Source organism: Amycolatopsis sp. cmx-11-51, assembly GCF_047608665.1.
In the GTDB taxonomy this organism is placed as follows: domain Bacteria; phylum Actinomycetota; class Actinomycetes; order Mycobacteriales; family Pseudonocardiaceae; genus Amycolatopsis.
The window spans coordinates 57,672-115,342 of record NZ_JADNQO010000012.1; the positions used below are offsets into that span (position 1 = coordinate 57,672).

Annotated in this window: 46 protein-coding genes and 2 pseudogenes (2 of these 48 cut by a window edge); 16 read left to right on the forward strand and 32 right to left on the reverse strand. The window is 67.5% G+C overall.

The genetic code is table 11. The annotated features are described in order from the left end of the window. The 3 genes from ACM6LU_RS30330 to ACM6LU_RS30340 form a co-directional block, all read right to left on the reverse strand. Nucleotides 1-895, reverse strand: partial view of a tryptophan halogenase family protein gene (locus ACM6LU_RS30330; RefSeq protein ID WP_414941223.1) — the 5' portion only. The gene continues 674 nt to the left of window position 1, outside the view; the window shows 895 of its 1,569 coding nt (coding positions 1-895); its start codon is at nt 893-895; its stop codon lies beyond the left edge, outside the window. Nucleotides 896-2,100: 1,205 nt separating this feature from the next. Next, nucleotides 2,101-2,337 carry a hypothetical protein gene (locus ACM6LU_RS30335; RefSeq protein ID WP_414941224.1) on the reverse strand — a complete coding sequence of 79 codons (237 nt, stop codon included), beginning with the start codon at nt 2,335-2,337 and terminating at the stop codon, nt 2,101-2,103. After that, nucleotides 2,310-2,882 carry a lanthionine synthetase LanC family protein gene (locus tag ACM6LU_RS30340; RefSeq protein WP_414941225.1) on the reverse strand — a complete coding sequence of 191 codons (573 nt, stop codon included), beginning with the start codon at nt 2,880-2,882 and terminating at the stop codon, nt 2,310-2,312. Before ACM6LU_RS30340 ends, ACM6LU_RS30335 begins: the two co-directional genes overlap by 28 nt. 29 nt (nt 2,883-2,911) lie before the next feature. Between ACM6LU_RS30340 and ACM6LU_RS30345 the strand changes: the two genes are divergently transcribed. Together ACM6LU_RS30345 and ACM6LU_RS30350 are read left to right on the forward strand one after the other, a co-directional pair. Beyond that, nucleotides 2,912-3,457, forward strand: a complete 546-nt coding sequence (locus ACM6LU_RS30345) for a DDE-type integrase/transposase/recombinase (protein ID WP_414941226.1) — start codon at nt 2,912-2,914, stop codon at nt 3,455-3,457. Then, nucleotides 3,441-3,839: a hypothetical protein gene (locus tag ACM6LU_RS30350; protein WP_414941227.1), complete on the forward strand. Its 399-nt coding sequence runs from the start codon at nt 3,441-3,443 to the stop codon at nt 3,837-3,839. Before ACM6LU_RS30345 ends, ACM6LU_RS30350 begins: the two co-directional genes overlap by 17 nt. 293 nt (nt 3,840-4,132) lie before the next feature. Here the strand turns inward: ACM6LU_RS30350 and ACM6LU_RS30355 are convergent, their stop codons facing one another. After that, nucleotides 4,133-4,564 carry a peptidase inhibitor family I36 protein gene (locus tag ACM6LU_RS30355; RefSeq protein WP_414941228.1) on the reverse strand — a complete coding sequence of 144 codons (432 nt, stop codon included), beginning with the start codon at nt 4,562-4,564 and terminating at the stop codon, nt 4,133-4,135. Between the two features lie 378 nt (nt 4,565-4,942). On the opposite strand from ACM6LU_RS30355, the gene ACM6LU_RS30360 reads away from it, so the two are divergent. Then, nucleotides 4,943-5,272: a P27 family phage terminase small subunit gene (locus tag ACM6LU_RS30360; RefSeq protein WP_414941229.1), complete on the forward strand. Its 330-nt coding sequence runs from the start codon at nt 4,943-4,945 to the stop codon at nt 5,270-5,272. A gap of 45 nt (nt 5,273-5,317) precedes the next feature. Here the strand turns inward: ACM6LU_RS30360 and ACM6LU_RS30365 are convergent, their stop codons facing one another. Continuing rightward, nucleotides 5,318-5,542, reverse strand: a complete 225-nt coding sequence (locus ACM6LU_RS30365) for a hypothetical protein (protein ID WP_414941230.1) — start codon at nt 5,540-5,542, stop codon at nt 5,318-5,320. Nucleotides 5,543-5,971: 429 nt separating this feature from the next. On the opposite strand from ACM6LU_RS30365, the gene ACM6LU_RS30370 reads away from it, so the two are divergent. The 3 genes and pseudogenes from ACM6LU_RS30370 to ACM6LU_RS30380 all read left to right on the forward strand — a co-directional run bounded on the left by ACM6LU_RS30370 (nt 5,972) and on the right by ACM6LU_RS30380 (nt 9,154). Next, a complete protein-coding gene (locus ACM6LU_RS30370) occupies nt 5,972-6,175 on the forward strand; it encodes a hypothetical protein (RefSeq protein ID WP_414941231.1) in 204 nt (67 codons plus the stop codon). A gap of 38 nt (nt 6,176-6,213) precedes the next feature. After that, nucleotides 6,214-7,030 (forward strand): annotated as a pseudogene (locus ACM6LU_RS30375) (IS5 family transposase). Nucleotides 7,031-8,395: 1,365 nt separating this feature from the next. Next, nucleotides 8,396-9,154 carry a S1 family peptidase gene (locus tag ACM6LU_RS30380; protein ID WP_414941232.1) on the forward strand — a complete coding sequence of 253 codons (759 nt, stop codon included), beginning with the start codon at nt 8,396-8,398 and terminating at the stop codon, nt 9,152-9,154. A gap of 612 nt (nt 9,155-9,766) precedes the next feature. On the opposite strand, the gene ACM6LU_RS30385 is transcribed toward ACM6LU_RS30380, so the two are convergent. Genes ACM6LU_RS30385 through ACM6LU_RS30395 form a run of 3 tightly spaced genes read right to left on the reverse strand, consistent with a single transcriptional unit; the run spans nt 9,767 to nt 12,160 of the window. Further along, a complete protein-coding gene (locus ACM6LU_RS30385; protein ID WP_414941233.1) occupies nt 9,767-10,651 on the reverse strand; it encodes an alpha/beta fold hydrolase in 885 nt (294 codons plus the stop codon). Between the two features lie 40 nt (nt 10,652-10,691). Then, a complete protein-coding gene (locus tag ACM6LU_RS30390; RefSeq protein ID WP_414941234.1) occupies nt 10,692-11,930 on the reverse strand; it encodes a beta-ketoacyl-[acyl-carrier-protein] synthase family protein in 1,239 nt (412 codons plus the stop codon). Further along, nucleotides 11,927-12,160, reverse strand: coding sequence for a phosphopantetheine-binding protein (locus tag ACM6LU_RS30395; protein ID WP_414941235.1), 234 nt, complete (start codon nt 12,158-12,160; stop codon nt 11,927-11,929). The genes ACM6LU_RS30390 and ACM6LU_RS30395 overlap by 4 nt, the downstream gene beginning before the upstream one ends. A gap of 1,222 nt (nt 12,161-13,382) precedes the next feature. On the opposite strand from ACM6LU_RS30395, the gene ACM6LU_RS30400 reads away from it, so the two are divergent. Next, on the forward strand, nt 13,383-13,877 hold the full coding sequence (locus tag ACM6LU_RS30400; protein ID WP_414941236.1) for a MarR family winged helix-turn-helix transcriptional regulator: 495 nt from the start codon (nt 13,383-13,385) through the stop codon (nt 13,875-13,877). Nucleotides 13,878-13,883: 6 nt separating this feature from the next. On the opposite strand, the gene ACM6LU_RS30405 is transcribed toward ACM6LU_RS30400, so the two are convergent. The 6 genes from ACM6LU_RS30405 to ACM6LU_RS30430 all read right to left on the reverse strand — a co-directional run bounded on the left by ACM6LU_RS30405 (nt 13,884) and on the right by ACM6LU_RS30430 (nt 22,552). Further along, nucleotides 13,884-14,489, reverse strand: a complete 606-nt coding sequence (locus ACM6LU_RS30405; protein ID WP_414941237.1) for a DUF6506 family protein — start codon at nt 14,487-14,489, stop codon at nt 13,884-13,886. A 179-nt stretch (nt 14,490-14,668) separates the two neighbouring features. After that, nucleotides 14,669-14,881, reverse strand: a complete 213-nt coding sequence (locus ACM6LU_RS30410) for a hypothetical protein (protein WP_414941238.1) — start codon at nt 14,879-14,881, stop codon at nt 14,669-14,671. Beyond that, the gene (locus ACM6LU_RS30415; protein ID WP_414941239.1) at nt 14,874-16,043 is read right to left on the reverse strand and encodes a glycosyltransferase 87 family protein; all 1,170 of its coding nucleotides are present in this window, start codon (nt 16,041-16,043) and stop codon (nt 14,874-14,876) included. Before ACM6LU_RS30415 ends, ACM6LU_RS30410 begins: the two co-directional genes overlap by 8 nt. Before the next feature lie 280 nt (nt 16,044-16,323). Further along, on the reverse strand, nt 16,324-16,902 hold the full coding sequence (locus tag ACM6LU_RS30420; RefSeq protein ID WP_414941240.1) for an SMI1/KNR4 family protein: 579 nt from the start codon (nt 16,900-16,902) through the stop codon (nt 16,324-16,326). A gap of 19 nt (nt 16,903-16,921) precedes the next feature. Then, entirely contained in the window at nt 16,922-21,289 is a 4,368-nt protein-coding gene (locus ACM6LU_RS30425) for a DNA/RNA non-specific endonuclease (RefSeq protein WP_414941241.1), read from the reverse strand. A gap of 225 nt (nt 21,290-21,514) precedes the next feature. Continuing rightward, nucleotides 21,515-22,552 carry a hypothetical protein gene (locus ACM6LU_RS30430; RefSeq protein ID WP_414941242.1) on the reverse strand — a complete coding sequence of 346 codons (1,038 nt, stop codon included), beginning with the start codon at nt 22,550-22,552 and terminating at the stop codon, nt 21,515-21,517. A gap of 332 nt (nt 22,553-22,884) precedes the next feature. Here ACM6LU_RS30430 and ACM6LU_RS30435 point away from each other — a divergent pair, with 332 nt between their 5' ends. Further along, complete coding sequence (locus ACM6LU_RS30435; protein ID WP_414941243.1) at nt 22,885-25,836, forward strand: RICIN domain-containing protein; 2,952 nt, start codon at nt 22,885-22,887, stop codon at nt 25,834-25,836. Nucleotides 25,837-26,004: 168 nt separating this feature from the next. Here ACM6LU_RS30435 and ACM6LU_RS30440 read toward each other — a convergent pair whose 3' ends face one another. From ACM6LU_RS30440 to ACM6LU_RS30455, 4 genes are all read right to left on the reverse strand, one after another. Then, nucleotides 26,005-27,162 (reverse strand): oxygenase MpaB family protein, encoded by a 1,158-nt coding sequence (locus tag ACM6LU_RS30440; RefSeq protein ID WP_414941244.1) that lies wholly within the window; start codon nt 27,160-27,162, stop codon nt 26,005-26,007. Nucleotides 27,163-27,366: 204 nt separating this feature from the next. After that, nucleotides 27,367-27,735 carry a hypothetical protein gene (locus tag ACM6LU_RS30445; RefSeq protein ID WP_414941245.1) on the reverse strand — a complete coding sequence of 123 codons (369 nt, stop codon included), beginning with the start codon at nt 27,733-27,735 and terminating at the stop codon, nt 27,367-27,369. Next, nucleotides 27,732-29,954: an Orn/Lys/Arg decarboxylase N-terminal domain-containing protein gene (locus ACM6LU_RS30450; RefSeq protein ID WP_414941246.1), complete on the reverse strand. Its 2,223-nt coding sequence runs from the start codon at nt 29,952-29,954 to the stop codon at nt 27,732-27,734. Before ACM6LU_RS30450 ends, ACM6LU_RS30445 begins: the two co-directional genes overlap by 4 nt. Nucleotides 29,955-30,292: 338 nt before the next feature. Then, nucleotides 30,293-31,510, reverse strand: a complete 1,218-nt coding sequence (locus tag ACM6LU_RS30455) for a PP2C family protein-serine/threonine phosphatase (RefSeq protein ID WP_414941247.1) — start codon at nt 31,508-31,510, stop codon at nt 30,293-30,295. Nucleotides 31,511-31,837: 327 nt separating this feature from the next. Between ACM6LU_RS30455 and ACM6LU_RS30460 the strand changes: the two genes are divergently transcribed. From ACM6LU_RS30460 to ACM6LU_RS30475, 4 genes are all read left to right on the forward strand, one after another. Beyond that, the gene (locus tag ACM6LU_RS30460; RefSeq protein ID WP_414941248.1) at nt 31,838-32,392 is read left to right on the forward strand and encodes a hypothetical protein; all 555 of its coding nucleotides are present in this window, start codon (nt 31,838-31,840) and stop codon (nt 32,390-32,392) included. Between the two features lie 241 nt (nt 32,393-32,633). Continuing rightward, entirely contained in the window at nt 32,634-32,762 is a 129-nt protein-coding gene (locus ACM6LU_RS30465; protein ID WP_414941249.1) for a hypothetical protein, read from the forward strand. Between the two features lie 76 nt (nt 32,763-32,838). Beyond that, nucleotides 32,839-34,065, forward strand: coding sequence for a hypothetical protein (locus ACM6LU_RS30470; RefSeq protein ID WP_414941250.1), 1,227 nt, complete (start codon nt 32,839-32,841; stop codon nt 34,063-34,065). Between the two features lie 27 nt (nt 34,066-34,092). Next, the gene (locus tag ACM6LU_RS30475) at nt 34,093-34,587 is read left to right on the forward strand and encodes a hypothetical protein (protein WP_414941251.1); all 495 of its coding nucleotides are present in this window, start codon (nt 34,093-34,095) and stop codon (nt 34,585-34,587) included. Between the two features lie 22 nt (nt 34,588-34,609). Here the strand turns inward: ACM6LU_RS30475 and ACM6LU_RS30480 are convergent, their stop codons facing one another. Next, nucleotides 34,610-35,995: an MFS transporter gene (locus tag ACM6LU_RS30480; protein WP_414941252.1), complete on the reverse strand. Its 1,386-nt coding sequence runs from the start codon at nt 35,993-35,995 to the stop codon at nt 34,610-34,612. Beyond that, nucleotides 35,992-37,596 carry a flavin-containing monooxygenase gene (locus ACM6LU_RS30485; protein WP_414941253.1) on the reverse strand — a complete coding sequence of 535 codons (1,605 nt, stop codon included), beginning with the start codon at nt 37,594-37,596 and terminating at the stop codon, nt 35,992-35,994. The genes ACM6LU_RS30480 and ACM6LU_RS30485 overlap by 4 nt, the downstream gene beginning before the upstream one ends. A 792-nt stretch (nt 37,597-38,388) precedes the next feature. On the opposite strand from ACM6LU_RS30485, the gene ACM6LU_RS30490 reads away from it, so the two are divergent. Next, on the forward strand, nt 38,389-38,898 hold the full coding sequence (locus ACM6LU_RS30490; protein ID WP_414941254.1) for a hypothetical protein: 510 nt from the start codon (nt 38,389-38,391) through the stop codon (nt 38,896-38,898). Between the two features lie 172 nt (nt 38,899-39,070). Here the strand turns inward: ACM6LU_RS30490 and ACM6LU_RS30495 are convergent, their stop codons facing one another. Next, complete coding sequence (locus ACM6LU_RS30495; RefSeq protein ID WP_414941354.1) at nt 39,071-39,286, reverse strand: hypothetical protein; 216 nt, start codon at nt 39,284-39,286, stop codon at nt 39,071-39,073. 11 nt (nt 39,287-39,297) lie between these two features. Next, nucleotides 39,298-39,459 (reverse strand): annotated as a pseudogene (locus ACM6LU_RS30500) (MerR family transcriptional regulator); the annotation flags it as partial. A gap of 319 nt (nt 39,460-39,778) precedes the next feature. On the opposite strand from ACM6LU_RS30500, the gene ACM6LU_RS30505 reads away from it, so the two are divergent. From ACM6LU_RS30505 to ACM6LU_RS30515, 3 genes are all read left to right on the forward strand, one after another. Next, nucleotides 39,779-40,978: a sensor histidine kinase gene (locus ACM6LU_RS30505; RefSeq protein ID WP_414941255.1), complete on the forward strand. Its 1,200-nt coding sequence runs from the start codon at nt 39,779-39,781 to the stop codon at nt 40,976-40,978. Beyond that, nucleotides 40,966-41,613 carry a response regulator gene (locus ACM6LU_RS30510; RefSeq protein ID WP_414941256.1) on the forward strand — a complete coding sequence of 216 codons (648 nt, stop codon included), beginning with the start codon at nt 40,966-40,968 and terminating at the stop codon, nt 41,611-41,613. The genes ACM6LU_RS30505 and ACM6LU_RS30510 overlap by 13 nt, the downstream gene beginning before the upstream one ends. A gap of 464 nt (nt 41,614-42,077) precedes the next feature. Next, nucleotides 42,078-42,272, forward strand: a complete 195-nt coding sequence (locus ACM6LU_RS30515; RefSeq protein WP_414941257.1) for a hypothetical protein — start codon at nt 42,078-42,080, stop codon at nt 42,270-42,272. Nucleotides 42,273-42,523: 251 nt separating this feature from the next. Here ACM6LU_RS30515 and ACM6LU_RS30520 read toward each other — a convergent pair whose 3' ends face one another. From ACM6LU_RS30520 to ACM6LU_RS30565, 10 genes are all read right to left on the reverse strand, one after another. After that, nucleotides 42,524-45,853 (reverse strand): serine hydrolase, encoded by a 3,330-nt coding sequence (locus ACM6LU_RS30520; RefSeq protein ID WP_414941259.1) that lies wholly within the window; start codon nt 45,851-45,853, stop codon nt 42,524-42,526. Next, nucleotides 45,850-46,842, reverse strand: coding sequence for an ABC transporter ATP-binding protein (locus tag ACM6LU_RS30525; protein WP_414941260.1), 993 nt, complete (start codon nt 46,840-46,842; stop codon nt 45,850-45,852). The genes ACM6LU_RS30520 and ACM6LU_RS30525 overlap by 4 nt, the downstream gene beginning before the upstream one ends. After that, complete coding sequence (locus ACM6LU_RS30530) at nt 46,839-48,746, reverse strand: dipeptide/oligopeptide/nickel ABC transporter permease/ATP-binding protein (RefSeq protein ID WP_414941261.1); 1,908 nt, start codon at nt 48,744-48,746, stop codon at nt 46,839-46,841. Before ACM6LU_RS30530 ends, ACM6LU_RS30525 begins: the two co-directional genes overlap by 4 nt. Nucleotide 48,747: 1 nt before the next feature. Then, nucleotides 48,748-49,728 (reverse strand): ABC transporter permease, encoded by a 981-nt coding sequence (locus tag ACM6LU_RS30535; RefSeq protein WP_414941263.1) that lies wholly within the window; start codon nt 49,726-49,728, stop codon nt 48,748-48,750. Continuing rightward, on the reverse strand, nt 49,728-51,326 hold the full coding sequence (locus tag ACM6LU_RS30540; RefSeq protein WP_414941264.1) for an ABC transporter substrate-binding protein: 1,599 nt from the start codon (nt 51,324-51,326) through the stop codon (nt 49,728-49,730). The genes ACM6LU_RS30535 and ACM6LU_RS30540 overlap by 1 nt, the downstream gene beginning before the upstream one ends. Before the next feature lie 9 nt (nt 51,327-51,335). Beyond that, nucleotides 51,336-52,238, reverse strand: a complete 903-nt coding sequence (locus tag ACM6LU_RS30545; protein ID WP_414941265.1) for a serine hydrolase — start codon at nt 52,236-52,238, stop codon at nt 51,336-51,338. Then, complete coding sequence (locus ACM6LU_RS30550; protein ID WP_414941266.1) at nt 52,235-53,623, reverse strand: serine hydrolase domain-containing protein; 1,389 nt, start codon at nt 53,621-53,623, stop codon at nt 52,235-52,237. The genes ACM6LU_RS30545 and ACM6LU_RS30550 overlap by 4 nt, the downstream gene beginning before the upstream one ends. A 120-nt stretch (nt 53,624-53,743) precedes the next feature. Next, complete coding sequence (locus tag ACM6LU_RS30555; protein WP_414941267.1) at nt 53,744-54,655, reverse strand: serine hydrolase; 912 nt, start codon at nt 54,653-54,655, stop codon at nt 53,744-53,746. A 256-nt stretch (nt 54,656-54,911) separates the two neighbouring features. Then, nucleotides 54,912-56,171 (reverse strand): MFS transporter, encoded by a 1,260-nt coding sequence (locus ACM6LU_RS30560; RefSeq protein WP_414941268.1) that lies wholly within the window; start codon nt 56,169-56,171, stop codon nt 54,912-54,914. A 150-nt stretch (nt 56,172-56,321) separates the two neighbouring features. Continuing rightward, nucleotides 56,322-57,671, reverse strand: the 3' portion of a protein-coding gene (locus tag ACM6LU_RS30565) for a PucR family transcriptional regulator (RefSeq protein WP_414941269.1). Its footprint extends 291 nt past the window's final position; 1,350 of the gene's 1,641 nt are visible here — the last part of the coding sequence; the start codon falls outside the window, past its right edge — the gene reads right to left on this strand; the stop codon is at nt 56,322-56,324.

The window sequence follows — 57,671 nt, forward strand, 5'->3', positions numbered from 1 at the left end:
AGACGTAGCCGGTGCCGATACGACCGAACAGCGGAATCGTCCAGATCCACCCCGCCTGCCTCGCGGAGGCCGTCGTGCACGGGCGGATGCCGTTGGCAGCCATGTCGGTCGGCACCCTGAGCGCGACCGCGCGGTCGTTGGGCAAAGTGTCCTGATAGGACACGAACTCCTCACCGAGCGCCTTGTTCAAGAGCAGACCACGAAACCCGGTGCAGTCGATGAACAGGTCACCGTGCAGCTCACCGTGGTCCTTGGTGACGACATGGCTGATCCAGCCGCGCTCGTCGAGCGCGACGTCGAGCACGTCGTCCAACACGTGCTGGACACCACGGTCACGACCGAACCCGCTGAGGTACTTCGCCAGCAGCGCCGCGTCGAAGTGGTACGCGTAGGGGAACTGAGTATCCTGTTCGGAGAGTGTGGTCCGGTGTGCGGCATGCGCACCGGTTTCCTTGAACTGCTGCTCGAACAACTGGCCGTCGAGATATCTGGGCGACCGCTTCGCCTCGCACAGCGCGGCGATCAAGAAGCAGTCCCGGTCAAAGGAAGCCGACGGCTTCTGCTGTAACCACCAGTCGGTCAGGGGGAACCCGTCGACGACCCGAAGCCGCTCGAAGGGGTGGTAGAAGTGCTCACCCTGCTGCCGCCAGTTCTCGAACCGGATCCCCAGCTTGTAAGTGGCCTGGCATGCAGGCATCCATTCTTCCTCGGCGAGGCCGAGGTAGTCGAAGAAGTGACGAATCGTAGAGAATGTAGCCTCTCCGACACCAATTGTGCCTACCTTTGAGGATTCAACCAAAGTTACGGAAATCCGGTCGGAAAAAGCCGCGCGCAAGTATGTCGCGGTCATCCATCCAGCCGTGCCGCCACCGACGACAACAACTCTATCGAGCACACAATCCCCCAGGTTTAAGACTGCGTCGTCCTATATATCGCTCTTCCGAAGCTATCGCTTTTACACACGGCAGGCTCAAGCATATGTGATCTACATCACTTGAATGTCACGACTTTAGTATTCAGGCGTTCGGCCCAACACATTGCCCCAGCAAGCCAGATAGTTCGCGTGGCTAACGTGCTGACCTGCGGGTTCGTGTTTGGATTTCTATCAATTGACTCTGGTCGCGAGGGGTGGCCGGGTGCCTCGCTCGGCGGGTGACCGCCGGGGTCCAGGCCAAGGGTTGTCGACCCTTTCGCCTCGCAGGGTGGTCGCAGCCGGCCAGCCAAGGGCAAGCGTAGAGCGGCCCAGACATTCGAGCCCCTTGCGGCGAATGTCGTGGTCACACAGGGCGAGCAACCACATCCAGGCGGTGAGTTCTACTGCCAGGCAGAGCTCAATCAGATCCGGCTGGAGCCGCGCAGGGCAGGCGTAGAGCTGGTCGGCCAGCCGCACCCGTCACGAGCCTTCCCATCAACGTCACAGGCGGATATCCGTACGGGCGAAAGATGAGACCCACCGTCGGTTCGGCCTATATACCTACAGGATGAGATTGTCAAGTGGAGACATTGCCTCCAGAAGTTCGCCAGTCGCGTTTGCCGCGATCAGAAAACCTGCCGGACTTACGCCCGCAAGCCCTGAAAACAAAGTGCGCGAGGCTACGGTAAGCATGTCTCTCATACCAGTTGAGTTCGACTCATTCGGTTCGCGCGGTGACGGGAAGGAGCGCCTCGATGTCTGGCAACCCTGCTGGAGCTAGGTCACGCCCCAACGAATACTCAAGATTCGACAGAGAAGCGATTACGGCTTCAAGCGGGTCAGGGGTTCGGGAGTGAGGTAGGTGCCGCCGGAAGTATCTGCGAGAAGTGCGTCGTCAAAGTTTCGAACAACGCCGACGTGGGGGCGTCCTCAATCCTCCGCGTCGTGAAGGCTTTCCGGAGCAGGCTGCGCCAAACAATAGGCGCGGCTACGACTGGAGGGCAGCGGCGAGCAGCCAGACGGCGCGGAGGTTCCAGGCCGAAGCGATGAGGCCGCCGGTGAGTGCGCCTAGCGGAGTGTGGACCCCAAGCCAAGGCCCGGTGGCAGTGCCCCGATGGCGATGGGCCAGGGCACTACGACCGCGATGCTTTGAGCGACGCTCATGGAGCTGGAGGCGCCGAAGCGGGTCACAAGGCGGTCGGGGACGAACGATGAGCCGAGCCACCCCGGCTGCTGGGCTGGCTGGCGAGAAGGTAGCGCACGCGCCAGGGTCCTTTCCGGATGAACCACCAGGACGTGATCAGCCCGCTGGCCTCGGCGGCCGGGAGGATGCCGGTCAGATGCTCGGTGGCGTGACGTTCCCGTTCGGCGGAGTCGTCGCCGGGATAGGCGATGTTCAGTTGTTTCCATGCGGTCGTGCCCACAATGGCCTTTGGGGGTCAGCGGAGCAGAAGGCAGGCGTCCCACGATGTCGCCACGGTTGCGATGGTCGCGAGGGTGGCTCGGCCGAGCCGGTGAGGAATCCCGCAGGCTCGTCGGGCGGCGCCGTGGCGTCCCGGTGGCGCTGCAGCGCCGAGGTGAGAGTGATCGGCTCGACGGCGTCGGCGGCGATGCGGCGGGCGGTCGCGAGCAGACCGCCGGTTCCGTGGCACAGGCTCCGGTCGGTGAGAGAGTCCAGCTGAGCTGGGTCGTTGAGGCACGTGGTGAAGGCGGCTTCGGCGCGCTGCTGGCGGAAGCGGTCGTGCAGCGCGCGGCCGGCGAGCTGGAGGGCTCGGGCGATACCCGGCGTCCCGTAGCACCAGGATGGCCGAAGGTGTTCTCGCTCGCGGCGTGGACGGTCTCCGGGGATGTCCAGCGTCCCGCGTACCGCCACGATCTCGCCGATCTGCGGGGCGGCGATGCCCATGCCTTTGCCGAACGTGTGGGCCCGGGCGACCCGCACGCATGCCGCGTTGAGCTCTGTGACCACTCGGCGGGCGTCCTTGGCCTCTGGCCACGGTGATCGATCTGCATACCCGCGAGGTCGTCGGGCACGCCATGGCCGATCACATGCGCGCGGACCTGGCCTGTGACGCGATCACCCTGGCCACCGCACGCGGCCTGATCGGCCACGACGCGGTGTTCCACTCCGACCGCGGCGTCGAGTACACCTTGGCCCAGTTCCGGAGGGCGCTGGCCAAGTCACGGATCCGCTCGTCGATCGGACGGGTCGGATCCTGCTACGACAACGCCGTCGCCGAGTCGTTCTTCGCCACCCTCAAAACCGAAATCGGCACCACGATGTGGCGGACCCGCACCAGGCACGACACGACGTATTCCGCTATCTGCACTACTACAACCACGACCGTCTACATTCGACAGTCGGCCACCACACACCAGCCGAACCCGTATCACTTACGCTCAAACCCACGCAGCCGCGTGAAAGCCCCGTGTCCGCATCCCGGGGGAATCTCGAGCCGTCACGCGCCCGAGGACTACGCACGAGTTCTGGACTGGTTCCCTCTCGCCGAGCTGGAGTTGCTGCGTCATGACCTCACCCGCTGACGATCCCCATGCCGCGCTGCTCGCGCAGCTTCAAATGTCGTCGTCCGTGTCCGGCATGAAGTTCAACGATGATGTGCTGGCCCTGCTCACGGTCGAGCCGGACCCCGATCCGCTCCCCGGCGTCGAGTACACGGGCGACGAAGAGGACGACGCGCTGCACCGCGGCTTCCGCGAACGCACCGCCCGCGAGCTGGAACGGATACAGCTCGCGACCGAGAGCAAGTACTGGTTCTGCGTCTGCTTCACGAGCCAGGACGACAAGGACGCCTTCCTCGCCGCCGCCGGTCTCGTCGTCATCGGGGACAAGTACCTCGACGGCTACGCCACCGCGGAACTGCTCGGCGTCACCATGCCGGAACCCGACGACGCGGAGAGGGGGTGAACTGAATGCCTCCACGCAAGCGACAGACCGCCGCCGCAGCCGAGAAACGCGGCACTGCCCGCAAGAAGGCCACCACCGCCCCCAAAGCGAAAGGACGCGGCAAGGCGTCCAGCGGCTCCAGCTAGTAACGCTGGCTCAGGCGATCACCGACTACGGGCCACGAGGCGGCCACCATGCCATCTTCGAGGTCAACCCATCTCGATGGTGATCATGCGGTGGCCACCTCACGCCTACGACATGTCGTCAAGTCACACGTCGGCTTCCGTAGTCACGGATCCTTCGCTTCTTCACCGTTAGCGGCCGCCTATTGACCTAACAACGAAATTTGGTCGTCCGATTTTGCCCCCAGGTGCGACGAGAACATTGCTCGCCGTGCAATTCCCATTTGCCCAAAGCCGTTGAAACTCGAAGCTTCGATTGTGGACCGAGAGAACCTTGAACGTGAGACCGGCACAGTCTCCAGGCTCAACCGGCCACATATAGCGCATGGTGCCGGTGAAGTTATAGCCCTCGTACATACAAACTTCGCCCGACGGGCAGGGGGTCGCTGCGGCCGCTGGACCAACTGCCGTTCCAGTGACTATCCCTGCCGTCAATAGAACCGTAGCGATAAGGCTGACAGCTCGTGCCATGATCATCTTCTCCCCAGTAGAAACAGATTGTCGACATATGCCTAACGACAAAGTAGAGCTTTTGCAACTCGCCTCGTCGATGTCAACCCACATGGAGCAACACGGGAACAGTCGGACAGGCGAGAATCCTCGGTACGTCGTATCAAAGCAGAACTCGTGTAGGGGGCGTCATGGGAAGCGCGGCCCCGCACGAAAACCGACCTCGCTACGGATCTTGCACGGTGATCGTAAGGACCGGATCAACGATGCTGAGCCCGTGCCGCCTGCGGCGGAGATCGTGTCGCCGGAGTGGCTATCGGAGAAGGGGCGGGCGATCTGGGATCGGCTCTCCCCGAGCATGATCACACGTAGAGTCCTGACCGCATGGGACGTCGACGCCCTTGGGGTGCTGTACGAGGCCCTTGCCCGGTATGCCGTAGCTACCGCCCTGGTGAACGGTTCCGCGTTGCTGGTTCCTGGTGGCGGGGTCTGGTGCCGAATCCGGCGTTGAAGGTGCGGGCCGATTCCGAACGTACGTTCCTGACGTTCGCGGCGCGGTTCGGGCTGACGCCATCGGACCGGCAGGCGATCAAGGCCGAGGTGATGGCGGGACCTCGGGCGACGCGGGCCGTCACCTCTCCTGAACCCCGTTCCCACACCCGGAAACCCAGTTCCAAGACCGGCACGCCGAAGTCCCTGCGGATTCCGGTGTGCGGCTGGTCCTTCGGCGGACGTGCCTGCCGCCAACGCGGCGACCACCTCTGCCAGCAGCGCGCCGATCATGCGCAGGCGGCGGACGCGCTGCACCCGCGCACTGGCTAGCTCGCGGCGGCGGGTTTCCGGCGCGGGCCGCTAGAGCCGGTCGGCTCAGTCCTGCGGGTGGCGAGACTTCCGGGCGAGGTGGAAGATCCAGGCGGCGACCAGAGCAGTGACCAGTCCGATCGCCAGCAGGAACCACCCAATTCCCTGGCCACTGGAGGCGACGATGCTGATGCCCGCTACCACCGACATGAGGGCCATCAACGCCGTTGTCGTTGCCCTCCAGGTGAAGGGCGACCGGTTGTCGAAGTCCTTGGATGTGTCAGCTTTCATGGCCCTCTACTACCCGGAAAGGGCTTCCATCAATCCCGGGGTGCGTTCGCTTCACTTCGCCGGACCGCGGCCAATCCATCCGCGCCATCCATCCACCCAGTTTAAGGGGGCGAACTTCAGGCGCAGGACACCAGCAACTAGCACTTTTGTACTAGGACCCGCACTTTTTTGTGCGGGTGAAATGGGTTTTTGCGGTTTTCTGAAAGTGAAGCGGCGACTGCGCCACCCGCGAACGTGACCATGGCGACCAGCATCCAATCGAGCTGTCACGCCGTGATCCCGCTGCTGGTACCGGCGACGACTTGAGCTCCGACCGGGCACGCGCCAAGGACGGCCACAGCGGCCTGCGTTCGTGTCGGCGTGGCGTTCACGCCACGAATTTTCATACGTGCCTCTGATGGCACTCAGTGCATTCCATGAGGACAGGTAGTGACTGATTCCCGCGTACCCGGCGACAACGCCGCCACCTCGCAGACCCCGCCGGAGCCCAATGCGACCGCGACCGGCACGACCCCGCCCGACACCGGGCTGGCCAGCACACCGGCCGAGACCGGACAGGCCGCTGAGGTGGATTACAAGGCCCTGTTCGAGCAGGCTCAGGCCAAGCTGAGCAAGGCCGAGAAGACCGCTTAGAGCGTGTCTTACGTGGTGATCGGTCACTGATCTTTGCTGTGGTTGATCGTTTGTCGTTGCGGTTGGTGCCGGATGAGCTGTGGAACCTGGTCGAGCCGTTGATCCTGGTGTTCGAGCCGCGTCCGCAGGGCGGTGGTACTGCCCCGGTGGATGCTCGTGCGGTGTTCACCGCGATCGTGTATGTGCTGACCAGTGGGTGTGCGTGGCGGGATCTGCCGCCGTCGTTCGGGGTGCCGTTCCAGACCGCGCACCGCCGCTTCAGCCAGTGGACCACAGCCGGACTCTGGCGGCGCCTGCACCACGCACTTTCGGACGAACTCGGCAGCCAGGACCACCTCGACTGGAGCCGCGCGATCGTGGACGGAGCGTGTGTACGGGCCAAAAAAGGGGATCTCTGACCGGTCCCAGCCCGGTCGACAGCGGCAAGCCCGGCTCGAAGATCCACGCCCTGTCCGACCGCGCCGGACTGCCGCTCGCCGTCGCCGTCTCCGCCGCCAATACGAACGACTCCCACGCGCTCAAGCCGCTGGTGATGACGATCCCGGCGATCAAGTCCCGCCGCGGTCCGCGGCGGCGTAAGCCGGCCAAGCTGCACGCCGACAAGGCCTCCGACCAGCCCGACCTGCGACGCTGGGTCCACGACCGCGGCATCAAGGTCCGCGTCGCCCGCAAAGGCATCGAATCCAAAGACAAACTCGGCAAACACCGCTGGGTGATCGAACGAACCATGGCCTGGTTCACCGGATACCGCCGCCTCACGTTGCGCTACGAACGCAAAGCGAACACTTCCTCGCCTTCCTCATCCTCGGAACCAGCCTCACCTGCTACAAGAAACTCCACAAACTCACCATATGAGACGAGCTCTTAGTTGCTGGAGTCTACAGGGCAGCGACGCCGCCCTCGTCCCCGCCAAGCGGGCAGCACGTGCCTACAGTTGCCCGCGATGCCGATCGAGACACTACACGCTGGATGGCAAAGCCTTCCTTATTCCCACTCGCCAGGGAATCAGCAGCGCACCGGGTCAGAGCAGGTCGGAGAGGGTGTTCGAGCAGCACCGCGTCCCGCCCAAGAGCGTTCGGTTAAGGGGAATTTATCATTTCCCCTTAACCGGTGGTGATCTGTCTCGTCACAACCTACGGATGACGATGACCGCGATCGACCCCGCAAGGGAGAAGACTCCTGGTAGCGCAGGCACCACCATGAGCCATGGCTGGTAGGGCAATCGCCCAGCCCAGTCAGGTCAAACCGAGGGCAGCACGGCAATCCATGCTCACGGAGATGACGAAGGGCACGCAGGCCCCTCCCACTCGGTACCCACGGCGAATTCGACTCTATGGCAACGTTGATGGACGATGGATCCCCAAGACCAAGCTCCCCAGCGGGATCCACCTCACCCGATGGCGCGCCATGCGTACTCCGCGACTACACCGGCGAAACCCTGCTCACCTGCTTCGCCGAGATGAACGCAGCTCGAGCCATCACCGTCGTCGCCGACCCAGGCAACAAGCCCTACAGCCCTTTCCCTGTGCCTCTCATCACACCAAGCACATGATCGCATCTTCACGCGTGATCGAGGCCATGCTCGCGTTCCTTTGAACGCATTCGCGAGGAATGCCCTCCGACCACGGTCGACCCGGTACGTCGTCAAGATCAAGACAGACATCGTTCCTGGGATTAGGGCAACTCCTCTTCACTGAGCGCACCGTCAGTCGTCTGCGGCAGGTCGAGGCTGGGCTGAGGAGTAAGCACCGTCGAACCGCGGGGCGAGCACAGAACGCTGCGCGCCGTGCCAGGACCGAAATACAGCGCAGGACTACGGGCAGGAGCCGTCCTGCCTGAAGTCACTACTCCAGCCGCGGTTCGTGATACTGGCAGCGCTCGGTGTTGGTGTCGGCGCCGCCGTTCCGACCAGCCCTGGATATCGATGACGGCGTGCGGTGGTTCGATGACGAGTTGGCCGTGAAGGCTCCTGATCTCGTTGCGTGTCAACGGGAACAGTCCTGTGGCGGATCAACACGGATGTGAGCGCGGCGAGGGGATCCGGCGCGTTACCTTCGCCTTGCCTATCGATGGTATGTCCGATTCAGTACCAATGGGGGTACCGAATACTTTACAGAGCACTACGGTCAGGTGTTGATCGATCTGACACCACTGAATCCCGTCCCATGCTGGACTCCCTCTTTCTGTGCAGGAGGCCGAAAAATCATGTGGATCCGACGTATGTCCATGATCGCCGCCGCCGTCTTTGCCGGGTCGCTCTTTGCCGGGCCCGCGGCAGCGGCCGGGTCACCGGCCGCACCGCCGATCGAACCTTTTATCATCGGCGGCAAGGTCGTCACCACTCCTTACTCGTTCTTCGCGTCGCTTCAACGCAATGGTCGTCATTTCTGCGGGGCGTCGCTGATCGCCCCGCAATGGCTTGTCACGGCGAGGCACTGCGTCCAGGGCTCCACCGGTGGCGGTTTCTCCGCTCGGATCGGCGCGGTCAACACCGGCTTCGGCGGCGAACTCATCGTCGCGGCAAGCGCGACCCTCGGCGCGAACGACATCGCCGTGGTGAAGCTGTCGAGAGCAGCCACTGCCACGCCGATCAAGATCGCGGCCTCCAGCCCGGCCGTCGGCACCGTCAACAAGCTGATCGGTCACGGGCAGACGTGCGGCACCCCTGGTTGCGGTGGTTCGTCGCCACAGCTTCGCGAGGTGGACACCACTACCGTCGCGGACTCCAGGTGTACCGCCAATTTCAAGCGAGGCAAAGAGATCTGCTTCCAGGGCGCACCCGGAACCAGTGCCTGCTACGGCGATTCCGGGGGACCGTCCATTTTGGGTGGTGAGCTGACCGGCGCTACCAGCCGATCCGGTAACAACAGCAGCAACTGCCTCAATGGTCCCGGAATCTACAACAGTGTTCCCGGCTATCGGACCTGGATCGACCAGGTCACCGGTGGTGCGGTGACCGCGTGGGAGGCGACGCTATAGCTCCTCGAGGGTCCTGACCTGAGCGCCCGGGCCGACGATCGCTCGTCAACGATCGTCGGCCCGGGCGCCGGACCGAGGATGGGCCGTCGATGCTCCCGACGATGCCGTAGCGGCTCGCCTGCTCGCCGTGGTCGCAGGTCTTGGCGTTCTCGGTGCGCGGTCGCGCCTGGGGCCACCCGAGTTATGCGGCAACCGCATCAACACCGCGGGCCACCGTGCCCACAGGCGATCCTCCCCCGACAATTTCCCGCGAGCCACAAAGCGCAAACGTGCACCCCGCGAGAAAGCCTGAACCAGCAGGATCGCACCTAAAGCGAAAAGTTCTCCCCGCGAACGAGGTCGTGTGGCCGAGCGCCTGCGGTGAGCAGGTCGAGCAACAGCGCCATCAGTGGATACCGGTTACGCGAACTACGAAGCGCCTTCCACAACGGCGATCCGCAGAGCGCGGTCACCGAAGCATCCGTTGTCCAGCACTAGTGTCGCGTGATCCTGCTTGCTTGACGTTTGGTTTCGTTCCTCGGACGACGATCTCGCGTGATCAGACGGCGGTTACGCGTGATCAGACGGAGATCTCCGGAGATCGCCGTCTGATCACGGGTAAGACCTGCAGGATCACGCGACACTAGGCCCGATGGGGTCCATGACGGTCACATAGGGCGCAGATTCCAAGGGGCGGTCGGTGAAGAAGCGGACCGCCAAATCGGCGACGTCGGCCGCACGCTCCAGGACGACCCAGTGGTCGGAATCCTTGATCGTGAGGAACCGGCTGCCGGATATGGTGGCCGCGAACTCGCGCTGCCGTTCGGGAGCGGTGATGGAGTCGTGTTCGCCAGTGAACACCAGTGCCGGTACCCCGGACAGGCCACCGTCGAAGGACGGGCCGCTGATCAGGGAACGACGCAGGTAATCCATCACGTGCGGAACGTGGACGGCGACGTGGAGCATTGACCGCCGCACGTACCGATACACCAGGGAACGTCGCGGGATGCGCCGATTCTCGTCGAGGCACAGCTGCATGTTCGCGGCCACCGTGGCGAACTCCTCGGTCGCCCCGATCGCGAGGTGGGCGGCCGCCTCGCGCAACGATTCCCGCTGCGCCGCGTCGGTGTGCGAGACCACTCCGCCGAGGATCAGCCGTGCGATGCGGTGAGGGCTGCGCTGAGCGCAGCCGAAGGCGAGTTCCGCGCCGTAGGAATAACCGAACAGGTTGACCCGCGGTACGCCGAGATCGTCGATGATCCGGTCGAGCGCGGCGCACATGAAGTCGGTGCCGGCACCGGGAGGCAACGGGTCCGACGTCCCCATTCCGGGGAGGTCCGCCGTCACCAGGCACGCGATCGGGGTGATCCGATCCTCCATATGCGGCCAGCCGTTACTGCCCTGGAGTCCGCCGCCGATCACGATCACCGGCTCGGTCCGCGGATCGGACTGCCGGAGCAACCGGTAACTGAACTGTGTCCGACCGATCGCCAGCGAACGGACAACTTCCTCGTGCATGCTCTACTTTCTGCTCCGAATGCGGTGTCGAGCCCGGGGCTCAGCAGCCTTTCGTGAGGACGAGGGCGGCGTTATGGCCGCCGAAGCCCATCGAGATCTTGACCGCGCACTCGAACTCGGCAGCCCGGGCTTCCTTGGTGACCACGTCGATCGGTATGCGGATGTCCCTGGTCTGGAAGTTCGCCGTGGGCGGCACCAATTGCCGCTCCAGGGCCAGCACGGTCAACGCGGTCTCGATGCCCCCCGCGGCGCCGAGAGTGTGCCCGGTCATCGGCTTCGTCGAGGTCACCAGCGGCTCCTCGCCGAGGACCCGGCGCAGCATGGTGGCCTCGATGAGGTCGTTCATCACGGTGGACGTCCCGTGGGCATTGACATGGCCCACGTCGGCCGGCGTCACGCCCGCGTCGTCCAGCGCGGTCCGCAGCGCACGCTCGATTCCCTTGCCTTCGGGTTCCGGCGCCACCGCCGCGTGGGCGTCGCTGGAGGCGCCGTAGCCCGCGATACCCGCCCGTACACGCGCTCCGCGAGCGACGGCGTGATCGGGTCGCTCCAAGACGACCAGACCGGCACCCTCGCCGACCACGAAACCGTCACGGTCGGCATCGAACGGACGGCACGCCGTCGACGGATCGTCCCGACGCGTGGACACCGCCCTCATCTGGCAGGCACTGGCGATCAGCAAACGGGAGCACACGGATTCGGCGCCACCCGCGATGACGACGTCGCACGCACCCGAGCGCAGCAGCTGCAGGGCGGTGCCGATCGCGACCGTGCCCGAGGAGCACGCGGTGGAGACACTCAAGCTCGGTCCGCGCGCGCCGAGGTCCATGCAGACACTGCTGGCGGCGCTGTTCACCGTGGTCATCGGCGCGAGCTTCGGCGAGACACGGCGTGCGCCTTTTTCGGCGAGGACGGCGCTTTGCTGGTCGTAGAAGGGGAGGCCCCCGTGGGCCGAGCCGATGACCACCGCGATCCGATCCGTCTCCCAAACCGAGGTGTCGAGACCCGCGTCCGCCACAGCTTCCCGCGCCGCGATCACCGCGAGCTGCGAGAAGCGGTCCATCATCCGCAACGCCGGTACGCCCAGCAGGCTCACGGTGTCAAGGTCGTCGACGGTGTACATGAAGTCGCACGACAGACCGCGAAGCTCGTCCTGGTGTCGCACCCCCTTGACGGCGCTGGGTTGTGTCACACCACGCCAAGCGACCTCGGCTCCGACTCCCGCCGCGGTGACCAGCCCCAGACCCGTCACCGCGGCGGTGAGACGCGGTGCCGTCATGCGGCGAGCTTCTCGTCGACGACCGCGGCCAGCTGTTCCACGGTCTCCCGGGAGGTCAACTGGACGTCTTCGAGGTCGATGCTCAGGTTTTCCTCGAGGAGCACACGCAACTCTTCCAAGGCGAGGGAGTCCATGCCCAATTGATGCAGTGAAGCCCCGGAACGAACGTCGGCCGGTTCCACCCCGAATTTTCGGGTCAAGAGGATGGCGATCTCTTCTGCGACGGTCACGCTGGCATTGCCTCCTATTCGATCTTCACACCTACCGTGGTCACGACACAGCAGTAGATGCCCACAGACTCCGTTTATACTCCTGGCAGGCTAAAACTCTCACTTTTTGACTCGATGGAGTGAAAGTGTCGGAACGAATTCCGGACAATTGTCGGAAATAACAAGTTCAGCGATGATAAGAAGGCTACAGTGGAAGTCACGTTCACCCGCGTCGCCGCTCGCTCACGACCGGCGAAGGCAGTGCGGGATCGTCGGCTTCCAGAGCGGAACCCACACGTGACGGGGACGTTCCCGTTAAGGGAGAAGCGTTGGCGCGCCACGATTGCTCGCGTCTTCCTTATCATCCGCGACCGTGCCACGACGAGCATACAAGCCAGAAGACGACCGACAAGCATCGGGTCAGTTCGTCCGGCTTCCCACATCCGTCCCAGCGTTCAACTCCGATTGCTCATCGAGCCTGCCGACGATTGACATCAGCGCGTCGTGCAACGCGACCGACACGCGAACAAACCATAACCTCGTCGTATGGCCACTGCCGCGCGTCCCCTCCCCCAGGAAACTCCGGCCTGCAACGTGGACATCCGGCCATGACGACCGACTGGGGGACTGACCAGCGTTAACTCGGCGTGCATTACTTGGGCGACCCCGTCAATACGCGCAAGCACAATACACTCGAACTGGTGACCACAAGATAGATAGAGCGACGAATACCGTAACACGACCGTGGGAATCGTCGCCCCGCTCTGTTCGAGAGTAGCCCGGCTTGGACACTTCCTTGATCGACAAGCCAGTCGCGCCGACCGGGCGCCGGTCCTTGCTTGCTCGCCCAGGACCACGCGCAGCCGGGTCCCGGTTCCGCCGAGGCTCTCTTCCCCGTCTTGCTCAAAAGCAACTCCGCTGCGCACCGAGAAACAGCAGGTCGCGGAAATACCGCGCCGAGCATTCTACGAGCAAGAGAACCAGGTTCCCGGCGTTCTCCGTGCACAAGGCGACCTTCCGGTGGAGAACAAGCTGCCCTCAAGGGGTACGAAACTTGTGGTCAGTAAGGCAAAGGTGCCACGTCTTGTCCCGGGGGGCCGTGCCCGGCGTGGCGGATTTCAGGTTCGTCGCGACGGGTAGGGGGCCACCCTTCTCGCGTCCGACCCGCCTTCGCTGAACCTCATGGTGTTCCACCGGGTCGTCCGTTTGTCGCGAGGTGGGAAACGGCGGCTACGCTCTTGCGGTGCCGAAGGATTCCATCGACCGCATGGTCGACGAGTGGGCCGCCAGCGACGGCGGACGAGACGTCAGCGCCCTCCAGGTGATCGGCCGGTTGTTCCGCAGCGCCGGGCACGGTCAGGCCGTCGTCGTCGACGCGCTCCGCCCGTTCGGCCTGAGCTACGGCGACTTCGACGTCCTGAACACTCTCCGGCGACGCGACGATCCCGGCGGGACGCATCCGCGGGACCTCGCGGAGACCGCGCTGATCACCTCCGGCGCCATGACCGCTCGACTCGACCGGCTGGAGCGGAGCGGCCTGGTGAAGCGCCGCCCCGACCCCGAAGACCGGCGCGCGGTCCGGATCCGGCTCACCACGGCCGGGGCGGACCTCGCCGCCAAGGCGCTCGATGCGGTACTGGTCGCCGACGAGGCGTTGCTGGCCCCGCTCACCCCGGCGCAACGGCGCACCCTGGCCGCGTTGCTGAAGAAGATGCTTCTGCACGCGGAGGCCGGCTGACGTCGGTCAGGCGTCTTCGGCTTCGAACTCCGCCTTGAACGCGGCCGCGCGTTCGATCGAATCGACCGGCCACGCGACCAGGCTCACCGGCACCCGGTCACCGACAGCCGCCGCGACATCGCGAGCCACCCTCAGCGACGTGCCGCCGCAGATCTCGATCACTTCGGCGCCGTCGTCGACCAGTTGCCGGGCGACCGTGACGGCGGTGCGGGAGTCCGGCACCGACACGGCGGTGGTCTTGCCGCCACCGGCGTGTTCGCGAACCACACGGTGCCTGGCCGGGTCGGCGCTGGGATGCCCGACGAAGATCGTGGCGGAGTCGCGGATCGGGTGCGCGGTGGACGTTCCGAAGCCGAACGCCGCCACACCGACCGCCACCCGTCCGTCGACGGCGTCGACGACCTGACCGGCCGAGGCCAGGTCGAACCCGCGATACAACTCGATGAGCTTGACACCGGAGGCTACCGCTTCCGACGCGACTCGCGCGGCGGCGGCCCCGTCCGGAACCCAGGCGAGCAGCGCTTCTGCCTCGCCGAGGTCCTGCACCACGCGATCGTTCTCCGGGTCGGCTCCCGGTTCAAGGAACAGAAACAGCTCCACGCTCTCGCTCATGACGGTCTCCAGTTAGCTTGCCATTGAACTACTTGACAGCAAGCATAACCGGTCTCGGGTTGGTGATATTCCGCTCGCCGGTGTCCCGCCGAAGTCCGGGTACTACGCGACTTCCTCCTGGAGCACTTCCCGCAGAAGGGTGTCCGCGGTACTACGGGCAAAGGTCGTCGCGGTGCGACTCAGCCGGTCACGGCCACCCCTTCCGGCTGCTGACCGACGGGCACCAGGGCGATTTGCTTCGACGTGGCGGTGTCGATCACCGACATCGTGTCCGACGCGGTGTTGGTGATGTAGACGACATCGCGTGGCGTCAACGACAAGCCCATGGGCGCGTCGCCGACCCTGATCAGCGTCAGTGCCCCGGATTTCGATCGCTGAATGCCGCTACGCATTCTCCCAGTCGGGCACGAGGTTCTTACTTTCCGCAGCGGACAGACGGCGATAGAACACGACGAACAGGGCGAGCGCCGCGATCAGGTAGGCGTTGCCGACGACGGCCTGGCCAATGTTCCAGGTGCGTTCGGCGCCGCCTCCGCCGGGGACCACGGCGACCGTCCAGCCGGTGAACACGACGGCGGCCATCGCCACCGCCTGCCGCCGGACCCTGACGCACAGGTAGCCGAGGGCGGGCACCACCCACACCCAGTGGTGCGTCCACGAGATCGGGCAGACCAGCAGCGCGCAGCCAGCCGTCACCAGCAGGGCGGCGGGGTCGTCGCCCACGCGGTGCAGCCGCCGAACGAGCCACATCATGACCGCCGCGCAGAGTACGCCGAAGCATCCGATGAGCACCGTCGCCGCCCGGCCTTCCGGTAGCGTTCGTGCGATGAATCCTTGCCACGACTGGTTTCCTACCCAGCCTTTCATCTCCGCGAAGTGGCCGTTGAAGATCGCGGACGTCCAGTAGCGCAGGGTATCTTTCGGCAGTACGACGAACGCGAGTGTCGTCGCGCAGAGGAAGGCCGCCACCGCGCGGGCCGCGTCGGCGGTTCGCCGGACGAGCAGGAGGTGGACGATGAAAATCAGCGGGATCAGTTTGACCGCCGCCGCGAGTCCGATCCCGATACCGCGGAAGCGCGAATCACGCAGCAGAAGGATATCCGCGACCACGACGGCCATCAGGATGAGGTTGACCTGGCCGAGTCCGATCGTCTGCCACACCGGCTGCAGCGCGAACGCGGCGAGCAGCAGGAGCGGGACGTACGCTCGCTCGGTGAAGGGCCGGAGCGCGACATAGAGCGAAGGTGCCGCCGCGATCGCCAGCAGGCCCCAGCACCCTTGCGCCGGCAGCGCGGTCAGTGGGACGAAGAGCAGCGCGGCGAACGGCGGATAGGTGAACGGCAGCTCCGGCGCCCAGTCGGGTAACACGGTCAGGTGCGCGTACAGCGGCTCCCCTTGTAGCACGGCGAACCCGCCGGCGCGGTAGACGGCCGAGTCGACCCCGAGCGGGGTGTCCGAAAGCCACCAGACGAACGCGATAGCGACGAGCACGGTGACCGCGGTGCCGACGGCGATCAGCGTCGCGTTGGCGCGCAAGGCGTTGATCCGATTCATGGGTGAAACGATCTCCGTTTCGGCACCGCGGCACATCGCCCGGCGGAACCGTCTTGGCCCTGCTACCCCGGTACCACCGGACGGCGAACCCGTACCCCGGTACTACCCGGACCCGATCAGCCCGCCTCGTAGGCGACCACGACCGCCTGGGCCGGTCACGGACCGTCGGCCCGTCGAGGACGACGTACGGCGAATCACGGTAGAACGCGCGTGCCGACGCCGATCTCCCGCGTCCCGGCGGCGTCTCGCGTTCAGCACGCGAGACACCGCCGGGACGTGCTCAGTCCGGATGGGAAACGTACCGATCTCCCCAGTAACCGCTGAAGTTCACCGGTTTACCGGTCATGTCCCACTCGAGGATGTTGTCCTCGCCGGTGCTCACCAACAGGTCCAGGATGACCTTCGTCATCGGCCCTGGATGTGCTTCGCGCCAGTCGTCCCGGGTGTTGTAGGCGACACCCCACTCGTCCGGATCCGCCGAGCCGGGAATCCACCAGAATGTGCCCCCCGCGCCGTTGGTCCCCCAGGGATAGAGCCCACCCGGTTCCGGGAAAAGCCGGTACGGGACGCCTCGCAGGTATTCGAGATCCTCATCGCCGAAGATCTCCAGCAGTTCGGCGTTCTCCCGCTTGACGTTCGCGCACACCTCGACGTTCTCGCTCGGATTCGAGAAGGCGATGACGTCGCGAAAGCCGCCGGAAGGGAACCGGGTGAGCAACTCCTTGTAGTCACCGGGAAGCGGTGTCCCCAGCTCGCGTTCGACAGTGGTCCAGTCCAGCTCCGGCCGGAAGTCCCCGGCCCGCCACCCGACGAGCTCGCAGATCTCGTCGACGTACGACCGTTTCGGTTTTTCTGACATCTTCTTCTCCTGGTCGCCGTCAGGCCGTCCGGAACGCCGGACAGGTCTCCTTGACGAGGTTACCGGTGGGGATGTTCTCGATCTTGGCGAAACACTTCGCGCCGTTCGAGGCCATCGCCTCGATGAAGATCCACCTCGGCATCGCGGCCGTGTTGGTCGCGTACTGGACGTGGACCTCGTAGATGACCGAGACGTCCTGGCGGGGATACCGGTCCAGCATGTTCGCCACCGCGTTCTCCACCCTCTTGACGTCGGAGAGGTTGACCTTCGACCACTGGGTGACGATGTTGTCCACCAACATGGAACCGTGCAGCCTGGCCGCGACCAAGTGTCCCTTGTGCACCGGCGTGCCGTTCAACGTGGACGGGACACCGTCGGGATGTCCCACCGGGGCCGCCGGATCCCCGGACCGGTCCGTGGTCTTGTTCGCGCACACGATGCCGCCGGTGGCCCGCTTGGCGGCCTTGCCGAGCCAGGTGAAGTTCTCCATGGGGTAGTTGAAGGAGACGTTCGCCGGGATCACGGTCTTGAAACAGCCGTCCACTTCCCGCTGCCGGGCGACGGTGCTGAGCCGCTGCCCCGGTTGCGGACTGACCGCGGGCTGCTTCTTGTGCTCGTCCTCCACTCTCTTGCGCAACGCTTCCCTGTCGACGGTCTCGCAGGCGGGCGGGGCCGCCGCCGATATCGCGGCGCCCGGTTTCTTGCACCCCTTGAGCTGCCTGATCAGGTCGCGCACGTTGTCGGCGATGCGACGGCCGGCCATCTTCACGTCCTTGAAGGTGCGGATGCCCTTCACGATCCGCACGGTGGCGCTGACCGCGTCCGGGATCTTCCGCAGCACCGACGCGATCTTGAGGATCGGCAACGCGTTGATGACGGTCATCACGCAGGAGATGAAGTCGCCCTCCATGAAGCACCGTTTCGCGTCGGTGTAGCCGATCAGGTCGAGGATCACCTGTCCGCCCTCGTCTACGATGAGCCCCATCAGGTCCCTGTTCGCGTCGGCGCGGGCCCGGTTGTACTCATCGACCCCGGCCTGGCCCTTTTCCGCGCGCAGCAGTTCTTCTTCCTCCGGCGTCAGCGCGGGGACCTCGCTGTCGTCGGTGATGGCCTGCTCGGCCTCCGCGCGTTCCCGCGCCTCTTCCTCCTGCCGAAGCAGCTCCTGCATTTCGGCCAGCTGGTCCTGGATCGCCTTGGCGTCCGCTTCGGCGTTCGCCGCCCTGTCCTCCACGTTCTTCGCGTACTTCTCGGCGTTGCCGGCCGCGGAATCGGCGTCACGTGCGTAGTCCGCGGCCCGGTTCGCGGACTCGCGGGCCGCGTCCGCGTCCCGCTGGGCCTGCGCCGCCGCCTGCTGAGCCGCGGTCGCGTCCCGCTGGGCCCGGTCGGCCGCGGCGACGGCTTCGTTCGCCGCCCGGGTGGCGTCGTCCGCCGCCTTCCTCGCCGCGCGTGCGTCCGCCTCGGCCTTGTCGGCCGCCCGTCCGGCCAACGCGGCGTCGGCCGCCGCCTGGTCGGCGGCGGCGCGTGCGGCCTTGGCATCGGCCTGCGCTTCGACGTCGACCGCATCGGCCTCGGCCGATGCCCTCCTTGCCGCCGCGGCGGCCACCGCGGCGTCCGCCGCGGACTGCTGGGCCGCGGCGGCGGACCGTGCCGCGTCGGCCGCCGAAGCGGCGGCGGCAGCAGCGGCCTGGAACGCGGGCTTCACCTCGAGCCCGGCGTTCCTGGCCGCCTCGGCCGCGCGCTCCGCCTGAGCGTTCGCGTCGGCCGCGGCGGCTTGTGCGGCCCGGACCTGGGTGTCGCCGACGTCCTTCGCCCGGTTCGCCACCATCAGCACGAAATCGGCGTCCAGGTCGTTTCCGGTGAACGGGCTGACCAGGGTGATCGCCTGGTCGGCGGGAGCGGCGATCCCGGCCCCCGACAGCCCCGCGGCGACCGCCGCGCGGGTGGCGATCCCGGCCTGGGTCGCGGCGGTCGCGGCCTCCGCCGCCGCCGCGTTGGCCTCGTCCTGGGTCCGATGCGCCGCGGTGAGCGCGTGTTCCGATTCCACCGCCGCCTGCTGAGCCAGGTTCGCCGCGTTACGGGCATTCTCGGCGGCACGCGATTCCGCCGCCGTCGCCTCCTCGGCCGACGCCCGTGCCTTCAACGCCTCCGCGTGGACAGCGGCGGCTTCCCGCTCGGCTCGCGACGCCGCCTCGTTCGCCCGAGCGGCCGCGGCCTGGGCCTCGTTCGCCGCCGCACGCGACTTCTCCGCCGCGACCTCGGCTTCCCGCGCCGCCGCACGCGCCTGGGAAGCGGCAGCCAGCGCACGGTCCGCGTGCGCCCGCGACCTGCCCGCGGCGGCCTGCGACTCGGTTGCCGCCGCACGCGACGACGCAGCGGCTTGACCTGCCTGGGTGGCGAGTCCGTCGGCCCGCTGCGCGGCGTCCCTCGCCGTGTTCGCCTCGGTCCGCGCCTGCGTCGCCGCCTCGCGCACCTTCAGCTTGTCCTCCTGCAGGACCTCCGACGCGGCTTCGGCCCGCGCCGCCAGCTGTTCGAGCGCCTGTGCCTTCTTCGCCGTCGTCTCGGCGGACTGCCGCAGCTGCGCGGCCTCCTCCCGGGCCTGGTGGGCCTTGCTTTCCTCGATACCGGCGTTATGGTCGATGTCGGCCGCGATCTGTTCCTGGCGCCGGGCCTCCTTGGCCGCGTCGGCGGCGATCTGCTCCTGTCCCTGTGCTTCGACCCGCTTCGCGGAAGCTATCCGCTGCTGCGCTTCCGCCTCCTGCCGTTTCTGCTGGGCGATACCCGCCTCGTGCTTGGCCTTGTCCCGCTCGCTCGCGGCTTCCCGCTGTTTGGCTTCGGCCTCCTGCCTCTTGAGAGTGGCCTGATCACGCCACTGCTCGGCTTCACGACGCTTCGCAGCGGCGACATCGCGTTCGCGTTCAGCGTCCGTACGCGCCTGCTTCACCTTCGCCGCGTGCGTCTTCGCGTTCTGCAGCGCGGTTTCCGCCTCGGTCTTCGCCTGCCGGGCCTGCGCCGCCGCCTGAGCGGCCGCCGCGGCCTGCTCACGGGCTGCCTGCGCCAACCGCTCCGCCGCGTCCGCGTGGGACTGCGCGTTGGCCCGCCAGCGCCGGGCGTTCTCTTCCCTGGCCTCGGCCTTCTCGGCGGCGTCGGTGGCCGCGGCGTCGGCGGCGATCGCGTCGATCGCGTGGGCGGCGGTTTCGGCGGCCTGTTTCGCGGCGTTCGCCGCGGCGGCCATGCCCTGGACGACCTTCGCCCACTGAGTGCCGTGCGGCATCTGGTTCTGCACCAGGATGTCCACCTGGGCGCTCGCCAGCGCGGCCGCGGCCTGCGCCTGCTGCGCATCGGTTCGTGCGTCGCGCACGAAGCGGGCCACGTCGTCCTTCGCCCGCTGGTACAGCTCGGGGTGATAGCTGTGCCCGGCCTGGTCGGCGGCGAGCGCCCGCGCGGCCTCCCGGGACGAGTTCGCCGCCAGCGTCATGTCGTTGGCGGTGCGCTCCAGCGACCGGACACCGTCGGCGTGCGCGCCGAGCAGGCTCTGCCGCGCCCGCATCACCCGCGCGATCCGTTGCGCCAGTTCGGAATTCGCTTCGGCGTCCTTGCGCTGACGCTCCAGTTCGGCGAGCTGCGCCTCACGGGCATCGGCGTCCCGTTTGGCCGCGGCCAGGTATCCGGTCTTGAGGTATTCCTCGATCGCGGCGTCTCCCTTGGCCAGCGCCACCTTGGCCGCGGCGGAGACCTCCGGCGTCCCCCGGTCCGCGGCGATCTGGACGTGTGCCCGCCGCCGGTCCCGGATTTCCTTCTCGTAGGCGCCTGTCCGACGGTCCTGCTCCGCGGCGATGTCCCGCCCGAAGGCCAGGAAGTTCACGCGGTCGTAGGCGTTCCCCTGCAGAGCCCGGTCGACGGCGGCGTTGAAGGCCGGGCCACCGGTGCCTGCCAGCGACTGGATCACCCCGCGGTTGCGGGTGTCCGCCTCCTCCTTCCGCCGCTTCGCCAGCGTTTTGGCTTCCTGATGACCACGTTCGAAGAAGGTCGTGATCGCCGCGTCGTCGCCTGCTTCGGCCTTCTTGAGGGCTTCTCTCGCTGCCGCCCGGACCTCCTCGTCTTCGTCCAGCGCCGCGATGTCGGCGAGCAGATCCAGTTGCAACTGCCGCAGCAGCGCTTCCTCCTCCGGATCACCGGTCTCCACCGCCGGGGCGGACGGCGGCACCGATGCCGCCCCCGCGGCCGGAGCCTGCCACTGGGCCGCGACCGCCGGCACCGCCGGCGCGGCCGAGGCGAGCTCCAATCCGGCACCCGAGATGACCAGTGCCGTGGACACGGTCAGCACGACCGCGCCACGGCACCATCGAGAGGCCGACGGCCTCCGCCCGGCAGGTCTCTTCCTCGTCATGGCACACCACTCCCCAGTAGTCGAAAAGATCGCGAATTCAGCGAAAACGCGGCACGAGACGGATTCGATGGAAACGTCACAGGCACCGGAATGAACGGAACGAGCACAGCTCGTCCCGTCCACCGGTGATTACTGTCGCCGCGGTGAATTGGTCATGCCGAAGACACCTTCCGACACATCGAAAGGAAAGTGTCCGGACTTATTCGAAATGCAGCGGAATCCGATTCAGCCGACCGGTGCCATCTGGTCGTGATGATCTTTGGCATGCTTTTCGACAGCCGACCAGTATCGTGTCTGGTCGTCGGCGAAAGTGCCGTCGGTGGCCCAGTTTCCGCGATTCTTGTCCGCCTTCGCGGCAATCATCGCCCAGACCGGGTCCGCACTGGCGTTGGCCCGCTCGATCACCGTCCGCCAGTACCGCGCCTGCTCGGCACAAGCTGCCGCCTCGCTCTCCCAGACAGCCCGGGCCTCGTCAGCCTTTTCCCTGGTCGTGGCCCATGCACGGGCGGCGACGGCCCGAGCCTGTTCCGCCGCGGCCCCTTCGGCCGCGAGCGCTTCTCGCTCGGCTTCCTCGGCATCGGCGATCAGCCGCGGGATCAGGGCGTAGAAGCGCACCCCGGCCTCCTGGGTGCGGATCCGGAAGATCTCGATGTCCGTCGCGGACGCCGCCATCCACTCGGACGCGAAGAACGCCCGAAGGTGACTGTCCGTGCCTCCGGCCCGCAGTGCGTGCTGGGCGGCCAGCCGCACCTGCTCGCCCGGATCGGCCTCCGCCAGCAAGCGCACGAAGGCGCGATCCGCTTCCAGGATCTCTTGTTTGTGCTGTTCATCGGCCTCGCGAGCAGCATCGTCCAGCGCTTTCGCCGCGGCGAAGCCGGTACGGAAGAACTGCTCCTGCTGCGCGGAGTTGCCGTTGTAGGCGGCCTTGGCCTCGGCGTGCACGTTCGGCGAGAACTGCGCGCTGTAGTTGTTCATCACCCGCCGCGCGAACTCCTTGTTGCGCGCGTTGTAGGTCTCGGCCCGCTTCCTGGCCTCGAAGAACCCCGTCCGGACGAACTCCCGCAGCGCAGGCTCACCCTCGCCCGACCGCAACACCTGCCACGCCGCGACCCTGACCAGGTCCTCGGAGTGATACAAGGCGTTCTGCCGCACTATCGGATAGTAAATCGAATTCTCGATGCCCGAAACGCTCGGACTATTGGCCGATCCTGTTACTCCATTCGCCGTAGCGACGTTAGCCCCGATGCCGATGATCGACAGCATGAGGGCGCCAACCAGTACACGAAGTCTCATCCCCAGAACCCCAGACCCCAGAATTACGTGCTGCCGCACTTGTCGGAAACTATGACACACGGGCACAACGCCCGTAAAGGACGTGATCCACGTCACAGTAGCAGTCTTTTTTTCGTCATGAACTGGTCTGCTATTCGCACTCGTGGTGGAGACCGAATGCCGGTCCCACGCGATTCATCCAAGGAGAGGATGTCTTGAACAGATACTGGGGTCCCTTCGCCGCGCCATCGGCACGGCGAAGAGGGGTTTTCAAACGATTTGTCGTCGCCACCGCGATCGTCGCGACAACGGCAGGTGTCGCGATGCCCGCCACGGCCGTCGCCGCGCCACAGGCGGCGTCGGCGGCCGCGGCGCTGTCGACGGACATCGAGAAGGGCAGCGCCGCCGCCGTACTGAAGATCGTGGCCGGGCCGGATCTGCTGATCCTCAGCGACCGGGGTTTCGTCGCCGCGATGTACTACGCCGCCGACGATCTCGACAAGCCGCACCCGCTCGAACCGGAACACCAGAAGCTCAAGGCGACGGCCATCGCCGCCCTCGCCGCCGACGGTGAGGCCGCGTCCACGCAGTGGATCAAGACCGGGATCCACGACGCGCACCGGGAAGACGAGCGGATCAACACCGACCGGCGGCAACAGCAGGAGCAGGAACGCACCGCCAAGGCGCTGGCCGCCTCGACCCTGAGCATCCCGGCCGACAACACCGTCCTGGCGAAGTCGATCTTCGACTTCATCGTCCACTTGGACCTGAACGCCGACGGCTACAAGGACATGGCGGTCAAGGAAGCGGCTCGCGCGGCGCTGCGGGGTACCGCGGACGACCAGTGGCGCTTCCTGACCGTCGTGCTCTTCGTCGAGCACAAGAAAGACGTGGATCGGGTGATCCAGGACGACACCACCAAGGACGAAGAGCGCAAGGCCGCCGATCGGGCGAGGGCCGCCAAAGCCAACGCCGTGTCGCACACCCTGGGATCCGTGCCCCAGACGCGACTGGAGTACCTGATCAACCTGAAGGACCGGGATTTCGTCGTCGAAATCTGGAAGGGCGTCCCCCGCGACACCGAGGTGCACGGCGCCGCCGAGGACGCCGTGAGCAGCCTCGACCCCGCGGATTGGACGTTCTTCATCAACCAGGGCGCCGAAGAGGCACACCTGCGGGACATCGTGAACGACCTGGCCAAGCGCGACCAGGAGTACATCCGGCAGATCACCGAACTGCGCACTCGCGCGGCGAACCAGCTGATCCGCCCGGCGCTGGTCGCGGCCGCCGACGTCGCCCTCGCCGGCAGGATGAGCGACCGCGGCACGTTCCTCCGGTCCGGTCAGTACGAGCACCTGGTCCAGACCCTGCGCGTCGACGCCCACAGCGGCCTGGACGTCTACCTGACCGACCGCAACGGCGACGCCGTGCTCGAACAGTGGCAGCCGGGCAACCGCCCGGAGGTGAAGTGGAAGATCGAGCCGGGCCTGAGCAATCCCGAATGCTTCTCCTTCCAGTCCGTCAGCCGCCCCAACCACTATCTGCGCTGGCGTTCCGGAGCTTCCTCGGCGGCCAACACGGCCGTCGTTCCCCCGCAGTCCCAGCGCGTGAAGGCCTATGTCGACCCGACCGACGGTTCGACCGCGTTCAAGGGCGACGCGACCTGGTGCGTGCGCGGTGACGCGTCGAGCGTCTCCATCCGTCCCTCGCGCAGTTCCGGCAAGTACCTGTTCGTCACCGGCGCGATCGACGACGACTACTACGCCGTCGCGACGAAGTGGCACGCCGAGGCGCCGCAGGCACTGCACCCGATCGACCGTCGCTACGCCGCGGAGAAGCCGCTGCGCGACAAGCTCGGCAGCCCCGTCGGCGACTTCGTCCCGGAGGGGACGTCCAACGGGGTCAGCCTCGGTCACCGGGTGTACGAGAAGGGCAGGCTCTACCTGACCGCGGGCAACGACGGGACTTCCCAGCGCATCGCGGTGCAGGTGGTCTACAACGGCCCGATCCTCGACAAGCTTGTCGCCCTGGGCGGCCCGGCCAAGGTCGGCGGCGCGATGACCGACCAGGTTCCGACCAAGGACAACAACGGTCAGGTGCTCCGGATCGTCAAGCCCACGATGGGCGGGCAGAACCTGCACATCGTCTGGAGCGCGTCGACGGGCGCCCACATCGTCTTCGGCCTGATCGGTGAGATCTGGGCGACGTCGGGCGGTGAAACGGGTCCGTATGGCTACCCGGTGAACGACGAGGGCACCGTCAGTGGCACGAACTTCCGCTACAGCCGCTTCGTCGCCGGTACCATTTACTACCTTCCCGGCAGCGCGATCCGGCAGGTCAAGGGCGAGATCCACCGGAAGTTCGCCGCCATGGGCTTCGAGGCGGGCATGGGTACTCCCGCCGCGGACGCCGGTACCTTCGGCCCGGACGGCAGCCCCATGCAGCGCTTCACCGCGGGTTCGGTCTACCTCACGCGGAACGGCACTGTCGCGATCAACGGGGACATCCACCGGAAGTTCGCCGAGTACGGCTACGAGACCGGCTCGCTCGGGCATCCGACGAGTGACATCCGGTCCACTTCGGACGGTGCGGGGAAGGTCGCCGACTTCGCCGTCGGTTCCGGCTCGATCTACTGGCACCCCAGCACCGGTGCCCGGCTGATCTACGGGAACATCAGCCTGAAGTACAAGGCGATGGGCGCGGAACGGTCGTACCTTGGTTACCCGAAGGCCGACGAGACCGGCTTGCCCCTCGGCAAACGCAGCGTGTTCCAGAACGGCCGGATCGACTGGAGCAGTGAGAACAACGTCTCCGTCGCCTACCGCTTAGCCGCCGTCCCGCACAGCACGATCGAGCTCAAGGGCGCCCAGTCCGGGCGGTGCATCCAGACGGCGGGCCTCATCGGCGAGGCCGCGCTGAACGATCTGGCGGGCATGGAACTGTGGGACTGCGTCGGCGGTGTCAAGCAGATCTGGGACGTGACCCATCTCGGCAACAACGTCTACGCGCTGAAGAACCGCCACTCCGGGAAGTGCCTGGACCTGCGCTACGGCGAGTTGCACAACGGCAACTCGATCGTGCAGTACCAGTGCCACAACGGAACCACCCAGCAGTGGGAGTTCACCACCACCGCGGACGCCACGGTCGCCATCCGCAGTGTGCATTCGGCCAAGATCGTCGAAACCGCCGATGCCAAGGACCCCAACGCCACCGCCGTCGTCCAGCAGGCGGACCGGGGCCTGGCGCACCAGCGGTGGACGGTCAACCCGCGATGACCTGATCGATCACCTCGATTCCTGAAAGGACAGACGACGACCGCAATCCGCTGCCGGGTTGCGGTCGTCGTGCGTCACGGGATCTCGTAGAACCGAACTGGCCACTGTCCTTTGTGGTCGCGGATCCCTTGCTTCATCTTGAGCGCGGTGTCTTTCTGCGCCCCGATGTCATGTCCGCTGTGGTGTGGCCGGGCAGACGCCCGCGGCGAGCCATTTCTCCCGCAGGTCGGTCGGGATGGTCAGGACGGTCGACTGGCCATTGGTGAGGGTGCGGACGCTGCCGCCGAGCAGAAGACTGCTCGCCTTGTCGAGCACCGCCGTGGCCGCCCGGCTGCGGTCCTCCGTCCGCTCCAGCAGTCGCATGGCCCGCACGCCTGCGTCGACCGCACGGTCCCAGCCACGTGAGCGCGGTACCTCGAGCAAGTCGGCGACGTCCTCGGTGACGACCTGCCGGACCATCGCGGCGACCACGCCGTCGAACGCCTTGCCGGGCACCATGCCCTCATACAAGCGCAGGAGGTTACGGGTCAGCTCGATACCTTCGGCCGAGGGGGCATAGCTCGCCTCTACGAGTTCCGTGTTCAGTTCCTGAGCCGCTCGCAGCGTTTCAGGCATCGCCTCGGCCGGGATGCCGAGCATCGCCCCGGTCACCCGCCAGACGTAGTAGTAGTCCTCGGCTTCACGCTCGGTCACCGTGATACCCATCCGGCGCATCCCGTCGATGACCTGCACCGAGAAGATCAGCAGCGCTCCCAGCATGTCCTGCTGGCACAGCGGAACGCCGTCCGCCTCGACATCCCATTCACCGGACCGGGTGATGAAATACCGGACGGCCGCGTGGATCAGCCGGGTCTTCTGGATCGTCGGCACGAAACTGCCGCCGGAACCGAACGGTTCGGGACCCATCAGGTTCAGCACGAATTGAGAGGTTTCCGACAACCGGCGGTGTGGCTGGTTGAGCCGGTGGGTCAGTGACAGGACACGAGACGGCCGCGGTTGCGCGTAGCAATTCACCATCGCCCCGAACGACAGCACCGAGGCGACGTACACGCCGTCGTCGACGAAGAACTCGTACGCGCCCGCGACTCGTTCGAGATCCGCCCAGCCCGGTGGGGCATCAGTGTCGATCAGGTACCGGCGCACCGATTCCGGTAAGTTCTCCGGAATGGGTTGGTCGTTGTCCCGGAAGTGGGCCAACACCTCGTTCACCGCGCCCGTTCGCTCGACGGCCACCAGATCGGCGACGACGGCGTCGGCGAGTGGATCACCTTGGTACTTCAGTGCTTCGAGAGCGGAGAGCCCCACGGGCTCCAGGATTTCCGACATCAGACCAGCCTGATCCTCCTCCGAAATGCGGCGCTAGCGCCGTCCGGGGTCAGCCCGCACTCTTTGTGATGGCCGTGGTGATCACTGCCTGTGACACACTCGGTCATACCCTCGATCAAAAAAGCGCTGAAGCTTTCACGATTTCGACGGCGGCCTTTCGATACTGACGGGTCGCCCGAAAGCGGTGTGGCGAGGTGCAGCAGTTCACCGGGCGGAAGTGTCCGCAACAAGGAATGGTGGATTATGGGGTTGGGTTCCTGGATCGGACGCGAAGTCGCGATCAAGGTTCGTTCTCCGCGTGACCTTCGCCGCAGGTCTGACCTTCGCCGGGATCGCCTGATGATGGACGGCGGAAAGACGCGACGGTTCCCCTCCAGGAGAGATTCTCTTGTGGGAGCTGATGCTGGTTTCGGCCGGACCGATCAGCGCCTGGATCGGCTGTACACGCATCAGGCGGCGCGCGCTCGCTTCGCCTGAGCGGAAGTCTTCGCGCTCGACCTGAAGGGCCGTTCCGCCTTGGACGACGTCGGTGCGCAGCGAAACACGCGGCCGAGGCATCACCGGCGTGGTCACCGCAGGCAGGTGATCCAGTAGCTTCCCTCGAGATCCCGGCTGACGCCATGGGTCTCACTGGGGAAACCGGGAAATTCTCGGTCGAACGTCTCCAGCGCACGCAGATAACGCAACACGGGACCGTCCGCGTCGCCGGTGCTCTCGCCGGGCATGAGCACCGGGATCCCCGGTGGGGTGGTGACGACCTGCGTCGCGACGGTACGTCCGGCGATGTCGGCGAGGCACACCGGTTCCGTTCCACCGCGAATGAGGCGTTGGTAGGTCTGCGCCGGGGTGAGCACGGCCGGGGTCGGATGGGTGAACGCCTCGTCGAGCAACGCGGTCAGCTCGCTCTTGCTGAGCTGCGTGTGCAACTGCGCGCAGAGCCCGGACAGCGTGAGGTTCCGGTACCGGTCCGGATGGGCTTTCACGAGGTCCGGCAGAACGTCGGTGACGGTCGCCTCCGAGTCGTACAGACTCTTGAAGTCCAGCAGCGCGTCGAGCAGGGTGCCCCACTTGCCCTTGGTGATACCCATCGAGAACAGGATCAGGCAGGTGTACGCGTCGGTCTTCTCCACGACGATCCCGCGTGCCTCCAAGTACATCGTGAGGATACGGGCCGGGATGCCCATATCGGAGACGTTGCCCCGCGCGTCCACACCCGGGCAGGTGATCGACACCTTGATGGGGTCGAGCAGGCAGTAGCCGTCCTCCATGCCTTCAAAGCCATGCCACTGCGCGCCGGGAGCCAGGGTCCAGCAGCCGGGCACGGTGCGCAGCAGCTCGAGCGGGGCGTCGGCGAAGGCGTGCAGCCGCCCGGTGGCGGGGTCGGTGACCTCGGTCGGCTGCCAGGTGCCGAAGAACCAGCCGGGCCGGTCACCGGCTTCGCGGATGCGCGCGCCGAGCCGGGCCACCGCCTGGCGGAACCGGATGGCCTCGGTGATCGCCTCGTCGGTGAGCCACCGGCCGCCCGCGCCGTCCATCATGGCGGCGGCCACGTCGAGCCCGGCGATCATGGGATACATCGGCGAGGTGGTGGCGTGCATCATGAAGGTCTCGTTGAACTGCCGGTGCTCGACCGGTGATCTCGGCGAGTTCTTGACGTGCACCATCGAGCTCTGTGACATGGCGGCGAGCAGTTTGTGTGTCGACTGGGTGGAGAAGATCGTCGGTCGCACGTCGTCGGGCAGTGCGTCGGCGTCGACGGACATGCCGTAGCGGCGGGCGTAAAGCGGGTTGAACCGGGCGTAGGCGAACCAGGCTTCGTCCAAGTGCAGCCGCGGCACGGAAGCGCCGAGCAACTCGGCGACGCGGACGGCGTCGTAGCACAACCCGTCGTAGGTCGAGTTGGTGATCACCGCGTACACGGGTTCCGCGCCGGCGGCCCCCTCGGTGAACGGGCTGCGACGGATCTGGGCCGCCACCGCTTCGGCTGCCATGACCGACGGCGGGATCGGACCCATGAGCCCGTAACCGTTGCGGGTGGGCACGAGGTAGACCGGTCTGCCTCCGGTGAGCGTCAAACCGTGGTAGATGGCTTTGTGGCAGTTGCGGTCGACGAGCACCAGCTCGTCGGTGGCGATGCTGGCGTGGCACGCGATCCGGTCCGCGGTGGAATCACCGTGCAGCACGAAGTACGTCAAGTCCGCGCCGAAGATCCGCGCGGCGTTGCGCTCGGCGTCGCCGATCGGGCCGGTGTGTTCGAACAGCGACCCGAGTTCGGCGACGGAGATCGACAGGTCGGTGCGGAACAACCGTTCGCCGTAGTAGTCGAAGAACGCCCGGCCGACCGGTGATTTCAGGAACGCCACGCCACCCGCGTGCGCCGGGGTGTGCCACGAGTACTCGTGCGTGTCCTCGAACCGGAGCAGCTCGCGGAAGAACGGCGGAAGCACACCGTCGAGGTACCTCTGGGCGGCGACCCCGATCCGGCCGGCGATGAACGCCGGTGTGTCCTCCAGCAGCCAGACGTAGCCGGACACCACCTCCGAAACCCACAACGGAAGATCGTCGACCGAGGCCGCCGTGGTCACCAGGAAGACCGGAAGCTTCGTGAACCTCCCCATGAGCGCCTTCAGCACGGTCTCCGGCGTATCGAGGTCCCACGACACCAACGCCGCCGAGAGATCCGCCCGGCTTTGCGTCAGTGCCAACGCGTCCTCGGCCGTGTCCGCCCACGCGACCGCATGCCCCTCGTCGCTCAGGCAGGCGCAGATCCGGTCCAGCTGATCGCGCGTCACCGCGCCACTCGAAGGGCGATCCAGCGCTACCAACACCGTTGAGCGAGACACATCGACTCATTCCGCCGGGCGACAGGGTTCCTCAAGCAGTCTTGGGCCGAATGGCCCACCTGTCGATGCCGCGAACGCGTGAGGAATTCGCCCCGGATGGATCAATACCCGCGCGGTTGTTCTCTCCTCACCCGTACCTGAGACGCCATCCGAGCGATCCGGCTGTGCGCAAGAGTGACGCGAGCGGCCGTCGACCTTCTCGAGGATCGCCACCGGGTCGCGCCGCTGGGTGGCGTCAGCGTGTAGTTGTCAGGGTGAAGGGGGTCCCGGGGGCCACCGCCGGACTGCTAGGCGGGCGAGGCGGTGTCCGTGTCGGCGCCGTTGTCGGCTTGACGTCTGGTGCGGCTGGCCCCGTGCCAGTCCAGACACAGCACGGTGGCGTCATCCCGCAGCTGATTACGGCAGGCATGTCTCACGGCCCTGGTCATCTCCCGCACCACCTCCCTGGAGTGCAGCCCCTCGGTCTCGCGGAGCAGAGCGGGCAAATCGACGTCGGCCGCGGCGCGTTCGACCATGCCGTCGGTGAGCAACACCAGCCGGTCACCGGGGCGCAGGTCCAGCCGCTGCACCCGGTACGGATACGGCTCGAGGCCGAAGAGCGGGTCGATCTCCAGCTCGATCGGCTCCACCACACCGTCGCGCAGCAGCAGCGGTGCGGGATGTCCGGCGTTCACCAGTTCGACCCGTCCCTGGTGCAGGTCCACGCGTAGGAGCAGCCCGGTCGCCAGCGCCAGCTTTTCGGTTTGGTCGAGCAGCGCCTGGTTGGCCTGCCGCGCCTGTTCCGCCAGGTCGCAACCGGCTCGGCGGGCTCTGCGCAGCGCACCGACCAGCAGGGTCGCGGTCAGTGCCGAGGCCACGTTGTGACCAGTGGCGTCGGTGATCGACAGGTGCAGCGTGTCGCGGTCCAGGGTGAAGTCGTAGGTGTCGCCGCCGATGTCGTCCGCGGGCACCAGGGCGCCGGCGATGGAGAACTGGGCCGCCTCACAGCAGGTCGCCGAGGGCAGCAACTGGTGCTGGATCTCCGCGGCCAGGCTCATCGAGGTGGTGCGGCGGCCGACGTGATAGACGTCGGTGAAGCGACGGTCGGTGACGATGACGTAGGCCAGTGCGTGCGCGGCCTGTCCCAGCTGCGCCAGTACCTCGTCGTCGTCGTCGAGGGAGGGCACGGTCACTTCCAGCACGCCGACGCAGTCGCCGCGATTGGTCACCGGCAATATCACCCGCACCCCGTCGCCGTCCTGATCCCGCCACGGCCGCTGGGTGCGCAGCACCTCCTCGTAGGCGCTGCCCCGCAGATCGACGCGCCCCGGGTCCTGCGCGGTCGAGGTCAGCCGGACCAGCTGTTCGTCGACCAGGTCGACCAGCAGGAACGACACGTCGAAAGCACCCAACCGCTTCGCCAGGTCGCGCGCGACGACCTCGACCGACTCCACGGGCGGTGCGCTCTCGGCCGCCGCCAGCACATCACCCGGGCCCAGCACACCACCGTCCACGACGATCTTCAACTCCTCGAAGTCCGCTTGCCCACATCACCCGCACCGAGCTTTCCCGGTGGCCTGGACATCTTGCCCTAGGTGGCTGATGGTCACCAAGACGGATGTCTGATGCCTGCACCACACCCCCTGGGTTTCGTCAGCGTGCCATCGAGTCGAACCGGCCACGGCGACAACCCTGTCGCCGCGCTGACGAGCACGAGCGCGGTAGTCCGTTTCATCATCGTTTCACCGGGTATCACTCGGCCGACCCGAAAGCCGGTGAGCCGAGGAGATTTCCGCCATGCTTGCTGCATTCCCTGTCCCCGCTGACCTCATCGCCGTAACCGGTGCGCGGCGATGAGCCCCCGGATCTCCGCGCCTTCGTCAGCGTGCGCACCGTCACCGGTCGCGCGACTCGAAGTCCGACATCACCTCCTGGCGATTCAGGGCCGGTCGGCACGGTTGCTGCGGCTCGCCGGTGTCCGGCCGGATTCGGCGTGGCTCGTGGTCGACGACGAATTCCTGTGGCTGCGCTTCTCGCACTGGACAGCACGGATTCCGGTGACGTCGCTGACCGCGGTACAGGTTCGCGATGGCACCCGCTGCCACCCCCGCCTGCGGTGGACACGACGACGGTTGACAATGGTGACCGCGCCAGGACGCCGGGTCCGGATCGTCGTGTCCGGGAGTGTTCCGGACATCCCAGGCTGGGGCGTCGCGACACCACGAGAGATCACGGTGACCCCCGAACGGCCCTATCAGCTCGCGCGCCGACTCCGCCAGCACATCGACGCCGCCACCTTCACCACCGTCGACCGCGTCCCCTCCCCCTCCGCCGTCGACACCGGACCAGTTACGGGATCGCCGACACCACCCGGCCGTCGACGCCCGCCACTGCGGCTTGTCAGGTGAACGCCACCCGACTCACGCTCCCGTTCTACTCCAACGCGCGCAAGACGTGACCGGATCGGTATTCGCTGGGACCACTGACCTTCAGCACCCTGTGCTGTGGGAGTCCACAAGCGTTGTCGTCGCGGGAAAGCAAGTCTGAAGATTTTCGGTCAGGTCTGATAGCTTCGCAGTCGAGCTTGTCCGAAATGTCCGCACTGGCGGAGTGGGCAGGCGTTTTCCCTCAGTGAACCGGAGGTGTGACATGGAGAAGCTGGCCGAGAAGATCGCCCGTGATGACGTGTGGGCGAAGTGGGTCGCGGCAAACTCGCAGCTGTCCGCCAAGGAGGGCTGCATCTCCCGCAAGGAGGGCTGTATCTCCAGGGCGAGCTGATTCCACCGTCGCGGGCGGCAGGGTGGCTCGTCCTCCTGCCGCCCGCGTTGTCCGCCCACCGCTGATTGGATCTCTGGTGCAGCCGACTGCCGAGATGCTCGACCATGTCCGGGATGTCCCGCTCTACCGGGAATCGCTGGCCGCCGGGACGTTCCCCGTGCTGGAGAAGGACGTCATCGCCCAGGGGTTTCCGGACAACTTCATGACCCCGGCACTGGCCGAGGCGCTGGAGACGGGCGCGGCCGAGTTCGTACTGTCCACCGGCACCAACCACGCGCGGATGCAGCTGATCCGCCCGCCCTACTTCCTGCTCAAGTCCTACTACCGCCTCTGGTCGGAACATCCGGCGATCACACACTCCTGGCAGGCCGGCTGCCCGCGGGTTTCGGTGACCACCGTGCTGGCCACCGAGCACGTCGCGCGGGTCAACGCCGACAAGCGCGGTGAGCGGCCCGCCGAGCACCCGCCGTTGTCCGACCGCTGGCTCGATGAACGCACGGTCTACGTCAACCAGCAGCTGGATCCGGCGTTGTGGACCCGCGCCGAGGTCGAGCGAATGCTGGCCGAGATCGAGCAGACCCGCGCCGGCCACCCCGCGGGCGAGTACCACCTCGACTGCTCCGGATACCACCTCGCGCACCTGGTGGACAAGGTGCGGGAGTTCGGATTGGAGCTACCGAGGCCGTCGAGCATCGTGCACGCCTACGAGTACACGCCGGACAACGTGTCCCGGTTCCTGCGCGGCCACTTCGACTGCCCGATCGTCGACCTGTTCGGCAGCACCGAGCTGGGTTACCTGTACTACAGCGATGGCGAGGGCGCCTACCACCCGTACTTGGACAAGATGGCGGTGGAGTTGCTCCCGGTGGAGCCGGGCAGCACGCTCTACGCGGTGATCGTGTCCAGCATCCGCAACGAGTGGATGCCGCTGATCCGCTACCGCTCCGGCGACCTCGCCCGTACCGTGGACGGTTCCCTCGACCCGGCGCGCATCGCTCGCTTCTGTGGCCGGGAGAAGGAGCTGATCCGCGTCGGTTCCACGCTGCTGTGCCACGGCGACCTCGACCGCTGGATCGGCGAGACAGCGCCGGAGATGTTCCTCTACCGGTTGCGCGTCGGCGAGGGCGCGACAGCGGAGCTGGAGTATACGACTTTCGACCGGCGGCCGACGCATACCGCCGCCTTGGTCGCGGCGCTCGCCGAGCATCTGGAGCTGGCGGTGACGCCGGTGCACCGCGAGCACATCCCGATCGGCAAGTCCGGCAAGTATGCCTGGCTGCACCCCGCGTCCCGCACCCGTTGACCCCCGATTCCAGATCTGGAGCCCATCGTGCTTGTCACCCCCGCCGATCTGCGCGTCCTGCTTGGCGAGGACCTGCACACCGAAGTGGTGGTGTACTTCACCACCAAGACCGACCACCCAAGAGACTTCGTGGAGCGCCAAGTCCTGGAGTGCCTGCGCTACCTGTATCTCGTCTCCGCCCATCAGGACCAGCTGGCGGGCACGTTCTTGCCGGTGGAGCAGGAGATCGACGAGGTGTGGCACTACCTGATCCTGCAGACCCGCGAGTACCGGGAGTTCTGCACCCGGTTGCCTGCCGGATTCTTCATCGAGCACCGCAGCATCAGCTACACCGAGTACGCCGAAGAGGCGCCGCGCGAGCGCACCGCGGCGGAGGCGCTGCGGTGGATTCCGCTCTACCGGGCGGCGTTCGGTCCCTACGACGAGGGCGCGCTACCCCATTGGACGATGGTCCGCTTCCTGCACGAACAGCTGGACATGTCGATGGAGCAGATCGCCGAGCTGGACATGGCCGCCATCTGAACCCGGGCCTGCCCGTGCCGGTTCAGTCCCGTGCGGCCACCGCCCGGCGCCCGGCCATCGCCACCGCGATCCCGACCGCGAGCTGCACCGACAGCACGACAGCGAACGCGGTGGCGTGGCCGGCGCCGACGAGTCCGGTGTGGACGGACCCGAGCGCCGCCACCCCGATCGCCATCGAGCCCTGCTGGGTGGTCACCAGCACGCCCCCGCCAACCCCGGCGTACTCGGTCGGTACGGCGGCGAGCACCGAGATCTGCGAAGACCCGATTACCAGCGCCTGCCCCCAGCCGATCAGCACCAACCCGGGCAGGACCCACCACACCGCGCCGTCGAGCAGCAGCACGCCGAGCAACCACAGCACACCGGTGGCCTGCACCAGCGCTCCGGCGGCCAGCACGCCGTCACCGAGCTTGGCGCGCAACCCCGGCACGGCGAACGACCCGGCCAGGAACGCCGCCGACATCGGCGCGACGGCCAGCCCGGCCAGTGCCGGGTCGAGGTTGAATCCGTTCTGCAGCGTCAGCGGCAACGCGAACAGGTACCCCGCCCAGGCCGCCAGGAAGGGCGCCACCAGCAGCAATCCGCCGCGCACCCGTGGCTCGGTCAGCACCGACGGCGGCAACAGCGGCATACGCCCGTGTTTGACGACCCAGTTCTCCGTGCGCCACAACGCCACCGCCGCGACCGGCGCTGCGACCAGCAGCGCGATGCTCCACCACGGCCAGCCCAGCAGCAGCCCCCGGTTGAGCCCGACCAGCAGCAGCACGATAGTGGCGGCCAGCAGCGCGGTACCGCGTAGATCGACGCCGACCGGATGCGGCGACCGGGTGTCCGGCACGAGCAGCAGGACCAGCGCCACCGCCGTGATCCCGAGCGGCAGGTTCACCAAGAAGATCAGCCGCCACGAGGCGCCCCACAGATCGGCCTGCACCAGTATCCCGCCCAGCACCAGCCCGAGGATCGCGGCGAGCCCGCTGACCGCGGCGTACCGGCTCATCGCCCGCGGTTTGCGCTCCGCGTCCTCGGCGGCCTGGATCGTACCCAGCACCTGCGGCGGGATCAGCGCGGCCGCCGCCCCCTGCAGGATGCGGGCGGCCACCAGCCAGTCACCTGTCCCGGCAAGCGCGCACAGCAGCGAGGCGAGCGTGAACACCACCAGCCCCACGACCAGGACTCGCCTACGCCCGTAGGCGTCGCCGAGCCTGCCACCGAGGACCAGGAAGACGGTGAACGCCAACCCGTATCCGGCCACCACCAGCTCCAGGTCGGACCCGGAGGCACCCAGGTCGGCGGCGATGGTGGGCAGCGCGACGTTGACGATGAAGGAGTCCATCATCGGCAGCAGCGCGGCCAGCAGCACCACCGCCAGCCCGAGCGACCCCAGCTTCCGCTGCTTGACGGTGGTCATGCGGTCCGGAACCCCCGGTAACCCTCGTTCGCGACCCCGTCGCAGATTCGGCGGTAGGCGTCCAACCCTCCGGCGAAGGGCGCGAACACCCGCGCCTTACCCTCGATGTTGGCCCCCAGATAGTAGGAATCGGTGTGCGGGTACAGGGTTTTGCCCGCCAGGTCGGCGACCTTGGCCACCCAGTCGTCCTGGGCGGACTCGATCGCCTCGATCTCGGTGATGTCGTGTTCCCGGGCGTAGACGAGCAGATCGCGCACCCACTCGACATGGTGCTCGATCGCGCGCATCACGTTGGACAACACCATGGTGCTGCCGGGACCGGTGAGCGTGAACAGGTTGGGGAACCCGGCCATCGCCAATCCGAGATAGCTGCGGGGCCCGTCCCGCCAGGTATCGGCGAGCAGCTGCCCGTCGCGGCCGGTGATGCCCATCCTGGTCAGTGCCCCGGTGAAGGCGTCGAACCCGGTGGCCAGCACGAGCACGTCCAGCTCGTGGTCGCTACGCGTGGTCCGGATTCCGGTCTCGGTCACCTCCTGGATCGGGTCGTCCCGCAGGTCCACGAGCCTGACGTGCGGGAGGTTGAACGTCTCGTAGTAGTCGTCATCGACGCACAGCCGCTTGGTGCCGATGGGGTAACCGGTCGGCGTGAGTGCCCGCGCGGTCTCCGGGTCGTGCACTGCCTCACGCACGCGATCGCGGAAGTAGTCCGCCAGCACCGCGTTCGCGGTCAGGTCGCGACCGGTGTCGGTGAAGGTCGCCACGATGTGCGTGCCACCGCGCGCCCACCCCTTGTCGAACTCCGCGGTGCGCCCCGCGGGGTCGGTCTCCAGGGCGGCCCTGCCGGTGCCGGTCACCGGATGCCCGAACCGGGTGGTGCGGGCGTTCTCCACCCTCTGCTCGTATCCGGCGACAGCGGCGTCCCGCTCGGCCTGGGTGAGCGGCCGATTGCGGGCGGGGACACTGAAGTTGGCCGTACGCTGGAAGACCACCAGCTCGGCGGCCGTCTTGGCCAGTTCCGGCACCACCTGGATCCCGGAAGACCCGGTGCCGACCACCCCGACCCTCCGCCCGGCCAGCTCAACCGGTTCGGCCGGCCACCGCGAGGTGCGCAGCACCGTCCCACCAAACCGCGCCAAACCCGGAATAGCCGGAGTGTTGACCGCGGACATGCAGCCCACGGCCGTCACCACGAACCGCGCCCGCACGCGCTCATCGGTGTCGGTGGTCAAGGTCCAGGCACCATCGGCAAAAGCCGCGCCGGTGATCGTGGTGCCGGTGGTGATGTGCGGCCACAACCCCCGCCGGCGGGCGAAGTGCTCGGCGTAGCGCAGGATCTCCGGCTGGGTGGCGAACCGCTCCGACCACTGCCAGGTCGCGTACAGCTCCCGGTCGTGCAGGTAGGAATAGTCCAGGCTCTCCACGTCGCACCGCGCGCCGGGGTAGCGATTCCAGAACCAGGTACCGCCCACTCCGGTGGCCGATTCGTAAGCATGGCAGGAGAACCCGTGCTCGCGGAGTCGGTCGAGCATATGCAACCCCGCGAACCCGGCCCCGATCACCGCGATGTCCAGCACGGCGTCGAGGTTACACAATCCAGTCAATCACTCCATCTACGCCCGAAAGGGACCATAAGGACGTCATCCGGCGTCAACGCGCGCCGCCCGGTGCTCGACCTCGACACGACCGGCATCCGCAGTGCGGCGACTGGGCCACCATGCCCGCTCTGGAGGATCGACGGGAGAGGTCAGCCCCCCGTCGACGGTTGCCGAACCACGCGTTCCGCACGTCGGCCGCGGCACTGGATCGCCGACCTGGCGGCTCACCGGAGTCAAGATCCTTCGTGACGTGGCCCTGCGCGCAATACGCCGACAGCATGCAGCAGCCGGAGAATGCCGCGATCGCGGCACACCACGTGGTCACACTTTCGGTTGCCCCGATCCCCGCGTTCGGCGGCTCACTTGACGCCGAAATGCTCCATCATCTCAGACACGAGAAAGGAGACCCGAGAACGGGTCCGGTAATTCCAGGAACAACAGGTCCCCGTAATTGGAGAGCCGCAGGATAGCCCGTCGTCGATGCAGTGCCGCCGTGGCGAGCGCGCACCGGGGTCGCCCTGGAATGGTTTTTCATCGACACGAATGACTTCTGCTTCGTCAAAAGATCAGGGAATCATGGAGAAACTCCGGGAAAGCGGCCATTCGAGTGGATCCACGGTGGCCGATGACGGCATTTATCCCGTGGCGGAATCACTGGACCAGAGCTTCCTCGGAAAATCGGCGAGTTTGCCGGAATAATACTGCGCGAGCATGCAAAGCTTGGACCGAATGCACCAACTTGGGAGCCGTTCGCGGAATTCCGTGGCGGATTGCGGAATTGGCGGTAATGCTTCGGGCATGAGTTCATCGCGTACACGAGTCTTTACTGCTCTCGCCGTCGCCGCGTTGTCGCTGGGTGCCATCGCCCCCGCCCAGGCGGACCCCATCCAGTTGCCGGGCATCAGCGAGCCGAACCCGGAGGACCCCGGGGCAGGCGGCGGCTCCGGCGGCAGCACGACGGCCGCCTACGTCCTGCAGGGCGTAATCCAGAAAGAGGGCCTCCAAAGCGACGGGATCAGCAAACGGGTGAAGATCCGCGGCTACTCGCGCTTCGCCACCCCGGGCAACGACCGCCGCGACGCTGACTACATCAACGTCCGGTGCACAGCCACCGGACCGGGCGGCTCCGAAACGGGCAAATACGACTCGGAGAACGGCGGCGCGCTGGTCGACGTCGACTTCGAAACGCCCTGGATCCCCAACGGCGCCGTGTTGCGCACGGTCCACGTCGCCTGCACCCACTACGCCACCAAGGCGGGTGTGGTCTACGAGAACACCAGCGCCACCGACATCACCGTCCCGTACTGACAAGAATCGATCCGACAGTCGGCTCCGTGCCGCGCGGGCGGGCAACTGACGATCGGGCAGGGCACCGCGACGGCGTAATTCCCGTGGCGGTCGCCCTCCCGGGTTCGACCCCGGTGGACGAATTCCATGGGCGGTTCAGCCCGGCGACCGGCGGCCGGGCTCCGTACAGGCGTCAGCTGTCTGCGAGGTACTGACCGAGGAGTTGTCCCGTGCGCTCGATGCAGCGCATCCGAGCGGGAGAGAAGTCGTACGGCATCTTGGTGAACGCTTCGAAGGCGCTCATCTGCGGTTCGTGCTCCTCGTCCTCGTCGCCGTAGATCTCGAAGAGCTTCTCCTCGTCCGTGTGTCGTCGAGCCTGATGCCGGCCTCTGCCATCTTGCGGATCCACAGCAGGCGGATCATGTCGTCGTAGCCGTAGCGGCGGTGGCCGTCCCCGCCGCGCTCAGGCTCCCGAAGCAGACCGATCTGATGGTAGTGGCGGATGGCGCGTGGAGTTGTTCCAGCGAAGGCGGCGGCATCGCCGATCTTGACGTGGCGGGGAGACGTGAAGGAAAGGTGCATCGCAAACGGAGTCTTCCGTGCTGTGGTGCCTCCAAGGACAGCACATGCCGCTACGGCATGTGCAACACGCCACCCAGGCCCCACCCTGTGGGTTCTCTCGCGGTTCTGAACTGTTGATCATGGCTGTCGGCGCACGCGTGAAAGTGCCCCAACCGGTATGTTCGGGTCGCGCTTGTTCGTCGGCAGACGCCGGGCTGCTGCGGATCTCGCGTGCGACGACCCGGATGAGCGCCCCGCGAACTCGTCGGCTCGTCCGCGTGGGTTCCCGCAGGGTCCGGCCGGACAGCCACCGCCGGAGTCAGGATGGGACACTGTCCGGGTGATCACCCGGCTGCGGTCCTGTTGGTCCGCGATCCGGTACCTGGCGATCGGCGCGGCCTCGTCCATGGTCGCTTGGTTCGCGCTCACGGGCATGATCTTCGTGCTGTTGATGTGCCCGTTCGGTGTCGGGATCCCGGCCTTGCCGATCGCGCTCGAGCTGATCAGGCGGCCGGTCAACTTCGAACGCCGCCGGGCCGCCCGGCTGCTGGGTGAGCCGATCCCCGAGCCGTACCGCTCCGGGAATCCCGTGACGGATCCGGCCTCCCGCCGAGACCTCGGCTGGCTCGCTTTCCACGCTGTCACCGGTTTCGTCATCGGGACGTTCGCCATCGCGCTGCCGCTCGGCGGGCTCCGGCAGATCATCTCGGCGATGGTCTGGCCGTCGGTGGACGGCGGGGTGGAAAGCTCGCTCGGCTTCATGGTGACGTCCTGGCCGCTGGCGGCGCTCAGCGTGGTCACCGGCGCCGGCATGATCGCGGTCACGTTCCTGCTCCCGCGGGTGGCCCGCTGGCAGGCTTCCGTCGCGCGCAAGCTGCTCGCGCCCGCGGCGGGCGTCGTCCTGACCGACCGCGTGGTCGAACTGGCCGCGTCCCGCGCCGCCGCGTTGGAGGCGCACGGCGCCGAACTCCGCAGGCTCGAACGGGATCTGCACGACGGGACGCAGGCGCGGATCGCCGCGGTGGTGCTGCAACTCGGGATCGCCGACTCGATCTTCGACAAGGACCCCCGAAAAGCGCGGGAGTTACTCGGCAAGGCACAGGACACCGCGACCGGCGCACTCGCCGAACTGCGGACCGTGGTGCGCAGTATCTATCCGCCGTTGCTGACCGACCGCGGTCTCGACGGCGCCGTCACGGCCTTGGCCGACCGCTGCCCCGTTCCGTGCACTGTGGACGTTCTCAGCAGCAGCCGTCGTCCCGCCGCGGTGGAGGCGGCCGCCTACTTCGTCGTCGCGGAGATGCTGACCAACATCACCAAACATTCCGGCGCCGAACACGCCTGGGTCACTCTTGACGGCACCGCCGACACCCTCAGCATCGAAATCCGTGACGACGGCCACGGCGGCGCCGACGAATCCCAGGGCAGCGGGCTCGCCGGGATCCGCAAACGCGCCGAAGCGTTCGACGGGACATGGAAGTTGACCAGCCCGGCCGGTGGGCCGACCGTAGTGAAAGTGGAGTTGCCATGCGGGTCGTGATCGTCGAGGACGACGCGCTGCTGCGCGAAGGTCTCGTCCTGCTGTTGAACACCTCGGGCATCGAGGTCACCGCGGCCGTGGACAACGTGGACGAGTTCCTCGACGTGGTCACCAAGGAGCGGCCCGACGCGGTGATCACCGACGTGCGCCTGCCGCCCACGCACACCGACGAAGGCCTCAGGGCCGCCGTGAAGGCACGGAAAACGCACCCCGGACTGCCGGTGCTGGTGCTGTCCGCCCATGTGGAGACGGGCTACGCGGCCGAACTCCTCGCCGACGGCAAGGGCGCTGTCGGATACCTGCTCAAGGAACGGGTCGGGAAGGTCGAGAAGTTCCTCGACGCGCTGGACCGGGTCGTCAAGGGCGGGACCGCCATGGACCCCGAGGTGATCACGCAGCTGATGGCCCACCGCCGCGCCACCGACCCGCTCGAGTCGCTGACGGCGCGGGAGCGCGAGGTGCTCGGGCTGATGGCGGAGGGGTACAACAACACGACCATCGCGGAGCTTCTGGTGGTGAGCGACGGTGCCGTGCACAAGCACATCCGGAACATCTTCGCGAAGCTGGGGTTGCCGGAGGACAGTGGACATCGGCGGGTGCTGGCCGTATTGGCTTACTTGAGCCGCAAGGGCTGACGAAGAACCCGAAGTCTTCCCGGGCCTTGGCATCGAGGGCCTTGGGCAGGCGGCTGTGGGCCGGAATCGATCATGCCTCTCACGCCGAGTCCGGCAGCGAGGAGCTGGTGCTTGCCGGTTTCCCGTTTCCAGGTGCCGCTCCAGTCGAGCCGGTAGGCGATTTCGGCGGACAGTCGCCGCACCATGGCCGGATCGTCGTTCTCGAACTTCGGAGAGAGACGGGGACTTCGGCGGGCCTCAGTCGCTCTGGGCGAAAGGTTCGGGGTCGGCGACCCATGAGCGCAGTGGCCGGGTCAGCCACCGACTCGGCGCCGATCTCAGCCCGCACCCTGCGTCGGATCGCGGCCGTCAGGATCGCGGAAGTCCGCGAAGATCCCCAGTCACCACGGGTAGCGCCAGCACCACCTCACAACCGGGGGTCACTCCCCTGGCCTCCCAACCCTCCGATCCCTAACGTTTTTCCCATGAACGACACCAAAAACGCGAGCAGCGCACTGGTCACCGCCTCCCTCTGGCTCGTCCTCCTCGTCAGTGCCGCGGCCAACTCGATCGGCCAGTTCGCGGGCATGGACTACCCGTACCGGATGATCGCGGGCGCCGTCTCGGTCATCTGCATCGTGCTGCTGGTCATCCGCTACTTGGCGCGGCGCAAAGCGTGAGCCGAAGTGACCGACCGGATGTTCCTTCCACTGGGTATGGACCACAGTTCGGCGCCCGGTGACCGCATCCGTGTTCCCGGCGGACATGCCCGCGGCTACCACCTGGTCGGACGGTCCCGTGCGGCGTGACCGTGATCGGTCACAATGGCGGCGTGCCCGGCTACGGCACCGTCCGCACCCTCATCGACAAGGTCGCCCGATCCTGAAATCCACCTGCGTCCGGCAGTCGCCCGCCGGACGCAGGTGGACATCTAGGACACCTTCGGCGTCGCGCGCACGCCGTAGTGCATGTACGGCTCACCGGTCGGCAACGTGTAGAAGGTGACCGGCATCCACGTCCGCGCCCCTGGCTCTCGGCAGACGTAGAGCGAGTCGGTCACCGGAACCAGGTCGAACTCCATCGTCTTCTCCGGCATGAGATCGGCCAGCGGACCCGTGGCGGTCTGACGGAGCCGGATCCCGTCCCCTCCGGCCAAGACCTCCATCAGCACGCCCGCCCGTTCGTAGACACCGACGTGCCGTGAGCCGTCGACGGTGACCGGGACGGCGGGTGGTTCCAGCGGCCGCGGCATCGCCACATCGGCGAGTTCGGCGAAGATCTCCCGGTACAACTCCTCGTACAGGTCGCGGGTGTTGCCGCCGTTGGTGAGCAACGTGACGGCGAGCCCTTGGTCGGGCAGCAGCCGCAGGAACGCCGACTGCCCGATCGTGTTGCCGTCGTGGCCGATGACCCGCCGCCCGCTCCAGTCGTCGCGGATCCACCCGAGTCCCCAGGAGTCGCCGAGCGAGTGCTTGTCGGGGATGTCGGTCTGCTTCTCGGCCATCGCCGCGGCGGACGCCGTCGTCAGGATGCGCTCCCCGTCCGGGGTGAGGCCGCCGGTCAGGTGCAGCCGGGCGAACCCGAGGACGTCCTTCGTCGTGGCGGTGATCAGGCCCGCCGGGCCCATGTTCCGCGGCAGCCCCCAGATCGGCGCGGGCCGCGGGTCCTCGTCCGCGCCTGCGACGTGACCGACGGCCGCGCGGAACATCAGCGCTTCCTCGGGCAGGGTCACGGTGTGGGTGAGGCCGAGCGGGGCGAACAGCTTCTCCCGCATCGCGGCGTCCCAGCTCAGCCCGGTGAGCTTCTCGATCACCCGGCCCATGAGCACGAAACCCGAGTTGCAGTACGAGAAGGTCTCGCCGAGCGGATGGTTCTGCGCGGCCTGGTCGAGGATCTCGACGTAGCGCTCGAGACAGTCGTCGCCCCGCCCGGTGTCGGTGAAGACGTCACCGTCGATCCCGCTGGTGTGCGTCAGCAGGTGGCGCATGGTCACCTGCTTGGCGACGTCCGGATCGGCCAGCCGCAGTTCGGGGACGACGTCGGAGATCGGCGCGTCCAGATCGAGCAGCCCTTCGTCCACCAGCCGCATCACCACGGTCGCTGTCCACACCTTGGAGACCGAACCGATCTGGAACACCGAATCCTCGGTGACCTCGACCCCGGTCGCCGTGTTCAGCACGCCGTGGGTGACGTGTACCTCGGTAACTTCCTCGCCGTCACCGATCCGCGTGATGCCCAGCACCGCACCGGGGACGCGGTACTTGCGCGCCAGTTCGGCCAGCCGCCGCCGCCAGTGCGCCGCCTCGATCGGCACTCGCGACACCCCGTCCGCCGGCGCCGCGTACTGCTCGACCCAGTCCAGCACACGCCGGTTGAAGTCGAGACGGTGCGAAGGCGGGCCGTCGAGGATGAACAGGTGCGAGCTACCGGGGTACAGCACCAGCCGGGACGGGACGCCACGCGCACGCAGGGCGCCAAACCACTGCTCGGCCTGTCCGACCGGGCACCGCTCGTCTTCCGCGCCCTGGATGACCAGCGTCGGTGTCCGCACCTGTGCGACCTGGGCGAACGGCGAGAACCGCTCATTGGTCTTGTCCCACGACGGGCTGCCCAGCTCACTGACGGCCAGGTAGTACCCGGCGTCGGAGGTGCCCTCCATGCTGGTCAGATCGCTGACCACGCCACCGGCGACAGCGGCGGCGAAGCGATTGTCGCGGCTGGTCAGGTAGCAGGTCATGAACCCGCCGTAGCTGTAGCCCGCGACGGCGAGGCGGTCCGCGTCGGCGATTCCTTCGGCGACCAACTGGTCCAACGGTTCGAGGAAGTCGCGGGAGTCGGCGACGCCCCACCCGCCGACGGCGCCAGTGAAGAAGTCCTCGCCGTAGCCGTCGCTGCCGCGGGGGTTGAGCAGCAGTACCGCCCAGCCTCGTGCGGCGAGTTGCTGGTGGTAGAGGTGGATCGAGTCGGCAGCACCGTTCCAGGCGTTGTGCGGGCCGCCGTGGATGTCGAGCAGCAGCGGCGCGGCGCCGGTCCGGGCAGGGTCGCGGAGCAGCCAGCCGTGGACGACAGTGCCGTCGCCGACGGTGAATTCCCGTTCCTCGTGGCGGAAGAACTCGATCTCGGCGACCGAGGCGCCATGCTCGGTACGCACGTCAGCAGCGCCGGTCGCCGGGTCGACGACCGCGATCTCGCCGAACGAGGTGCCCGTGGCCAGGACGACCGCCACCTTGCCGCCCGCGATGTCCATTCCGGACACGACGTGGTCGGCGCCCGCGAGGACCGCACGCGGCGTTCCACCGTCGGTGTCCACTTCGTACAGATGGGTGCAGCCGCGGTCGCGGACGCCGAACAGCACCGAACCACCGCCCGCGGTCAGGTGCGGGAGAGCACCGGGATAACCGTCGCCGCCGGACATCACGTTGCGGTCCAAGGAAGCCGTCAGGTCGACCGGGTCACCGCCGTCGAGCGGGACCCGCAGCAGCCCGAGGTGGCCGACTTCGGTGTCCACCCGGCCGGTCACCAGGAGTTCGCGGCCGTCGGCGGTCCAGCCGACCGGGCCCGCCATGCCTTCGCCGGAGCCGATCAACCGCGGCTCCGACGTCTTCGTGGTCACGTCGAGAACGTAGGCACCGGAACGGAAAGTCAGGTCCGCGTCGGCGTCCCGTCCGGCGGAGAACGCCAGGTGTGTGCCGTCGGGCGACCAGGCGGGATCAGCGGCATGCCAATCGCCGAAAGTGACCTGCCGGACTTCCCGCGTGGCGACGTCGAGGACGTGCAGGTGCTTGCGGATGGTCTTGATCAGCCCGGCCCCGTCGGCCTTGAAGTCCAGCCGGTCCGCCACCACCGGGGCGTTCGACGCGGATTCACCACCCGCCAGGTCGACAGCGGCCGAGAACGCGATCTTGCCGCCGTCCGGGCTCCACACCGGAGCACCCGCCCCGAGCGGAAGCTCGGTGATCCGTTCGGCCTCCCCGCCCGACGACGGCAGGAACCACACCTGCGGCGGCCCGTCTTCTGCCCGCAGGAACGCGATCCGCGTACCGTCCGGCGCCCAACTCGGCGCCAGGTCGGCGGTTCCGCGCGTGAGCTGCCGGGCTTCGCCGGTGGTCGCGCCGACCTCCCAGAGGGTGTTCACGTTCCGGTCCTCGTCGCGGTCCGCGGTGCGCAGGACGTAGACGATCCGGCCGCCGTCCGGCGACAGCGCGGGCTGGCTGGGGATGGCGATTTCGTACAGGTCGTCGAGATCGAGACGTCGGGTCATGGTGCGGTGACTCCTCGGGAGATCGCGGGCCGGTGGCTCTCGGTTTCACTGAAATGGCAGGCCGCCGAGTGACGTCGGTGTGCCGAGTCCCCGGTCGGATCCGCCTGGAGGCAGAGTGCGCGGTCGGCGCGCGCGAGCGGGCCGACCGGACAGCGGGTGTGGTAGCGGCATCCGGCCGGCGGGTGGTGCGGGTCGGCGGGTTCGGTGTCGGCGGTCGCCTCGTCCGTGCCGGTGTCCAACAGCGAGGTGTGCGCGGAAGGTGCCGCGGCGAGCAGGTCCTTGGTGTACGGATGCTGAGGATCGGTGAGCACCTGCTCGGCCGGGCCGACCTCGACGATCCGGCCGAGGTACATCACGGCGACGATGTCGCTGAGGTAGCGCACGACGGCGAGGTTGTGCGAGATGAACAGCATCGACAGGCCGAGCCGCCGCTGCACGGACCGGACGAGGTTGAGCACCGCGCCCTGCACCGAGACGTCGAGCGCGGAGGTGATCTCGTCCGCGATCAGCACCTCCGGCCGCCCCGCCAGCGCGCGGGCGAGCGCCACCCGTTGCCGCTGGCCACCGGACAGCTGCCCTGGCAGGTGACCGGCGCGCTCCGGGTCGAGGTTGACCAGTTCCAGGAGCCGGGCGACCTCGTCCCGGCGCGCGCCACGACCGGGAAGGACACCGCGCGGGATCGCTTCGGTGATCGACTCACCGATGCTCATCCGGGGGTCCAAAGAGGAATACGGATCCTGGAACACCATCTGCAACGGGCGGCGCCGGGGCAGCTTCCGGACGTCCACCCCGCCGAGCAGGACCCGCCCGGCGCTGACCGGTGAGAGTCCGACGGCGGCGCGGGCCAGCGTCGATTTCCCCGAGCCCGACTCACCGACGAGCCCGACGACCTGTCCGGAAGGAACGGTCAGCCCGACGTGGTCGACCGCGGTGAGACCACGTCTCCCGCCGTACCGCACACTCACCGCGTCGAAGACGAGATCGCTCATTCCGCACCTCCGGCGGTCACGGTCTCTTTGACCGGACGGGAAAACGACGTCTCGTGCGGATACCAGCACGCGACGCGGTGCCCGGTTTCCACGCGCTCCAGCACCGGGTCTTCGAGACGGCACTTGTCGGTCACGGCGGGACACCGGTCGGCGAAGGCACAGCCGGAAGGCACGCGATCCGGTTCCGGCGGACGGCCGGGGATCACCGCGAGCGGCGCGTCGCGATCGGTGTCGAGGTCGAGCGTCGCGGCCAGCAGCGCCCGCGTGTAGGGATGCCGTGGCGTCCCCGCCGACGGCAGGTCCTCCACCACCCGGCCCGCGTACATGACCAGCATCCGCTCGCAGGTCTGCGAAACGACCGCGATGTCATGGCTGATCAGGATGATCGCCGTGTTCCGCTCGGTCCGCGTCCGAGCCAGTAGACGGAGCAACTGCCGCTGCACGGTGACGTCCAGAGCCGTGGTCGGTTCGTCGGCGATGATCAGCCGAGGGTCGCCCATCAGGCCCATGCCGATCATCGCCCGTTGCCGCATCCCGCCGGAGAACTCGTGCGGGTACTGCTTCGCCCGCCGTTCGGCGGCGGGGATGCGCACGGCGCGCAACCGGTCCACGGCCCGCTCGAACGCCTTGGCGCGCGGAAGACCCTGGTGCTGTTCGGCGACCTCGGCCAGCTGACGACCGATCCGCCTGGTCGGGTTGAACGAGGTCATCGGATCCTGGAACACCATGGCCAGCGACGTGCCCAGCAAGCCACGCAAGTCCCGTTCCGGAGTCGTCAGCAAGGGTGTTCCGGCGAAATCCAGCCGGTCCGCGGTGACCACGGCCGGCGCTTCGACCAGCCGTGACACCGCCAGCCCGGTCAGGCTCTTCCCCGAGCCCGACTCACCGACGACGCCGATCGCCTCGCCCGCGTGGACGGTGAAGCTCACCCCGCGCACCGGGACGGTCCAACCCGCCGGACGCGGGAACGCCACTTGGAGGTTCTCCACCACCAGAACGGCGTCGTCACGTTCCTCGACGACGTCCTCTCGCACTGGAGTCACCGGACGCGGTTCGAGTTTCCGCGACCCGGTGCGGACCCCGATCACCCCGGCCACGGTCTCCCCCACCAGGTTGAAGGCGAGCCCCGCGAGGACCACCGCGACACCGGGTGCCAGAGCGGCCGCCGGGTTGACGTAGATCCCGTTGAGCCCTTCGCCGAGCAGCCGTCCCCAGTCGTATTCCGGTGCCTGCACACCGATCCCGAGGAACGACAACCCGGAGAACGCCAACAGGCAGGCGCCCGCGCCGATGGTCGCGTTCACCACCAGCGGCTCGCCGATGTTCGGCAGGATGTGCCGGACCAGCAACCGGATCCGGCCGACGCCGGAGATCCGCGCGGCGGACACGAAGTCCTGGCCCGCCACGGAGGCCGACAGCGTCTGGGCCAGCCGCGCGAACGCCGGTGCCAGCGCGAAGCCGACCGCCAGTACCGCGCCGTGGGTACCGACGCCGAAGATGACCGAGAAGAACAACACCAGCAGCAGCCCGGGGAACGCGACCGCGATGTTCACCGCCGACGTGACCAGCCGGGCGGCGGGCCGCGGCAGCAGTGAGGGCAGCGTGCCGAGGACGAGTCCCGTCACCACCCCGATCACCGTCGCGAGCAACGCCAGCAGCACCGAAAGCCGGGTCGCCACCAGGACACGGAAGAGAATGTCGCGGCCGAGCTCGTCGGTCCCCAGCCAATGCGCCGCGGACGGGCCTTGGCCGATCGCGTCGGTTTCGATCGCGAAGGCGTTGTCGTGCCACAGGATCGGGGCCAGCACCGCGAGCCCGAGCACCACGACCAGCAGGGTCGCCGAGAAGGCGCCCACCGGGGTACGCAGGGCCGCGACCCATTTCGCGCGCCGATTCACCACCATTTCAGGTCTCCCGGATCGTCGAACGCGGATCGAGGACGGCCAGCAGCACGTCCACCGTCAGATTCACCAGCAGCACTCCGATGCCGTAGATGAGCACGATCCCCTGCACCAGCGGATAGTCCTTCTGCAGGATCGACTGCGCGATGGTCGAACCGAGACCCGGCCAGGCGAACACGTTCTCCACCAGCACCGTCCCGGCGACCATCCCGGTCAGCATCAGCCCGCCCATGGTCAGCGTCGCGGTCAGCGCGTTCGGCAGCGCGTGCCGGAGGTAGACCAGCCGTGCGGGCAACCGTTTCGCCCGCGCGGTGCGGATGAAGTCGTTGCTCAGCACCGAAAGCGTCTCCACCCGCACGATACGGGCCAGCACGGAGGCCGGGCCGAGCGCCAGCGCGATCATCGGGAGCACGAACGAACTCGCGCCGTCGCTTCCGGCGACCGGGAACCAGCCGAGCTGGACCGCGAAGAACGCGACCAGCGCGACAGCCACCAGGAACTCGGGAATGGCCGCGAGCAGCACACTCGTCGAGGTGAACGCCAGTTCACTGCCCCGCCGCCTGCCGCCGCGGGTCAGCACGGCGAACAGGACGCCCAGGGGGATCGCGACCACGATGACCACCGCGAAGGCAGGCAACGCCAGTTGCAGGGTGGCGGGCAGCCGGTCGCCGATCACCTCGGAGACCGGCTGCCCACTCGTCATCGACGTCCCGAAGTCACCGGTGAACAGCCCGCCGAGGTAGTGGACGTACTGCAGCCACAGCGGATCGTTGAGGCCGAGGGCCTCCCGCCGCGCGTTCACCAGGTCCACCGGCGCGGTCAGGCCGAGCGCCGCCCGGACCGGGTCGCCGGGGATCAGCTGGATCATCAGGAACGCCGTGGTGACCAAGACCCACAGCGAAACCGCGAACCGGCCGAGACGGCGGACGGCGAACGAGAGCCAGGGACTGCCCCGCAACCCGGCCGGGGCGAGTGCGACCGTCATCAGCTGTACATCCGGACACTCGACGGCTCGATCGAACCGAAGTTGACCTTGAATCGCGCGTTGCTGCCGAAGGTCGGGATGACCGAGTTGACAAAGGGCACGACGTCGAGCCGCTCGATGAGCGCCGTTTCCGCCGCGAGCCAGGTCGCGCAGCCCGAATTACCCGGCAACTTCGCCGCCTCGACGGCCTGCGTCGTGTACCGCTCGTTCTCGATGTGCGCGAAGTTCGTGCCGGCGGGTGGTTTCGGCCCCGAGACGAACGGCACGACCTGACTCGGCAGCAGCAAGGTGACTGGTGCCAGCGAGATGTCCCACTCGCCGGTGGTGAAGAGCACCTGATTGGTTCCCGGGCTGTCGACACCTTTGAGCGTGACCTCCGCGCCGACGGCCTTCCAGGACTGCTGCATCAGTTCGGCGGACGGCGCCATCGTCGGCCCGAGTTGAGTGCCGTAGATGGCGTTGAGGGCGAGGCGCTTGCCGTCCTTGACGCGCACGCCGTCCGGTCCCGGTGCCCAGCCGGCCGCGTCGAGAGCGGACTTGGCAGCGGCGACGTCGAACGCGGGCAGCTTGCCGTTCACCGAATCGCCGGCACAGGCCCTGGGTTCGGTGGTGACCATGCCCTGGCTCGGCGCTCCGGCACCACTGGTGAGCACCTTGCCGATCTGCGCCAGATCGAGTGCCTGCATCAGCGCGCGGCGGACGGCCTGGTCACCGCCCGCCCGGCCGGGCGCCTGGTTGAACCAGATCTCGCCCATCGGCACGACCTGGTCTCCGTGGTACAGCTTCTGGGCACGCAGCCGTTGCTGATCCTGACCGGTGATCCGGCCGGCGTTGAGTTCACCGGACAGCAGCAGGTTCGCCGCGGTCGTCATGTTCTGGATGACCCGGAAGGTCACCTTCTCCGGCAGGCCCGGCTGGTCCTTCTTCCAGTCACCCGGTCCCCACGCGTAGTCCTTGCGCCGGGTGAGGGTGTAGTGATCGTTCGGCACGGCCTCGGTCATGGTGAACATGCCGGTGCCGTAACGGCCTTTGGCCAGCGTCACCCGGTCGGTCACGCCCTTGCCGCAGACGATCGGCAGGTTGCCCACGTTCCGGAGCAGGAAGGCGTCCGGCGCCCCGCTGGCGAGGGTGATCGTCCGCGCCGCGTCGTCGGCGGTCGCCTTGGTTCCCGGCGCGACCGTGAGCCCCGACATGGGGGACTTGTTGGCGGGATCGCCGACGAAGTCGATGTTCGCCACCACGTCACTCGCGGTCAGCGGAGTGCCGTCGTCGCAGGTGATCCCGTTCCGCAGGGTAAAGGTGGCCGTGGTCGTGGTGGCCTCCCACTTCTCGGCGAGACCCGCGATCGGCTTGCCCGTCTCGTCGAGGTTGATCAGGCTGTCGTACAGGAAGCGGCCGATCTCGAGGGCGGTCGACAGCACGGTCATCGCCGGGTCGAGCGCTCCCGGATCCGTGCCGATCGCCATGGTGAAGGTCTTGCCTTCGGTCAGTTTCTGGTTCGCGGTCCGGTCCTCCCCGGATTGCGACGTCCCCCCGCACGCGCTCACGGTCAAGGCCACCACGCTCGCGATAGCGGCGGTGAGCCGGGCTTTCTTCATGGGGTTCTCCTACGGGGTCGCGGTCTGCGCACGAAGGTGTTCGACGGCGAGGCGGGCGGCCTCACCGATGGCGGAATCGACCGCGGGCAGGCGGTCGGCGAGGGAGTCGGCGCGGGTGAACACCGCGACGGCGTACCGGCGGCCGTCCACCTGGGTCACCACCCCCGCTTCGTTACGGACGGCGGGCAGGGTCCCGGTCTTGGCCGCGATCGCCACGCCTGCCGGGAAACCGGACGAGATCCGGTGCGGCCAGATCTGCTGGGCCATGATCGTCCGCACCCGTTCGCAGGCGGCCGGGTCGCCCGCGCGGTCGGTCCAGATCGCGTCGAGCAGTGTGGTGATCTCACGCGGGGTCGACGACGTGGTGCGTTCCGGGTCGACCACCGAGAGCTTCCACAGCTGTTCCTCGCTGGCGCCGGCGAAGACCGCTTCCAGATCGTCGCCGGGTTTCGCGCCGAGGTCGGCGAGGACGGACGCGAACAGGTCCTCACAGCAGCCGATCAGCCGTGTCCTGGTGAGTCCGAGATCGGCCGGCACCTGGTCGACGGCCTCCTGTCCGACCCGGTGGTAGATCAGGTCGGTCGCGGCGTTGTCGCTCATCGTCAGCATGAAATGCGCGAGGTCCCGCCAGCTCATCTCGACGTCGTCGGCGCAACCGGCGGTGCCGACCCCGCCGATCCGGTAGCGCGCGGTGACGCGGGTCCGCTCGGTCTCGTCGAGCCTGCCCGCGGCCACCTCACGGGCGAAGGCGACCGCCACCGGGATCTTGAACACCGACGCCAGCACGACCAGGTCGTCCGCGCCGACACCGACCTCGGGACCGTCGGGTACGCCGACCTCGCGGGCGTGTACGAAACCGCGTGCGCCTGCCTTTGCGAAGACCGCTTCGATCTCCTCGGCGATCGCCGTCACCGGCTCACCCGCCGGTCGGCGCGTCCGGTATGGACGTACAGCGCGCGCCCGTCGCCGTCGTCACCGACGAACGCGTGCGGCATGTGCAAGCCCAGTCCATCGTGCTCGACGACCAGGGTGTCGCCTTTGTAGCCGAGCAGCCTGCTTTTCTCCGGTCCAGTGCCGAGATCGGCGAAGATCCCCTTCGGCGTGCGCTCCAGCCACAGAGCGCCTTCGTCGTCCTGGCTGACGACGATGTCCGCCACCTGCGACGAGTACTCACCCACGAACCGGGACGCGTCGGCCGGAGCCTCGGCGGCGTCGGGTTCGGGCAGCGGCGGGACTTCGACACCAGCCAGGTCGCCCAGCACCTTCCGGAAGATGTCCAGGTAGAGGTGCAGCGGCTTGCCGCCGTTGGTCAGCAGCGCCACCGCGACGTTGCTGCCCGGCACCACCCGCAGGAACGCCGACTGGCCGATGGTGCCGCCGTCGTGGCCGATCACCGGGCCGCCGTCCCAGTCGAAGATCATCCAGCCGAGTCCCCACGCCCCGCCCATCAGGCCGAGGTAGGGCAGTTCCACCTGGCGCTCCCACATGGCGCGCGCGGTTTCGGGCTCGATCACCTGGGTGCCGTCGTCCGCGCGGCCTTCGTTCAGGTGCATGCGCGCGAAGGTGAGCAGGTCACGCGGGCGCATCGCGAGATGCGAACCGGCGGGGACGTTCGAGCGGGTCAGCGCCCAGACGGGTGCGGCGACCGGTTCGTCGTCCGGCGTCGGCTGGACGTGGCCGATCGCGGCGCGGTACCGGATGGCGTCATACGGTCCGGCGGCGGCGTGAGTCAGCCCGAGCGGCGCGAAGAGGTGCTCGCGAAGGCAGTCGTCGTAGGACTTCCCGCGCAGGACCTCGACGATCCTGCCGAGCACGCAGTAACCGGCGTTGTTGTAGGAGAACATCTCCCCCGGCTGGAACAACTGGGGGACGTCGGACAGCGTCGCCACGAGCTTCGCCACGCAGTCGTCCCCCTGTCCGGTGTCGGTGAAGATGTCACCTTCGAACCCGGACGTGTGACAGGTCAGCTGCCGGACGGTGATCCGCGACGCCGCGTCGTCGTCGGAGAGGACGAACTCCGGAAGGTAGTCGCGGACCGGCTTGTCGAGATCCAGCCTGCCCTCGTCGACCAGCTGCATCGCGAGGGTGGTCGTCCACACCTTGGTGATCGAGCCGATCTGGAAGACGGAATCCACTGTGGACTCGACGCCGGTCCCCTTGTTCAGCACCCCGGCCGCGTGGTCGATCACCTCGCCGTTCGCGAAGACGGCGACGGCCGCGCCGGGCACCTGGTGTTCGGCCAGCAGGGCGGGAAGGTTCTGTTCGAGCCAGGCATCGATTTCGGAAAGTTTCGACATGGGCATCCTCGTCCGTGGAAAGGGTGGACCGGCAGTTCCCGGAATGCTAGGACGGTGACGGGCGTCACCGGTTCGTGCGGAACGACGAGAGCGACGGGAAAATTCATCCGGGCGGACGAATCATTCGCTCCCGGCCTCGGGAAGCCTGAGCCATTCCACCGCCCGTGCGGCGGCGAAGCCGATGAACGCGTCCCGTTCCGGCACTCGCGACCGCGCGTCGACGGCGTCGGTGAAGATCCCTACCGCGTAACGGCCCCCATCCGGGTACTCGACCACGCCGACCTCGTTGCGCACCGACGGCAGGGTCCCGGTCTTGCCGCTGACGCGGATCCCGTCGTCCGGGAACCCCGACCGCAGTCGGTGCGGCCACACCTGGAGTTCCAGCCAGCGCCGGACGTCCGCGCACGCGGTGGGCGAAGCCGCCTCGTCACGCCAGATCAGCCCGAGCAGCCGGGTGATCTCCTCGGCGGTCGTGGCGCAGGTAAGCGCCGGTTGCAGCGCGCGCAACCCGGCGATCCGCTCCATCGGGAGCTCCGTCAGCAGTCTTTCGTCGTCTTCGTACGACATTCCGAGGTCTTCGCCGATGCTGTCGAGCACCTCTCCGCAGTCCTGTGGGACGGTGGTGTGCTCGAAACCAAGGCGCCGCAACGTTTTCTCCGTCGCTTCCTTGCCGACACGGGTGAGGACCAGGTCGGTCGCGACGTTGTCGCTGATCCCGATCATCAGGATCGCGAGGTCGTACCAGGACATTGTGATCTCGTGCCGGAAGGTGGCCAGACCGTACGGGCTCGGCGTGGGATGCCCCGGCGGGACGGTGATCCGCTCGCCGAGGTCGAGCCCGTCGTCCGCGGCCTGCCGCGCCAGTTCCAGCGCGATCGGGACCTTGAAGACCGACGCCGTGACCACGGGTGTGTGTTCGTCGACGCCGATCCGCCGGGTGCCGTCGATCTCGGCCGCGTGCAGCCGGACGCGGACGCCTACCTCTTCGGCGCGGTCGTTGATCGTTTCGATGACTTCGGACGCGGTGGGCATGAGACTCCTGTCTGAGTGGGAGCGGCAAGGCAAAGGTCTCGTGTTCGGGCGCGGTGGGTCGTGAGGGGCGATTCGCGTTCTGACGAGGGGTAAGGCGAGGTGGCGTCTCAGGTGCTCGCCCGGGTGCTGATCTGGGTGTCGCGAAAGCCACTTTCGGGACATCAGATGTCCCGAAAGTGGCTTTCGCGACATGCCCGGTAGCCCGAATCGCCACTCACGACCCACGGCGAGCACCACGCCACCGTCGCGCTTCTGTCTACTTAGGACTCGCTTCGGGGAAGGTGAACTGCGCGGGGGTCTGCGGCACCCAGAACGCCATCACCGCGGCGAGGAAGGTGGTGCCGATGAGGAAACCGAACGCGGCGGTGTAGGAGAAGGCGTCGGCGAGCCAGCCCATCGCCACCGGGGCGACCGCGCCCGCCACCTGGCCGCCGAAGTTCATCACGCCCATGCCGATCCCGGTGACCTCCGTGGGCAGCACGCGCAACGGCAGGCCGAAGACGGCCATCGTCGCCATGCCGAAGACCGCGAGGGCGAGCGTCTCGTAGAGAGTGAACTCCGCCGTGCTGTCCGCCATCACCATCAGGATCAGCAGCACCACGGTCGCCATCGCGATCGAACTCAGGTACCAGCGGCCGTGATCGTGGAAGTAGCGATCGAACAGCCAGCCGCCGAGGATGGTCGTGACGATGCTGACCAGCATCGGGATCGCCGCGAGTACGCCGGTCTGGTTCAGCGTCAGTCCCCGCGCCTCGAGCAGGTAGCTCGGCACCCAGGTGATCAGGCCGTAGTTCAGCATGTTGGTGACGCAGAACAGCAGGGTGAACTTCCAGACCACGAAGGACTTCAGCACCTGTTTGCGCGAGACCGCGGGCCCCGCCGCCTCGTCACGCGGAAGACTGCTCAGCTCCACGGGAAGCGCTTTCGGCAAGAGCGTCCAGACGATCACACCGATGATCGCGCCGATCCCCGCCATCCAGAAGAACGTGTGCCGCCAGCCGATCGCCATCAGCAGCGGTCCGACGATCAACGGCGCCAGCCCCGCGCCGATCCCGCCGGCGGACAGCATCACACCGGTCACCGTCGCACGGTTGCCGGGGGTGGTCCGTTCGGCGATCGCCTTGAACGAGGCTGCCGGGAAAAGTCCCTGGCACACGCCGAAAAGGCCGCGGACGACCAGCAACATGCCGAAGGTGCCCGCCATCCCGGTCATCGCGGTGAACGCCGACCAGAGCAGCAGTGTCACCAGCATCGGCCCGCGAGAGCCGTACCTGTCGGCGAGGAAACCCGCCGGGATCTGGCAGACCATGTAGACCAGCGCGAACACGGTCACGAGCCAGCCCTGTTCGGTCTTGCTGAGCTCGAATTCGGCGCCGATCATCGGCAGCGCCATCCCGATCGAGAACCGGTCGATGTAGTCGACCGCCCAGGCGAAGACCATCACCACCATGGTGATGAGCGCCGTCCGGTTGATCCGCCGCGCTGTCCAGGTGTCTTCTTTGACCACTGCCGTCATGGCGCCTCCGCGGAAACGTTGGGAGAGAAGGAGAACGGCGCTGCAGTGGCGCCGATCACTCATTCTGAACAGCAAGTGGCGAGCAGAGTTCGTGCGATCACACGAACATCCGACGCTCTTTCGGGGCGGAGCGACCAAACCAGCCGCTGGTCAGGACTCCTCGGCGGACGCCCCGGTCCGCGTGTCACGGGGCAGCAGCCGTAGTTGCAGCATGGCGGCGAACCGCTCCCCCGCGTCGTCGAGGTCGATTTCGCCGACTTCGGCGAGGCGCCGCAACCGGTAGCGGAAGGTGTTCGGGTGGACGTAAGCCGCGGCGGACGCGGCACCGATGTCACCGAAGGCGTCCAGCCAGCACCGGAGGGTGTGCACCAGTTGTGATTGATGCTGCGCGTCGTAGGCGAGAAGCCGCGCGACAGGTCCTGTCGCGACGTCCCCTCTGGCCGCGGCGAGATCGGCCAGTTCCAGCATGAGCGCGTCGACGTGGACGTCTTCCACGGTAGCGACGCGTTTCGCGCGGGCGTTGGTGAGCAGTACGCGCAACGCCCGGTCGGCGCCGTCACGCGAAGCGCGCAGGCCGGAGCCGTCGAGTGCGAGCGGTCCGATGCCGATCGCGGCCGCCGCCCGGCGCCCGGTGCGCTCCAGGAAGGTCGACGCGACCCGCACCGAGCGCTCCTGGCAGTCGGTGTGACTGCCAGGCATCGGGACGATGCCGTAGGCGACGTCGCCCACCAGAGCGACGGCCGAACGCGGCTGGACGGCACTGAGGTGCATGGCCAGCGCGTCGGCGACCCGCTGGCGTTCCGCGACCAGGCGGAGATCGTCGTCCGGGGCGGGCGCGCCGAGCAGGCCCATGGCGAGCACGATCGACGGCTGGCCGAGCAGGCCGAGCCGGGCGATGGCCTCCGGTGCCCCGGTACCGCCTTCGAGCGCCGTGCTCACCAGGTCCGCCCGCAGCCGCCGTTCGACGTCGGCGCCCGCGCGCAGCCGGAGCATATGCAACGCGACCAGCTTGGCGGCGTCGATGAACGCCTGGGTCCGTTCCTCGCTGAGCGGTTCACGGACCACCGCCCAGATCGAACCGAGCACTTCGTCGCCGGCGCGGACGGCGAGCGCCACGCGCGGGATCGCGATCTCGTTGTCGTCGTAGCGCTGCGGATCGACATAGACAGGCGTGTGGTCGCGGTACAGCCTCTCGAAGACGCCGTCCCGTTCCAGGCCGCGGGCGAACCGCTCCGGCACCTGACGGCCGAGGATGGTCTCGACCCGGGAAGGATCCGCTTCGTCCTGGCGCCCGGAGAACGCGAGAATCCGGTTGCTGCGGTCCTCGATGGTCACCGGCGCGTCCAGCAGCGCCGCCACCGCGTTGGCCAGTGCGAAGAGGTCACCGGACGGCATTCCCCCGAGGGTCTGCGGTGAGACCTCTCCGACGTCTCCCTCGGCGAGCACCGTCCTGAGCATGGCGGCGAGCTGGGCCCAGGAGGCGCCGCGTGCGAGCCCGAG

Excerpts from the sequence above, each read along its gene's own strand:
- ACM6LU_RS30350 (WP_414941227.1), top strand. The coding sequence starts at position 3,441 with ATGACCTCACCCGCTGACGATCCCCATGCCGCGCTGCTCGCGCAGCTT.
- ACM6LU_RS30355 (WP_414941228.1), bottom strand. The coding sequence starts at position 4,564 with ATGTGGGTTGACATCGACGAGGCGAGTTGCAAAAGCTCTACTTTGTCG.
- ACM6LU_RS30365 (WP_414941230.1), bottom strand. The coding sequence starts at position 5,542 with ATGAAAGCTGACACATCCAAGGACTTCGACAACCGGTCGCCCTTCACC.
- ACM6LU_RS30380 (WP_414941232.1), top strand. The coding sequence starts at position 8,396 with ATGTCCATGATCGCCGCCGCCGTCTTTGCCGGGTCGCTCTTTGCCGGG.
- ACM6LU_RS30385 (WP_414941233.1), bottom strand. The coding sequence starts at position 10,651 with ATGCACGAGGAAGTTGTCCGTTCGCTGGCGATCGGTCGGACACAGTTC.
- ACM6LU_RS30390 (WP_414941234.1), bottom strand. The coding sequence starts at position 11,930 with ATGACGGCACCGCGTCTCACCGCCGCGGTGACGGGTCTGGGGCTGGTC.
- ACM6LU_RS30405 (WP_414941237.1), bottom strand. The coding sequence starts at position 14,489 with ATGAGCGAGAGCGTGGAGCTGTTTCTGTTCCTTGAACCGGGAGCCGAC.
- ACM6LU_RS30410 (WP_414941238.1), bottom strand. The coding sequence starts at position 14,881 with ATGCGTAGCGGCATTCAGCGATCGAAATCCGGGGCACTGACGCTGATC.
- ACM6LU_RS30415 (WP_414941239.1), bottom strand. The coding sequence starts at position 16,043 with ATGAATCGGATCAACGCCTTGCGCGCCAACGCGACGCTGATCGCCGTC.
- ACM6LU_RS30420 (WP_414941240.1), bottom strand. The coding sequence starts at position 16,902 with ATGTCAGAAAAACCGAAACGGTCGTACGTCGACGAGATCTGCGAGCTC.
- ACM6LU_RS30425 (WP_414941241.1), bottom strand. The coding sequence starts at position 21,289 with ATGACGAGGAAGAGACCTGCCGGGCGGAGGCCGTCGGCCTCTCGATGG.
- ACM6LU_RS30430 (WP_414941242.1), bottom strand. The coding sequence starts at position 22,552 with ATGCTGTCGATCATCGGCATCGGGGCTAACGTCGCTACGGCGAATGGA.
- ACM6LU_RS30435 (WP_414941243.1), top strand. The coding sequence starts at position 22,885 with ATGCCCGCCACGGCCGTCGCCGCGCCACAGGCGGCGTCGGCGGCCGCG.
- ACM6LU_RS30440 (WP_414941244.1), bottom strand. The coding sequence starts at position 27,162 with ATGTCGGAAATCCTGGAGCCCGTGGGGCTCTCCGCTCTCGAAGCACTG.
- ACM6LU_RS30460 (WP_414941248.1), top strand. The coding sequence starts at position 31,838 with ATGAGCCCCCGGATCTCCGCGCCTTCGTCAGCGTGCGCACCGTCACCG.
- ACM6LU_RS30465 (WP_414941249.1), top strand. The coding sequence starts at position 32,634 with ATGGAGAAGCTGGCCGAGAAGATCGCCCGTGATGACGTGTGGGCGAAG.
- ACM6LU_RS30480 (WP_414941252.1), bottom strand. The coding sequence starts at position 35,995 with ATGACCACCGTCAAGCAGCGGAAGCTGGGGTCGCTCGGGCTGGCGGTG.
- ACM6LU_RS30490 (WP_414941254.1), top strand. The coding sequence starts at position 38,389 with ATGAGTTCATCGCGTACACGAGTCTTTACTGCTCTCGCCGTCGCCGCG.
- ACM6LU_RS30510 (WP_414941256.1), top strand. The coding sequence starts at position 40,966 with ATGCGGGTCGTGATCGTCGAGGACGACGCGCTGCTGCGCGAAGGTCTC.
- ACM6LU_RS30515 (WP_414941257.1), top strand. The coding sequence starts at position 42,078 with ATGAACGACACCAAAAACGCGAGCAGCGCACTGGTCACCGCCTCCCTC.
- ACM6LU_RS30520 (WP_414941259.1), bottom strand. The coding sequence starts at position 45,853 with ATGACCCGACGTCTCGATCTCGACGACCTGTACGAAATCGCCATCCCC.
- ACM6LU_RS30525 (WP_414941260.1), bottom strand. The coding sequence starts at position 46,842 with ATGAGCGATCTCGTCTTCGACGCGGTGAGTGTGCGGTACGGCGGGAGA.
- ACM6LU_RS30530 (WP_414941261.1), bottom strand. The coding sequence starts at position 48,746 with ATGGTGGTGAATCGGCGCGCGAAATGGGTCGCGGCCCTGCGTACCCCG.
- ACM6LU_RS30535 (WP_414941263.1), bottom strand. The coding sequence starts at position 49,728 with ATGACGGTCGCACTCGCCCCGGCCGGGTTGCGGGGCAGTCCCTGGCTC.
- ACM6LU_RS30540 (WP_414941264.1), bottom strand. The coding sequence starts at position 51,326 with ATGAAGAAAGCCCGGCTCACCGCCGCTATCGCGAGCGTGGTGGCCTTG.
- ACM6LU_RS30550 (WP_414941266.1), bottom strand. The coding sequence starts at position 53,623 with ATGTCGAAACTTTCCGAAATCGATGCCTGGCTCGAACAGAACCTTCCC.
- ACM6LU_RS30555 (WP_414941267.1), bottom strand. The coding sequence starts at position 54,655 with ATGCCCACCGCGTCCGAAGTCATCGAAACGATCAACGACCGCGCCGAA.
- ACM6LU_RS30560 (WP_414941268.1), bottom strand. The coding sequence starts at position 56,171 with ATGACGGCAGTGGTCAAAGAAGACACCTGGACAGCGCGGCGGATCAAC.